Source organism: Ruegeria sp. CDSC002, from assembly GCF_059610905.1.
Map to the genome: position 1 here is coordinate 1 of NZ_JBXWOM010000016.1, position 56,306 is coordinate 56,306.

The 56,306-nt window shown below is 54.9% G+C and carries 56 protein-coding genes and 2 pseudogenes (1 of these 58 running past the window's edge); 26 read left to right on the forward strand and 32 right to left on the reverse strand.

Going from position 1 to position 56,306, the window contains the following annotated elements:
- Positions 1–266: 266 nt before the first annotated feature.
- The 4 genes from AC2FJE_RS21555 to AC2FJE_RS21570 all read right to left on the reverse strand — a co-directional run bounded on the left by AC2FJE_RS21555 (position 267) and on the right by AC2FJE_RS21570 (position 2,689).
- Positions 267–1,391 (reverse strand): SLC13 family permease, encoded by a 1,125-nt coding sequence (locus tag AC2FJE_RS21555; protein WP_282121128.1) that lies wholly within the window; start codon positions 1,389–1,391, stop codon positions 267–269.
- Positions 1,333–1,575: a hypothetical protein gene (locus AC2FJE_RS21560; protein ID WP_282121201.1), complete on the reverse strand. Its 243-nt coding sequence runs from the start codon at positions 1,573–1,575 to the stop codon at positions 1,333–1,335. The genes AC2FJE_RS21555 and AC2FJE_RS21560 overlap by 59 nt, the downstream gene beginning before the upstream one ends.
- 245 nt (positions 1,576–1,820) lie before the next feature.
- Entirely contained in the window at positions 1,821–2,267 is a 447-nt protein-coding gene (locus AC2FJE_RS21565) for a hypothetical protein (RefSeq protein ID WP_282121129.1), read from the reverse strand.
- Positions 2,264–2,689 (reverse strand): hypothetical protein, encoded by a 426-nt coding sequence (locus AC2FJE_RS21570; RefSeq protein WP_282121130.1) that lies wholly within the window; start codon positions 2,687–2,689, stop codon positions 2,264–2,266. Before AC2FJE_RS21570 ends, AC2FJE_RS21565 begins: the two co-directional genes overlap by 4 nt.
- Before the next feature lie 326 nt (positions 2,690–3,015).
- Here AC2FJE_RS21570 and AC2FJE_RS21575 point away from each other — a divergent pair, with 326 nt between their 5' ends.
- The 7 genes from AC2FJE_RS21575 to AC2FJE_RS21605 all read left to right on the forward strand — a co-directional run bounded on the left by AC2FJE_RS21575 (position 3,016) and on the right by AC2FJE_RS21605 (position 7,993).
- Complete coding sequence (locus AC2FJE_RS21575) at positions 3,016–3,285, forward strand: hypothetical protein (protein ID WP_282121131.1); 270 nt, start codon at positions 3,016–3,018, stop codon at positions 3,283–3,285.
- A gap of 43 nt (positions 3,286–3,328) precedes the next feature.
- The gene (locus AC2FJE_RS21580) at positions 3,329–3,715 is read left to right on the forward strand and encodes a hypothetical protein (RefSeq protein ID WP_282121132.1); all 387 of its coding nucleotides are present in this window, start codon (positions 3,329–3,331) and stop codon (positions 3,713–3,715) included.
- Positions 3,712–3,918 carry a hypothetical protein gene (locus tag AC2FJE_RS21585; RefSeq protein WP_282121133.1) on the forward strand — a complete coding sequence of 69 codons (207 nt, stop codon included), beginning with the start codon at positions 3,712–3,714 and terminating at the stop codon, positions 3,916–3,918. The genes AC2FJE_RS21580 and AC2FJE_RS21585 overlap by 4 nt, the downstream gene beginning before the upstream one ends.
- Before the next feature lie 996 nt (positions 3,919–4,914).
- Entirely contained in the window at positions 4,915–6,048 is a 1,134-nt protein-coding gene (locus AC2FJE_RS21590) for an N-acetyltransferase DgcN family protein (RefSeq protein ID WP_282121134.1), read from the forward strand.
- Positions 6,045–7,163: an alanine/ornithine racemase family PLP-dependent enzyme gene (locus AC2FJE_RS21595; RefSeq protein ID WP_282121135.1), complete on the forward strand. Its 1,119-nt coding sequence runs from the start codon at positions 6,045–6,047 to the stop codon at positions 7,161–7,163. The genes AC2FJE_RS21590 and AC2FJE_RS21595 overlap by 4 nt, the downstream gene beginning before the upstream one ends.
- Before the next feature lie 165 nt (positions 7,164–7,328).
- On the forward strand, positions 7,329–7,466 hold the full coding sequence (locus tag AC2FJE_RS21600; protein WP_282121136.1) for a hypothetical protein: 138 nt from the start codon (positions 7,329–7,331) through the stop codon (positions 7,464–7,466).
- Positions 7,467–7,804: 338 nt separating this feature from the next.
- Complete coding sequence (locus tag AC2FJE_RS21605; protein ID WP_113788272.1) at positions 7,805–7,993, forward strand: hypothetical protein; 189 nt, start codon at positions 7,805–7,807, stop codon at positions 7,991–7,993.
- A gap of 78 nt (positions 7,994–8,071) precedes the next feature.
- Here the strand turns inward: AC2FJE_RS21605 and AC2FJE_RS21610 are convergent, their stop codons facing one another.
- A complete protein-coding gene (locus AC2FJE_RS21610; RefSeq protein ID WP_282121137.1) occupies positions 8,072–8,806 on the reverse strand; it encodes a Crp/Fnr family transcriptional regulator in 735 nt (244 codons plus the stop codon).
- A 154-nt stretch (positions 8,807–8,960) separates the two neighbouring features.
- On the opposite strand from AC2FJE_RS21610, the gene AC2FJE_RS21615 reads away from it, so the two are divergent.
- The 3 genes from AC2FJE_RS21615 (at position 8,961) to AC2FJE_RS21625 (ending at position 12,484) form a co-directional block, all read left to right on the forward strand.
- Complete coding sequence (locus AC2FJE_RS21615; protein ID WP_282121138.1) at positions 8,961–9,203, forward strand: hypothetical protein; 243 nt, start codon at positions 8,961–8,963, stop codon at positions 9,201–9,203.
- Positions 9,204–9,497: 294 nt separating this feature from the next.
- Complete coding sequence (locus AC2FJE_RS21620) at positions 9,498–10,463, forward strand: fatty acid desaturase (protein ID WP_282121200.1); 966 nt, start codon at positions 9,498–9,500, stop codon at positions 10,461–10,463.
- 221 nt (positions 10,464–10,684) lie between these two features.
- Positions 10,685–12,484: an SLC13 family permease gene (locus tag AC2FJE_RS21625; protein WP_282121139.1), complete on the forward strand. Its 1,800-nt coding sequence runs from the start codon at positions 10,685–10,687 to the stop codon at positions 12,482–12,484.
- Here the strand turns inward: AC2FJE_RS21625 and nhaA are convergent.
- Complete coding sequence (gene nhaA / locus AC2FJE_RS21630; RefSeq protein ID WP_282121140.1) at positions 12,481–13,836, reverse strand: Na+/H+ antiporter NhaA; 1,356 nt, start codon at positions 13,834–13,836, stop codon at positions 12,481–12,483. The two genes, AC2FJE_RS21625 and nhaA, sit on opposite strands and share 4 nt — an antisense overlap.
- A gap of 486 nt (positions 13,837–14,322) precedes the next feature.
- Here nhaA and AC2FJE_RS21635 point away from each other — a divergent pair.
- A protein-coding gene (locus AC2FJE_RS21635; protein ID WP_282121141.1) for an IS3 family transposase occupies positions 14,323–15,674 on the forward strand; the annotation gives its coding sequence in 2 pieces (ribosomal slippage) (positions 14,323–14,659 and positions 14,659–15,674; 1,353 coding nt in all).
- Between the two features lie 130 nt (positions 15,675–15,804).
- Positions 15,805–16,020, forward strand: coding sequence for an amidohydrolase family protein (locus AC2FJE_RS21640; RefSeq protein ID WP_282121142.1), 216 nt, complete (start codon positions 15,805–15,807; stop codon positions 16,018–16,020).
- Positions 16,021–16,429: 409 nt separating this feature from the next.
- Here the strand turns inward: AC2FJE_RS21640 and AC2FJE_RS21645 are convergent, their stop codons facing one another.
- Together AC2FJE_RS21645 and AC2FJE_RS21650 are read right to left on the reverse strand one after the other, a co-directional pair.
- Positions 16,430–17,008 (reverse strand): hypothetical protein, encoded by a 579-nt coding sequence (locus tag AC2FJE_RS21645; RefSeq protein ID WP_496761476.1) that lies wholly within the window; start codon positions 17,006–17,008, stop codon positions 16,430–16,432.
- A 94-nt stretch (positions 17,009–17,102) separates the two neighbouring features.
- Positions 17,103–20,078: a Tn3 family transposase gene (locus AC2FJE_RS21650; RefSeq protein ID WP_282121145.1), complete on the reverse strand. Its 2,976-nt coding sequence runs from the start codon at positions 20,076–20,078 to the stop codon at positions 17,103–17,105.
- Positions 20,079–20,212: 134 nt separating this feature from the next.
- On the opposite strand from AC2FJE_RS21650, the gene AC2FJE_RS21655 reads away from it, so the two are divergent.
- From AC2FJE_RS21655 to AC2FJE_RS21675, 5 genes and pseudogenes are all read left to right on the forward strand, one after another.
- Positions 20,213–20,773: a recombinase family protein gene (locus tag AC2FJE_RS21655; RefSeq protein ID WP_282121146.1), complete on the forward strand. Its 561-nt coding sequence runs from the start codon at positions 20,213–20,215 to the stop codon at positions 20,771–20,773.
- A 66-nt stretch (positions 20,774–20,839) separates the two neighbouring features.
- Positions 20,840–21,177: pseudogene (locus AC2FJE_RS21660) on the forward strand (hypothetical protein); the annotation flags it as partial.
- 277 nt (positions 21,178–21,454) lie between these two features.
- Positions 21,455–22,999 carry an amidohydrolase family protein gene (locus tag AC2FJE_RS21665; RefSeq protein ID WP_282121147.1) on the forward strand — a complete coding sequence of 515 codons (1,545 nt, stop codon included), beginning with the start codon at positions 21,455–21,457 and terminating at the stop codon, positions 22,997–22,999.
- Between the two features lie 44 nt (positions 23,000–23,043).
- The gene (locus AC2FJE_RS21670; protein ID WP_282121148.1) at positions 23,044–24,669 is read left to right on the forward strand and encodes an amidohydrolase family protein; all 1,626 of its coding nucleotides are present in this window, start codon (positions 23,044–23,046) and stop codon (positions 24,667–24,669) included.
- A 1-nt stretch (position 24,670) separates the two neighbouring features.
- Positions 24,671–25,432 carry a DUF3299 domain-containing protein gene (locus tag AC2FJE_RS21675; protein WP_282121149.1) on the forward strand — a complete coding sequence of 254 codons (762 nt, stop codon included), beginning with the start codon at positions 24,671–24,673 and terminating at the stop codon, positions 25,430–25,432.
- 211 nt (positions 25,433–25,643) lie between these two features.
- Here the strand turns inward: AC2FJE_RS21675 and AC2FJE_RS21680 are convergent, their stop codons facing one another.
- From AC2FJE_RS21680 to AC2FJE_RS21700, 5 genes are all read right to left on the reverse strand, one after another.
- Positions 25,644–27,335: an amidohydrolase family protein gene (locus AC2FJE_RS21680; protein ID WP_282121150.1), complete on the reverse strand. Its 1,692-nt coding sequence runs from the start codon at positions 27,333–27,335 to the stop codon at positions 25,644–25,646.
- 32 nt (positions 27,336–27,367) lie between these two features.
- Entirely contained in the window at positions 27,368–27,733 is a 366-nt protein-coding gene (locus AC2FJE_RS21685) for a hypothetical protein (protein WP_282121151.1), read from the reverse strand.
- Between the two features lie 67 nt (positions 27,734–27,800).
- Positions 27,801–28,667 (reverse strand): hypothetical protein, encoded by an 867-nt coding sequence (locus AC2FJE_RS21690; protein ID WP_282121152.1) that lies wholly within the window; start codon positions 28,665–28,667, stop codon positions 27,801–27,803.
- 44 nt (positions 28,668–28,711) lie between these two features.
- The gene (locus tag AC2FJE_RS21695) at positions 28,712–29,917 is read right to left on the reverse strand and encodes a carbohydrate porin (RefSeq protein ID WP_299642398.1); all 1,206 of its coding nucleotides are present in this window, start codon (positions 29,915–29,917) and stop codon (positions 28,712–28,714) included.
- A gap of 86 nt (positions 29,918–30,003) precedes the next feature.
- The gene (locus tag AC2FJE_RS21700; RefSeq protein WP_282121154.1) at positions 30,004–31,353 is read right to left on the reverse strand and encodes a metal-dependent hydrolase family protein; all 1,350 of its coding nucleotides are present in this window, start codon (positions 31,351–31,353) and stop codon (positions 30,004–30,006) included.
- A 652-nt stretch (positions 31,354–32,005) separates the two neighbouring features.
- Between AC2FJE_RS21700 and AC2FJE_RS21705 the strand changes: the two genes are divergently transcribed.
- Both AC2FJE_RS21705 and AC2FJE_RS21710 read left to right on the forward strand, forming a co-directional pair.
- Positions 32,006–32,968 carry an AraC family transcriptional regulator gene (locus AC2FJE_RS21705; protein WP_299642402.1) on the forward strand — a complete coding sequence of 321 codons (963 nt, stop codon included), beginning with the start codon at positions 32,006–32,008 and terminating at the stop codon, positions 32,966–32,968.
- The gene (locus tag AC2FJE_RS21710; protein WP_282121156.1) at positions 32,965–33,864 is read left to right on the forward strand and encodes an SMP-30/gluconolactonase/LRE family protein; all 900 of its coding nucleotides are present in this window, start codon (positions 32,965–32,967) and stop codon (positions 33,862–33,864) included. Before AC2FJE_RS21705 ends, AC2FJE_RS21710 begins: the two co-directional genes overlap by 4 nt.
- A 146-nt stretch (positions 33,865–34,010) precedes the next feature.
- Here the strand turns inward: AC2FJE_RS21710 and AC2FJE_RS21715 are convergent, their stop codons facing one another.
- The 11 genes and pseudogenes from AC2FJE_RS21715 to AC2FJE_RS21765 form a co-directional block, all read right to left on the reverse strand.
- Positions 34,011–34,409: a potassium channel family protein gene (locus tag AC2FJE_RS21715; protein WP_282121157.1), complete on the reverse strand. Its 399-nt coding sequence runs from the start codon at positions 34,407–34,409 to the stop codon at positions 34,011–34,013.
- Between the two features lie 744 nt (positions 34,410–35,153).
- A pseudogene (locus AC2FJE_RS21720) lies at positions 35,154–35,759 on the reverse strand (IS110 family RNA-guided transposase); the annotation flags it as partial.
- Positions 35,760–35,812: 53 nt separating this feature from the next.
- On the reverse strand, positions 35,813–36,520 hold the full coding sequence (locus AC2FJE_RS21725) for an IS6 family transposase (RefSeq protein ID WP_282121158.1): 708 nt from the start codon (positions 36,518–36,520) through the stop codon (positions 35,813–35,815).
- 303 nt (positions 36,521–36,823) lie between these two features.
- Entirely contained in the window at positions 36,824–37,861 is a 1,038-nt protein-coding gene (locus AC2FJE_RS21730) for a hypothetical protein (protein WP_282121159.1), read from the reverse strand.
- An 86-nt stretch (positions 37,862–37,947) separates the two neighbouring features.
- Positions 37,948–39,783: a relaxase/mobilization nuclease domain-containing protein gene (locus AC2FJE_RS21735; RefSeq protein ID WP_282121160.1), complete on the reverse strand. Its 1,836-nt coding sequence runs from the start codon at positions 39,781–39,783 to the stop codon at positions 37,948–37,950.
- The gene (locus tag AC2FJE_RS21740) at positions 39,780–40,199 is read right to left on the reverse strand and encodes a hypothetical protein (protein ID WP_282121161.1); all 420 of its coding nucleotides are present in this window, start codon (positions 40,197–40,199) and stop codon (positions 39,780–39,782) included. The genes AC2FJE_RS21735 and AC2FJE_RS21740 overlap by 4 nt, the downstream gene beginning before the upstream one ends.
- 473 nt (positions 40,200–40,672) lie before the next feature.
- Positions 40,673–40,873, reverse strand: a complete 201-nt coding sequence (locus AC2FJE_RS21745) for a hypothetical protein (protein WP_142638766.1) — start codon at positions 40,871–40,873, stop codon at positions 40,673–40,675.
- Between the two features lie 734 nt (positions 40,874–41,607).
- Positions 41,608–42,210 (reverse strand): class I SAM-dependent DNA methyltransferase, encoded by a 603-nt coding sequence (locus AC2FJE_RS21750; RefSeq protein ID WP_142638764.1) that lies wholly within the window; start codon positions 42,208–42,210, stop codon positions 41,608–41,610.
- 246 nt (positions 42,211–42,456) lie between these two features.
- Positions 42,457–42,993 (reverse strand): hypothetical protein, encoded by a 537-nt coding sequence (locus AC2FJE_RS21755; protein WP_282121162.1) that lies wholly within the window; start codon positions 42,991–42,993, stop codon positions 42,457–42,459.
- A gap of 177 nt (positions 42,994–43,170) precedes the next feature.
- On the reverse strand, positions 43,171–45,030 hold the full coding sequence (locus AC2FJE_RS21760) for a ParB/RepB/Spo0J family partition protein (RefSeq protein WP_282121163.1): 1,860 nt from the start codon (positions 45,028–45,030) through the stop codon (positions 43,171–43,173).
- A gap of 219 nt (positions 45,031–45,249) precedes the next feature.
- A complete protein-coding gene (locus tag AC2FJE_RS21765) occupies positions 45,250–45,672 on the reverse strand; it encodes a DUF3768 domain-containing protein (protein WP_282121164.1) in 423 nt (140 codons plus the stop codon).
- A 228-nt stretch (positions 45,673–45,900) separates the two neighbouring features.
- On the opposite strand from AC2FJE_RS21765, the gene AC2FJE_RS21770 reads away from it, so the two are divergent.
- Positions 45,901–46,122, forward strand: a complete 222-nt coding sequence (locus AC2FJE_RS21770) for a hypothetical protein (RefSeq protein ID WP_185956720.1) — start codon at positions 45,901–45,903, stop codon at positions 46,120–46,122.
- Positions 46,123–46,182: 60 nt separating this feature from the next.
- Here AC2FJE_RS21770 and AC2FJE_RS21775 read toward each other — a convergent pair whose 3' ends face one another.
- On the reverse strand, positions 46,183–46,527 hold the full coding sequence (locus AC2FJE_RS21775) for a WGR domain-containing protein (RefSeq protein WP_282121165.1): 345 nt from the start codon (positions 46,525–46,527) through the stop codon (positions 46,183–46,185).
- Positions 46,528–46,581: 54 nt separating this feature from the next.
- Between AC2FJE_RS21775 and AC2FJE_RS21780 the strand changes: the two genes are divergently transcribed.
- Together AC2FJE_RS21780 and AC2FJE_RS21785 are read left to right on the forward strand one after the other, a co-directional pair.
- Positions 46,582–47,259: an ankyrin repeat domain-containing protein gene (locus AC2FJE_RS21780; protein WP_142638754.1), complete on the forward strand. Its 678-nt coding sequence runs from the start codon at positions 46,582–46,584 to the stop codon at positions 47,257–47,259.
- Between the two features lie 137 nt (positions 47,260–47,396).
- Entirely contained in the window at positions 47,397–47,906 is a 510-nt protein-coding gene (locus AC2FJE_RS21785) for a nucleoside deaminase (protein WP_142638752.1), read from the forward strand.
- 174 nt (positions 47,907–48,080) lie between these two features.
- On the opposite strand, the gene AC2FJE_RS21790 is transcribed toward AC2FJE_RS21785, so the two are convergent.
- Both AC2FJE_RS21790 and AC2FJE_RS21795 read right to left on the reverse strand, forming a co-directional pair.
- Positions 48,081–48,299: a GDCCVxC domain-containing (seleno)protein gene (locus AC2FJE_RS21790; protein ID WP_282121166.1), complete on the reverse strand. Its 219-nt coding sequence runs from the start codon at positions 48,297–48,299 to the stop codon at positions 48,081–48,083.
- A 4-nt stretch (positions 48,300–48,303) separates the two neighbouring features.
- Positions 48,304–48,627 carry a hypothetical protein gene (locus tag AC2FJE_RS21795; protein WP_282121167.1) on the reverse strand — a complete coding sequence of 108 codons (324 nt, stop codon included), beginning with the start codon at positions 48,625–48,627 and terminating at the stop codon, positions 48,304–48,306.
- Between the two features lie 99 nt (positions 48,628–48,726).
- On the opposite strand from AC2FJE_RS21795, the gene AC2FJE_RS21800 reads away from it, so the two are divergent.
- The 3 genes from AC2FJE_RS21800 (at position 48,727) to AC2FJE_RS21810 (ending at position 51,276) form a co-directional block, all read left to right on the forward strand.
- A complete protein-coding gene (locus tag AC2FJE_RS21800; protein ID WP_282121168.1) occupies positions 48,727–49,125 on the forward strand; it encodes a MerR family transcriptional regulator in 399 nt (132 codons plus the stop codon).
- 127 nt (positions 49,126–49,252) lie between these two features.
- Positions 49,253–50,632, forward strand: a complete 1,380-nt coding sequence (locus AC2FJE_RS21805; RefSeq protein WP_282171150.1) for a sensor histidine kinase — start codon at positions 49,253–49,255, stop codon at positions 50,630–50,632.
- A complete protein-coding gene (locus AC2FJE_RS21810; protein WP_282121170.1) occupies positions 50,629–51,276 on the forward strand; it encodes a response regulator in 648 nt (215 codons plus the stop codon). Before AC2FJE_RS21805 ends, AC2FJE_RS21810 begins: the two co-directional genes overlap by 4 nt.
- A gap of 75 nt (positions 51,277–51,351) precedes the next feature.
- Here AC2FJE_RS21810 and AC2FJE_RS21815 read toward each other — a convergent pair whose 3' ends face one another.
- From AC2FJE_RS21815 to AC2FJE_RS21830, 4 genes are all read right to left on the reverse strand, one after another.
- Entirely contained in the window at positions 51,352–52,206 is an 855-nt protein-coding gene (locus AC2FJE_RS21815) for a hypothetical protein (protein WP_282121171.1), read from the reverse strand.
- A gap of 159 nt (positions 52,207–52,365) precedes the next feature.
- On the reverse strand, positions 52,366–53,247 hold the full coding sequence (locus tag AC2FJE_RS21820) for a cation diffusion facilitator family transporter (RefSeq protein WP_282121172.1): 882 nt from the start codon (positions 53,245–53,247) through the stop codon (positions 52,366–52,368).
- A 164-nt stretch (positions 53,248–53,411) separates the two neighbouring features.
- Complete coding sequence (locus tag AC2FJE_RS21825; protein ID WP_432653458.1) at positions 53,412–54,320, reverse strand: c-type cytochrome; 909 nt, start codon at positions 54,318–54,320, stop codon at positions 53,412–53,414.
- 13 nt (positions 54,321–54,333) lie between these two features.
- Positions 54,334–54,801 (reverse strand): c-type cytochrome, encoded by a 468-nt coding sequence (locus AC2FJE_RS21830; protein ID WP_282121174.1) that lies wholly within the window; start codon positions 54,799–54,801, stop codon positions 54,334–54,336.
- 86 nt (positions 54,802–54,887) lie between these two features.
- On the opposite strand from AC2FJE_RS21830, the gene AC2FJE_RS21835 reads away from it, so the two are divergent.
- Complete coding sequence (locus tag AC2FJE_RS21835; RefSeq protein ID WP_282121175.1) at positions 54,888–55,733, forward strand: LysR family transcriptional regulator; 846 nt, start codon at positions 54,888–54,890, stop codon at positions 55,731–55,733.
- A 307-nt stretch (positions 55,734–56,040) separates the two neighbouring features.
- On the opposite strand, the gene AC2FJE_RS21840 is transcribed toward AC2FJE_RS21835, so the two are convergent.
- Positions 56,041–56,306, reverse strand: partial view of a type II toxin-antitoxin system RelE/ParE family toxin gene (locus tag AC2FJE_RS21840; protein WP_170592490.1) — the 3' portion only. 16 nt of this gene lie beyond the right edge of the window; only the last 266 of its 282 coding nucleotides appear in the window; its start codon lies beyond the right edge, outside the window; it ends in the stop codon at positions 56,041–56,043.

A 56,306-nucleotide genomic window follows, 5' to 3' on the forward strand; every position in this document is an offset into this window, starting at 1 on the left:
GGCTGTATGAGTCTCGTGCTTCTTATTCTCGGACCGTCCAGGAAAGGACATTCCAATGAATGATGAAGACCAGAGTCTGGAAAACCACACCGTCAAGCACATGGCCTCCGTCAAGGCCGCTTGGGACAAAGCGCCTGAAGGTCCAAAAAGGCGACGACATTGAAACAATATACCAAGGTATTAGTCTGGTAGCCAACAGGCGTAGCAAAGTTTGTACTCGCCCCAAGTATCACCGCAACAACAAAGGGCCGCAGGTCAATGCCGTACTATTCGGCAGGGCCGATTGCGAACGAGGTCACCACGACGGCAACAGCGTTATTGGTGACTGCTTCGGTCAGCACCAAGGACAATAGGTAGACCGCAGCAAGCGTTACAATTGGAGGCATTCCGTCTAGTGCCGGGGTTACGCTTTTGACGATCAGGCCAACGGCCCCAGAGTTTTGAAGACCTATCCCCACAATCAACATTGAGAAGATCAGGACAAGAACACCTGCGTCGATGGAACTCCAGGCCTCGTTGCTGTCGATGCACCGCAATACGAGGATGGTCGCAATGGCGATGAGAGCAAGCACACTGACCTCGGCTATCCTAGCGGCTGCAAGGACCACGACCACACACCGCGCCAGGAGAGCGAGCGGCGCTTTCTCGCGGCGGAAAGCGCGGCCTCCGGCATCCGTGATCGCTGCGAGATCGCCAGCCTCGGTCATCTGCGCAAAGCCTTCAAGTGTTCCCTCCAAAAGCAGCGTATCAGCCGGACGCAGGAGTGCCGTTGACAAGTCAGGTCCAATTGTTTCCCCGTGCCGGTGGGCGCCAATGACGCGCATGCCATAGCGAGCTGGGCAAATTCGCACACCACGACTTCGACGGGAAAGGGTAACGATAGCCTCAGCGACTATCAGGTCGGTGACGGTCTCGGGGACTGGTCCTTGACGCAAACTAACTTCGCTACTTTCGATCCTACGGAGGGTGAGGAGTTCCGATGTCGTCACCTTGGCAATGATCTTGTCACTTGGCTCGAGAACGTGCTCATTCAGGCGATCGCGCTTTACCCCGGATCGCGACCGGACACCAATGATCTCCATGCCTCGCCGGTTCAGGTCAAAAATTCCGCCCATGCGCTGACCCACGCCCAGATAATCCTCCCACGGACGAAGCTCTGTGAAGAAGGCTGTTTCATTGTCTGCGCCCAGTCGTGCAATATCCCCGCGATCGGGCAAAAGAAAAGGCCCGAGCATGAGTAATGCCAAACCGCCCGTGGCTGCCGCAACCAAACCGACCGGAATAATTTCGAAAATTGAAAGGGGCTCGATTCCCGATGCCTGCGGCACACCATCAACCAGCAAATTGGTTGTATTCCCGATAAGTGTGCAAGTTCCTCCAAGAACCGCCATGTATGATTGCGGGATCAGCAGGCGTGTTGCGGCAAAAAATGAGGCTTCGCGCCAATCGAATGGCCACCGGGATTAAGACAATGACGACCGGCGTGTTGTTCATCATCAAATCTGAGGCGATTAGGTACAAAGCCAATATTTGGGCAGCTATCAGAAAGACCGAAAGGAAATCGAGTATCAACATATTGGTTTTTCCTTTCACAATGCGCAGTGGCTGGTGCTTTGGACCCGATGCAAACACACTCCTTCAGGAAAGGAGGAGGACATGCCCGAAATCTGCGAGATCGACGCCCACAGATTGCACTGCGCCGGTGCTCGAACATGACAAGGCATTTAAAACCTGCACAGGTCGTACCAGCAGTTATTTTCTTCATCTCTATCAACTGTCGCCGATCTGCAAACCTTGTTTCAGCCCGCGGATTGGACGGATCAGGACCAAACGAATTTGGTGAGCAATTCAGTCGGGATCACGGGTGTTTGCTGGTGCGAAATCCTAAGCCAATTGTCCTCATCTTGCAAATATGTGGACGCGCAGAGTGCCTCATAGATCGGCACGCCGGCCTTCTCGGCCGAAACGCGATACGCGAGCATTGCAATGCTGCCGCGAAGCGTCGTATTGCGGTCGGTCATCACAACAGATCGCCAGCCTGTATTCCGTTGCAAGTGGTCCCAGACCTGTTCGCCTTGAAGGATGCCGGGCGGAAAGGGAAAGATCATGACGGCGTTCTGTGCAGTCGTCGCGCGCGCGCTATCTAGACCACTAGTCCAGAACCTCTCCTCAAGGCTCCAAAGGAACGCGTCTTCGATCGCCGACGTGACCTCAGGTCTCTCAATCGATCGCCGGTGGTCCACGGGCGCTTGATGGGCAGAGGTCATTCGTCTGATCCTGGCGAATTGATGAACAGCATTTGTATCAGGACGAAGACGATCGCGAGTATCGTCCAGATTGCACCGCTGGACACCAAGCGACCATTGGCAACTGTCGAGCTCACCCGCGTCAGAGGAGTTACTCGTGGGCTTTCCGGAAGCAACAGGCTCAATTCCTGCGCGACGGCATTGTGGTCCTGCTTTAGCTCGGGAACGTCCCTGAATTTCGAAAGGAGGATCTCAAGCCGCGCGCAGGCTTCTTCCCGCCGCAACTTCACGAGTTCGGCGGTTTCGTTCCAGGGATCGAGGCCAAGACGTGCAAGCGCCGAGAGAACCGTCACGACATATCCGTTCCGGTCTTCGCCGACAGGTGCATAGAGAAAGCGTTCGAATTCAGGTGGGCGAGTACCCAGTGCTTTGTTTTCAGCCATCTTTATTCTCCTCTTTTATTGACGGTCAGCTCTTGACCAGTACGCACCGGGCAAAACGAAGTTCTGGACGCACACAGGTGGAGCATTTTCAGATTTAACCAATTTTACGCGATCGCTCGTCGCGGTGCCCTTACACAGGTCAGTCCAGTTGGCGGTCCAGGGGCCTTCGGTAGATTGCATTCCGGTAGCCGAGACTAACATGCGTCAGCACCCGTCGAATGATCATGAGATACAAGGAGGGAGTTCGTTCGACCATGTAGCCCCTGGAATCTGGTGGTGAGTGACAATGGCGCGGGAAAGACCCGCAGACAGTCTGGAGGTCGGGGATGAGCACACGATCGTCGAGATCGATGGTGACTTTTGCCAATGCGTTTGTATTGCCGGGCTACTCGGACGAGCTGGCCGCAGGCGAATATGAAATCGTCGTCGAAGAAGAGCTTTTGCAAAGCCTCAGCTTTGAGGCCTTTCGCCGGACTGCGACCTACTTGGTCGTCCATGGGAAAGGGAGCCAGATTGGTCGCACCGAACAGCGTCCAATCACCGAGAAAGACCTAGAAACGGCGCTGTGCCGGGACCGGCGCATTGACCCAGACTAAAAAATGATAGCGAGGCGGCGCTTTCTCCGCTGGAGGATTCGAAATGAACACTCCTGAATGGCTGAAACCTAGCATCTATGGGGCCGTGATCGGTGCGGTCTTTGTCGGTGTGGTTGGATTTTCATGGGGCGGTTGGGTGACTGGCGGAACCGCAGATACCAGAGCGACGGCGATGGCTCGAAACCAAGTCATAGCGGCGATGGTGCCGGTCTGCCTCGATATGGCACGCGTGGATCCGGATCGGGTTGCACATATTGACACTATTCGAAAAGCCACAACCTACAAACGCCGCGATGCCGTCATGGAGACAGGCTGGGCAACCATTCCGGGCACGGATGTTCCGGACCGTGACATCGCTCAAGCTTGTCTTGCCGGCCTTGACGTCGACAAGCCGCCGGAACGCGCGGAAAACACGGTGGAAAAGGGATGAAACATGCCACACCAAAACCGTTGGCTGAAAAGGCGCTGCAGAAGCTGTCTTTTGTGATGACGATGGCCGTTCAATCAGCGGAACTGACGGGACACCCTATCCAAACTATCGAGAACGAAGACGTGCCACCACTACGAGACGAACGGCCTGAGTCGTGGCGCACCCAACACGACCTTAACAGGGCAACTGAAACCCAAGAATAAAAGCCGATGCCATTAGGTCAGAAGGGAGCCAGTTATGACACCTAGAAAATTGCCCAAAAAGAAACCGTCAGAACGGCTTTCGGTAAGAATGTACATTCTGGCTGGTATCTTCGCGTCATTCGCATTCCCTGTGTTCGCACAATCTGCAGACGCCCTCATGCCTGAGAATGCACACTCCAGGAGTTACGGGGACGGATGGGAATGCGACCGATCCTACCGGGTCGAAGACGACCTTTGCGTCGCCATTATAGTCCCTCAGAATGCTTACGCAACAAACAGGACCTATGGCAGGGGCTGGGATTGTTTGCATGGATTTCTAGAAGAAAATGGCCTGGCTTGTGTCGAAGTACCCGTACCCGAAGGCGGATATCTCGCCTCTTCAGGAAAAAGTTGGCGGTGCCTGCGCGGCTACGTGAAAATTGACGAGACTTGCCTGGAAGTTGCAGTACCTGACAACGGGTACCTGTCGGGCGAGTCTTATGGTGATGTTTGGGTTTGCAATCGGGGCTATCGGGCCGAAGGTGAGATATGTGCCCCAATCATGGTACCAGCCAATGCCTTTCTGAATGGATCGTCTTATGGGCAACCCTGGACATGCGAGCGCGGGTACTTCCAGCGAGTTGGCGCTTGTGAACCGGTTATTGTTCCCGAGAACGCTTACTTTGACGATGCCTCCCATGGACAAGGTTGGAAATGTGACCGCGGGTATGCGGAAACTGCCAGTGGATGCGTTTTCATAGACTTACCGGCCAACGCCCACTTGGACAGGGCCGGAAACCGCTGGGAGTGCCACCGAAATTTCCAGCGATCAAAGGGCGTTTGCGTTCTGAACAACTAACGCGAAGCCTGCTGATCCCAAATCAGGCGTCACTTCGTTGACCCTGGTGGCTTCATTGTCCCGGGTTTGGCTCGACATAGAAAGGAACAGACATGAAAACGGAAGATCATTTAGCGCAAATGAAGAGACCGGTCGCAAGAGCAGCACAGGCGCCGCCGATGGATCTCTCAATTTGTCCAGATAACCCTCCTAAGATAATCTCTTATGACGCTCCAACCGCCACCGTCTATTGTGAAGGGAATTTCGGCAAGACTGACGGCAAGACTGCAAACGGTCTAGTCCGGTTTTCGCAGGTCTTTCGTGTTCTGTCAGTAATTGACAGCACTCTAGAAGGGCGTGACAGCGGCGAGGTTCTCGATGGTATCGACAACGGCATTCCAGTGCATGGCGATCTTAGCGCGGCCATCGCTCACGAAGCGGTAGCCCCAGACACTCTGATCTATGGAATGGCACCGTCCAGTGGTACATTGTCCACGGCAGACAGAGGCGTTGTTCTGGACGCGATTTCGTCAGGCATGAATATCGTCAGTGGGCTACACGAATATCTCGGCGACGATCTCGAAATTGGCTCAGCCGCCCAGTTTGGATGTGTTACCATTCGGGACATTCGGAAGCCGCAACCTAGCAAGAACATGCGTCTGTTTGACGGCTGCGTTGCAGATGTTGAAGCGATCCGTATCGCTGTGTTGGGCACTGATTGCGCAATCGGAAAGCGGACCACGGCAACTTTGCTGGCGAATGCCCTGAATGAACGGGGGATCAAGACGGTTTTGGTCGGAACCGGTCAGACCGGCGTGATGCAGGGAGCCAAGTATGGTATTGCCTTGGATGCAGTGCCGCCTCAGTTCTGCTGTGGCGAGCTTGAGCGTGTCATTGTTGCGGCATCCGAAAAGGAACAACCAGATGTCATCCTAATTGAAGGCCAAGGCGCGCTCAGCCATCCGGCTTTCTGCACATCAGCATTCATTCTTCGCGGTAGCCAGCCACACGCCGTCATTCTGCAACACGCCCCCAAACGGACCCACCGTTGCGATTTTCCCAACATGCCGATGCCCGATCCGCGCGTCGAGATAAAACTTATCGAAGCTTTCGCCAAAACGAAAGTGATTGGTGTCACGCTCAATCATGAAGGAATGACGAACACCGAGGTGGAAACAGCCATCAGGGGCTTTTCACGCAACTTCTGTCTCCCAGTGACTGACGCTCTGCTCCGACCAGCGGCGCACTTGGCAGAGTTGGTTCTTTCTGCCTATCCCCAATTGCGGCCATTGCCGCGTGTGGTTGCCGAATGACGACGCCGCGGATCGAAATCGACTTGTGCAAGATCCGCCAGAATACGCGCTTTCTGGTGGACCGTCTTGCTTCGCACGGGATCAGTGTGACAGGCGTGACAAAGGCTGTTTGCGGTGACCCAGCCGTCGCCCATGCCATGCTAGAAAGCGGCGTTTCCCAGTTGGCCGATGCCCGGGTCGCGAACGTAAAGCGCATGCGTTGCGCCGGCATCATCTGCCCAATATCCATGATCCGCTCTCCTATGCTGAGCGAAATCGATCAAATCATCGAGACCTGTGAAACCAGTTACAATACAGAGATAGACGTTATCGCGGAACTTTCCGCAGTCGCGCTACGCAATGGCGAGGTGCATGGCGTTATCTTGATGATTGAGATGGGAGATATGCGCGATGGGATAATGCCAGAAGATCTTGAGCGTATCGCGACATTGGTGATGAAGATGCCTGGCGTAGCTCTCAAAGGTATTGGTGCCAACTTCGCCTGCCTGGGCAACATTGCTCCGAACGCTGATGCAATGGATGTCGTAACGACGCTCGCATACGAAATCGAGGGCGCTTGCGGCCCATTTCTTGAGACCGTATCAGGAGGCAGTTCCGCCAATTTACCTTGGGCTTTGGATCTACCGACAAAGGGGCGTATCAACGAACTGCGCCTGGGCGAGGCGATCCTGTTGGGCACCGATCCCGTTTCCGGCGAGCAGATAGATGGGCTTCATACAGATGCGTTCACTCTTGTGGTCGAGGTGATCGAAACAAAGTTCAAGACAAGGCCCTTTCCCTTGCGTCTGATTGATCCGGCTCTTTTGGCGTTGCGTCTTGTGCAGGATAGTTCCAGCAAGTCCCGTTCGGTTCTTGCTGTCGGGCTGCAGGACACGAATGTTGGCGGGCTGAGCTTTCCTACGGACATCACATTTGTCGGCGCGACGAGTGATCACACTGTCACTGAAACCTCCAAATGCGCTTTGCAGGTTGGGGCCGAAATCAGGTGTCAGTTGAACTACGGTGCGCTCATGAGGGCGATGAACGCGACCGATGTCGAAAAGGTCTTTGTCAGTGAAACAACTTGGAACGGAGCTGTGATAGAACCGGATCGTGTGCATCCAACGGTGATATAGGCCGATGAGCTCAAATTGAGGCAGCATCAAATCACGATAGAGGAACCGATCTCTTGGTAGCCCATAGTAAATCGGGTCTCCAACACCTATATGTGCACTAGCCACAAGTGAATTTTATGTTCCATCGCGAGTTCGAAATACTTGTTGGCAATCAAAGGAAAAAGCATGTCTTTCAAGGATCTGACGATCAGAGCGGCAGCGTTGCTGAATTCGAAGGCTGCTGAAGACTCAGAAGTCGAACCCAAACTCAAACCTGCCTTCATCGGCCCGGAACAGGTCAAGTCTGACCCCAAGAAATTATGAAAATCCGGTAGGTCTGAACGGTGTCGTCACGTTAACCGTCGTTCGGTTGCCGATGATATGATTTGGACGTAGGTGACATCGATGAATTCAACATCCATCAGCTACAAGCGTCACCGATTTCCCCCTCAGATCATTACCCACGCGGTGTGGCTTTATCCCAAGCTAACCTGCGTCAGTATTGCGGGGCGGAGAAGATGAGTACATGGCTTCGTGCCTGCCGAATCTCCGGCGGCACTCATTTCCGAGCAAAATAGAAGCGCGTGAAGCGTGCGGTTCTTGAAACGAGCCGCATTGCCCAGCGTTTCCTATTCTCGGAATGTCCAGGAAAGGACATTCTAATGACGCCTGAACAAACCAATGTCACCGAGAAGATGACCTCGGTCAAAGCAGCTTGTGACAAAGCACCTGCCGGTCCCAGAAAGGATCGGGCGCTGGAACACTACCAGGCTGCCGAGAAAGCGCACGAGGCGAATAACTACGACGAGACGGACAGGGAACTCAACGCGGCTGCAGAAGAGATTATCTGACTTATCTCGTCTTATTACTGACTTATCTCGTCTTAGAAGAAAATCAGGCCGCCCAAGTTTAGCGAAGGGCGGCCTCCTTCATTTCAAAAGTGGGCCGGTCTGATCCAGATACGCCGTATCGAAACCTGAAATGGCCACCAATCCGTCATAGTCGTCGAACGTCACGCGGCCGTCCTGAAAGGTCAGCAGCCGTTTTTCGCGAAGCTGCCTCAAAACACGGTTCACATGGATGGCGCTTAAGCCGAGTGCATCAGCAAGATGGTACTGCGTCAAAGGGCAAGCAAATCCTTTCTTGCTCCCCATTCCGACCAACCTCAGCCGTTCCGCCAGCTCCAAGAAGAAATGCGCCATGCGCGAATCTGCGGCGCGTCGGCCAACCCCAACGAGGTGTTCGACGACCATGGCTTCGTCCCGTGATGCTGCCCAGAGAACGGCTGCCGCCAGGCGAGGCGTTTTCTCGAATGCTTCCAGAAGGTCGCCCCCCAGAACCTCCACCGCCTGAATGTCCGTGACCGGTTCGAAACTGTGGTCGGAGGTGCGCAGAAGGACGCTGCGCAATCCAAGAAAATCCCCTGGTATCTGGAAGTCTACGATCTGTCGGGTTCCATCCGGCTGAAGCTTGTAGGAACACACCCAACCAGCGGCCAGAATGTAAGCGGCCTGATCCGACTGCCCCTGATGCACAAGATCACGCCCCGCGGTGAAGGAACGGCGGCGCAGATGCAAACGCTTCAAAACGTCCAATTCATCGTCAGACAAGGCGACGAAAACTTGCAGCTTCCGTGTCAGCGGGTTTTCAAAGATATCCGTCATCGGGGCCTCACAAGCCGGAAAAGCTCCAGGCGCAATCGTGCAGAGACTGCTTTCGGTTAGCCCAACATAGCCTTTTTTCTGCGAAGATGCTTGTGATAAGCGAGGCCGCCCGGTCGCGCGTTACTTTAACCGTTACCTGGAAGGAAGTCACAAAATGCGTAGCGAACAGGACTTCTCGGGAATGGCGGCCCTCGCAATCTGCGAGTCGATGCTGCTGGCGATGAACGATCACAAGCTTCTCGCAGAACGTGAGATCATGGGTATCCTTCGCGATGCTGCAAAGACGCATGAAACCGCGGCTGTAACTGATGGAGAGATAGAGGCGCATCGGTCCGTGGCGGTTCTCATCAACCGGATCATTGCTAGCGGGAACTCCGTTCGGAGGCCGCCGGGATGACACATAATTTCAGCGAGATAGATATCGCCCATGCCGTTTTCGTCCAACTCGAATAACGCACGGGGCCAACAGCCCGACCAGCAGGACATGCCGGGTAGCATGGGCCACCAAGACGGTAGCATCCAAACCGACATGCAGACTGCCGGATCTGCCTCGACCGCGCGGCAAGCGCGGGTCCAGCCAGGACCCTTGCCCGTCACGGGCGGGGCACCCAGCGCGGGATACCCCTCCGGTGTAACCGGTCCAAGACAGGAAGAGGCGCGGCTGACCGCATCAGACTGGACACGAACCCTGATGAAGTACCGGCAGCCAATCCCCTCTCGCAGTATTTTCGAACTGACGGTCACGCTCGCGCCTTTCGTGGCAATATGGGCGGTTGCCTGGTGGGTGCTCTCGATCAGCACCGCGTTGGCACTGGCTCTCGCGTTGGCGAATGCAGCCTTCCTGCTCCGGCTGTTCATAATCCAGCACGACTGCGGGCATGGTTCCCTGTTCCGCGACCGGCGTCTGTGCGATTGGATCGGTCGCGTGATCGGCGTTATCACGCTGACACCCTACGACGTCTGGCGCAAGACCCACGCGATCCACCACGCCACGAGCGGAAACCTGGACCGGCGGGGCATCGGAGACCTGCCGGTGCTGACAGTCAGGGAGTACCGCGGGAAGGGATGGCCGGGCCGTACGCTTTACCGCCTGTTACGCCATCCGGTTTTCCTGTTCGGGGTGGTGCCGTTCTACACGTTCTTCCTGCACAACCGGCTGCCAGTACACCTGATGCGGTCCGGCTGGCGCTACTGGTTGAGTGCGATGGCGACAAACGCTGCCATAGGCCTCACTCTGACAGTGATTGTCTTGCTGGGCGGTTGGGAGGTAATGCTGTTCGTCTTCCTGCCGACGATGCTTCTGGCCGCAATAGCCGGCATGTGGTTTTTCTACGTGCAGCATCAGTTTGAGGAAACCAGCTGGCGGCACGAGGAAGACTGGAACATCCGGGACGCGTCCCTTCACGGCAGTTCGCACTACGCTCTGCCCGGCATCCTGCGCTGGATCACCGGGAACATCGGAGTCCACCATGTGCATCACCTGGCCAGCCGCATCCCGTTTTACCGTTTACACGACGTAGTCAAGGATCACGACGTCCTGGCACAGACCAGACGCATTACGCTTTGGGAAAGCTTCCGCTGCGCGCGACTGCACCTTTGGGATGAGAAAAGCCGCAGATTGCTGTCGTTTGCAGAGGCCCGGGCACTTCCCACCTGAGCCTTGCGTAATATTGCCACTGGTCAGTGAATTGGTGCGTTGGATAGGAAACTGGGAGCACCTCATTAGGACATTTGTTGCTCCACGGACGGCCACATCTGTGCCAGTAGGGTTTCTTTCTGAGCCAGTATTGTCGGGACAATTGGGCTGATTATTCAGTTGTCGCTCTAGTCAGGAAGGTGGATGCTGTGACCGCCATATCGTCAGCAGCAAAGGTATGAATGAAGGAGGGCGGACTGATTGATCTCATCGCCGACTATGAACCCTATCTTGCGCTCGCAGTTGTCGTCCTTCTGTTCGCAGCATTTCTTTCCGAGCGCTTCGAACCGGACGTAACCGCTGCGGGGGCCGCCGCGCTGTTTGTCGTATTGGGGTTTGTCCCCACGAATGAAGTTCTGGCAGTGTTTTCGAACCCTGCACCCATAACGATCGCCGCGATGTTCGTAATCAGCGGCGCGCTGGTCCGAACCGGGTTTCTCGACGCACTTGCGAACAAGGTTGTCGCCGCAGGGAGCAAGCGCCCGGTCGCCGGTATAGCGGCGTTTCTCATCGCGACGCTAGTCGCCTCGGGTCTGATTAACAACACGCCGGTCGTCATCGTCCTCATACCGGTGGCCATTCGTTTGGCGCAGAGCCTGGGCTTTGCCGCGACACGCCTGTTGATTCCGCTTTCCTACATGTCCGTCCTGGGCGGGACGTGTACTCTAATCGGCACGTCGACCAACCTTCTGGTGGACGGCGTTTCCCAGGCGTCTGGCTTGGAACCGTTTTCAATTTTCGAGATCACACCGGTCGGTCTGGTGGCCGCGGCCACAGGCGGTGTGGCGCTCCTCCTGCTTGGACCTGTCCTACTGCCGGACCGAAAGGATATTGCGGAACAGGGCGGCGACGATAAAGCGACTTTTTTGACCGAGGTACGCCCGCAAGAGGACTACCCGAATATTGGTCGAACGATTCATGAAATCGCCGCCCTCAGCCGAAGAGGTGTTGAAATCGTCGGCATCCGTGCGCGGTCTGGAGTCAAGAGAGAGGGATTGAGTGAACACATACTCGAACCGGGCGACAGGATCATTGCCAAGGTTGCGACATCAGAACTGCTCACCCTCAGGAAACTTGAAGGGATCGAAGTCGGGTTGCGCCAGGGGCCAGAGGCCGAAAACACCTCGGAGCTGATCGTCGCCGAAGCTATCGTGACGCTTTCACGCCGAAGCCGCGGAGTGCGCATTGCCCAGCTTGCCATGGGGCACCGATACGGCATGCGTGTTCTTGGCGCCCACCGACATGGGGAAGTGCTTGGACCCGACCTGTCGACGGCGCTTTTGCGCCCCGCCGATACACTGCTTTTGGAAGGAACGCCTGAAGGCTTTGCCCGAATGACCGAGGCGGGCGATCTTGCCGCGATCACAGATGCCGGGGGGCGCGCCTTCCGCCGCGGGAAAGCGCCGCTAGCTCTGTTCGCGCTTTTCGCGGTTGTGGCGCTCGCCGCAGCCGGGTTCGCCGAGATCAGCGTGCTTGCCCTTGTCGCGGTCGCTGCCATCCTCGTGCTCCGGTGCATCGACAGCGGCGAAGCCTGGGCGTCCATCGACGCCAGCGTCCTTGTGCTGATCTTTTCCATGCTAATCGTCGGAAGCGGTATGCAGAATGCAGGAGCTGTCAACCTGATCGTGGAGACATTGGTGCCGACTCTCGTAGAGTTGCCCCTAATTGTTACGCTCGCTGCGATCTACATACTGTCTTCGGCGCTCACCGAGGCGGTTACCAACAACGCCGTTGCCGTCGTCGTTACACCTCTCGCGATCGGTGTTGCGGAACAACTCGGTGTCGACGCAAAGCCGTTCGTCGTCGCTGTGATGTTTGGCGCAAGTGCAAGTTTCGCCACTCCGGTCGGCTATCAGACCAACACATTGGTATATGGCGCAGGGAACTACAGGTTTTCCGACTTCCTCAGGATCGGCGTTCCGATGAATCTTATCGTCGGCGCAGCCGTGGTCGGGGTGATCCCGGTATTCTTCCCATTCTAGGGTATCCGGTCTTGATCTGCGGTACTTGTAGCGCATTTTGCGCGCGCTGCATGAATTGTCAGCAGGAGCAGCATGAGGATCCCGACCGTTGCGGCAATAGCTGATCCTGAGAGAATTCCAAGCTTTGCGGCATTCAGCGTCGCCGGATCGAAGGCCAAACCCGCTATGAACAGCGACATCGTGAAACCGATACCAGTTAGAAACGAGCCGGCCAGAATTAACGGCCCCGACAGGCCCGGCGCTAACACTGCCAGGCCCAATCGGACAGCTAGCCAGCTGAACCCGAAGACGCCGATCGGTTTTCCTAACACCAGGCCGACAATTATCGCTAAGGAGACCGGTTGTTCGAAATCGGCACCCTGAACCGTGATGCCGGCATTTGCCAGCGCGAAGATCGGCATGATTGCAAAGCCGACCCAAGGGTGCAGCATTGTCTCGAGCCGTTCGACTGGCGAGAGTGCCTCCGTGACCGCTCTGCTTGCTTGACGCAGGTTATGGCGGGTTGCGGTACCTCCCTGCTGCCGATAGCCGGCCGGAACGGCGCGTAGGCGCCCAAGGATTGCATGCAGCCGGGCATCGCTTACCCATATGCGCGTCGGCGTCATAAGGCCCAGAATGACCCCTGCGATGGTCGCGTGAACGCCGGAGGCGTCGATGCATAGCCAGACTGCCGCACCGAGCAGAAAATAAACCGGGACACTTCTGATCCCGACGCGCGAGGCGCCTGCGACGATACCAATTCCCAGCAGACCCAAACCGAGCGCCGACCAGTTCAACGCTTCCCCGTAACCGAAGGCGACTACGAGAATTGCGCCGATATCGTCAAAAATGGCCAGAGAAAGAAGGAACAGACGCAAGGTGGACGGGATCCGCCTTCCGAAAAGCGCCAGGCACCCAATCACGAACGCCGTATCGGTTGCCATCACGGTTCCCCAGCCGTGCGCCCCGGGCTGCCCGGACATCAACAAATGATAGAGCGCGACCGGCACCACCATGCCGCCCAGAGCGCCCGCGAACGGCAGGGCGGCCTGTCGCGGGTTTTGCAATTCGCCCAGTACGATCTCGCGCTTGAGCTCCAGAGAAAGCACGAAAAAGAAGAGGGTCATCAGCCCGTCGTTGATCCAGTGTCGCAGCGAGCGGGTGAAATCGAACGAACCGAATGTCAGGCCAATAGGGGTCTTCCAGAAGCCCAGGAAGCCTTCTTGCCAAGGCGAGTTTGCCAGCGCCAAAGCCAGCAGAACAGCCAGGAACAGGAGCCCACTCGCGGCCGCTTGGATCTCTAGGAAGCGTGCGAAGGGTTTTGTTATTCTATCGGCGGGCTCTTGGGGCAGGCTTTGATGATTGTCTATCATGGGACAACTACGCCAATTCGGGTGAAAAGAGACTACGCCATTGAAGCGTGGACGCAATGACCACGTGGATCAATGTCTGGCTATGCAGGAGCCATCCACGCAGGATATTCACCAGCAGGTTTTTCAGTTTCTGAGAAACAGACAATGCGGAAACGGTTGATTAGGCTTCACAAATTAAGGAACAGGTTAGCATCCGGCATTCATGAAGCCCCGGAGTTGGTTCTTTGTCATTTCCCCGCGAACGGCTCCGAACAATAGCTGGATCGTCACCAGAAGTCGTTTGTCAGACTTCGGTGCTTCGGCTCTTTCCTTGAGCCAGCTGTGACTTTCCAAAGTTCAGTCCGCTTCACTCAGAATTTTGAAACCAGCGGCCAATAGATGCGTGGACATTCGGCCGCGTCTGTCTGACGTCAGCGCCAATGGGACAGTTTAAGTCGATTTGATAAGGGAGGGTTTCTGGCTCATCGTAACCGCCAAGGAGTGGAGATGAGAAAGAAACCCGGAACCAAGCAGAGCTACGGTGAGAAAGTCGTAAAGGACATTCGCCGTGCGACCCGCAAACAGTATTCCGCGGAAGAGAAGATCAGGATTGTGCTGGACGGCCTTAAGGGCGAGGACAGCATTGCAGAGTTGTGCCGCCGTGAAGGCATTGCCCAGAGCCTCTACTACAGTTGGTCCAAGGAGTTCCTTGAAGCTGGTAAGAAACGCCTTGCCGGTGACACCGCGCGTGCCGCGACATCGACCGAGGTCAAAGATCTGCGCCGCGAGGCGCGCGATCTGAAGGAAGTGGTTGCCGAACAGGCTCTTGAACTGCGGTTGCTCAAAAAAAGCATGATCGCGGATGGGGACGACGACGAATGAGGTATCCTGCATCTGAAAAGCTGGAGATCATCCGCCTCGTCGAAGGTTCGCATCTCCCGACCAAGCGCACTTTGGAAAAGCTGGGCATCCCGAAGACCACCTTCTATCGCTGGTATGACCAGTATCTGTCGGGTGGTCCTGAAGCGCTTGAGGATCGTAGTCCCAAGCCAACACGGGTCTGGAACCGCATTCCCACGCCAGTGCGCGAGAAAATCAAGGATCTGGCCCTGAAGGAAAGTGAGCTTTCCCCGCGCGAACTGGCCGTGCAATTCACCGACACGGAAAAGTATTTTGTGTCAGAGGCTTCGGTCTATCGGATCCTCAAGTCTTACGACCTGATCACCAGCCCGGCCTATGTGGTTCTATCGGCGGCTGACGAGTTCCGGGATAAAACCACTCGGCCGAACCAACTCTGGCAGACCGACTTCACTTACCTGAAGGTCATCGGCTGGGGCTGGTTCTATCTGTCGACCATCCTCGATGATTACAGCCGCTATATCATCGCCTGGAAGCTCTGCACGACGATGAAGGCCAGTGATGTCACCGATACGCTGGACCTGGCTTTGCAGGCTTCGAGCTGTGCCCAGGCGACCGTCTTCCACAAGCCACGGCTGCTCAGCGACAACGGGTCCAGCTACATCTCTGGTGAACTTGCCGAATGGCTGGAAGATCAGGAAATCGATCATGTCCGAGGGGCACCATACCATCCGCAAACTCAGGGAAAGATCGAGCGCTGGCATCAGACCTTGAAGAACCGCATCTTGCTGGAAAACTACTACCTGCCCGGTGATCTCAGGCAGAAGATCGATGCCTTTGTCGATCACTACAACCACCGGCGCTATCACGAGAGCCTGCAAAACCTCACACCGGCCGATGTCTACTTCGGGCGCGGCCAGACCATTCTGAAACAACGAGAAAGGATCAAACAGAAGACAATCGAAACCCGGCGCTTGCTTCACCGCAAATCCGCCGCATAATCAAACCAATCAGATGCGCCAGATCCTCTCTTAGCTCAGGCTGCCATCTGTCCCAAAATCCCTGATTACGGACACTCGCCGCCCCATTGGCGCGGATCCGTCAACGGAACCCCTGAATGCCGCCGAAGTATTGTCCGTCGAAGATGCGGTACTCTCCTACACAATCAACGGCGCGAAACTCCTTGGGCTTGATGAGAAAATCGGCACTCTCGAAGTCGGGAAGCGTGCTGACTTGATCGTCTTGGATCAGAATATCTTTGAATTGGAGACTAACAAAATCCATAAGGCGAAAGTTGTTCTGACTCTCATGGATGGCGCAGTGAAATACGGTGAATTGGGAAACTGAAAAATAGAGTCAGACCAATAAGGTAAACATTACAAAAGCACGCCGCCATGGAGACAGTGCGCAGAGAAAACCCAATTGTGTCTGCCTTCATGATCCATGTCTGATTGTCGAAGCTGACCTGGTGAGCCAAATTCCTTTGGGTTTGTTACCCACGCAGCTTTCTCTCACACAGAAAACCTTTGCGCTTGCGCTTGCGATCATTCGGCGGGCGGCAGATTTTCCCAGGCCGGTCGTTTAATCCAGCGGACTTCGGCTAAATCCAAGCCAGTCTTCCGCCGCGATCTGGCCCTACAATCCAAGAGCAGATAACGCGGACCCTTGCCGAATGATCGGCAAAAGGTTTTCACCACAAGTATGTGGGCTTTGCCGATTTCTCAAACCCAGTTTGGCAAGAATTGCTTCTCGCAGGTTACTCCTGGCCAAGGTCGAGTCGGCCTGCGTTGAGCCAATCTGACAATTCTGTTCGTTCACTTGGGTCAGGTGGCCCGGCGGGTGTCGGGGGGGCAACTGGCAACGGATTGTCTGACCCTATAACTTCTCGAACGGTTACTGACTCCGCCGAAATGTTCCAGACGAGCATATCTTGAGCCAAGGTAAGCGGCCCATCATAGGTCATTCGAATTGCCGCAATTGTATCGGGGGCGATGTCGAAATCGGCAAATGTATGATAGGCAATCGCGTGCCGAGGCTCGATAGCCGAAAATAGCTTGCCGCACGCATCCGGTGGTGTGTGAACTACCGTTGCAACCAAACGAGCACGTTCGGGATCGTAGTTCTTTATATCGATAAATTGTTGTACCGTTAGGTAACATTCATGGATGACGAGATCAGCCTCTTTGGCGTTTTCTACGAACCACTTGTTTGGGTTGGTGTCACCCGAATAGACGAACTTAAGCCCGTTCCATTCCACGCTGTATGACACGGAACCGTCAATGCCGTGTATCGCGGGCCAGGAGCGTATGACCACACCATCGTTCTCATAAACCACCTGCGTCTTCGAATAGTCGAACTCAGTTACCTTTAGATGGGGTCACTGCATGAAAGTGACATTATAGTCCGGCTCGTGCGAACTAACGGGGAACTCATGCGGCTTCGCGAAGATCATTTTTTCGCAGTGGCCTGAGGCGATCTGGGCTGAATGGCGGGTTCATGTTCCATAGGTAGTCGCCAGTCAATCCGACGTGGGCCCATCCGAGCGGCGCGATATGTTTGATAATATCATTTGGGATGGCCACGCCGTTTTTCCTGAGATCAGTGATTGAGGCTTCCAGATACTTGGTGTTCCACAGGATGATGGCGGCGACCAGGAAGTTGAGGCCCGACGCTTTGTGGATCTGATGCTCATAGCTACGATCGCGCATTTCACCGAGTTGGTTGAAGAAGACCCCGCGTGCGAGGGCGTTTCGGGCTTCGCCTCGGGCCAGGCTCGCGCTGGTTCTCTTTCGCAATTCCAGGCTACGCATCCATTCCAGGGCAAAGAGGGTTCGCTCCAATCGCCCCAGTTCGCGCAAGGCAATTGCGAGTCCGTTTTGCCTGGGATATGCGGACAAGCTCTTGAGGATCGCTGATGCGGTGGAGGTTCCAGCCTTTATGGAGGTTGCCAGCCTGAGGATTTCGGGCCAGTTGTCGATAATGTGACCGACCTTGATTGCGCCGCCTATGAAGGGTGTCATGATGGCCGGGGGCTGCATGCCGGGCAAGAGATACAATTTGCGATCCTTGAAGTTTCGCAAGCGCGGCGCAAAGCGGAAGCCTAGGAGATAACAAAGGGCAAAGACGTGATCCGTCGCACCACCAGTGTCCACATGGTGCTCTTCGATTGCGACACCCGATTGGTGGCGGAGCAGACCGTCCAAAACGAAGGGCGCTTCGCTTTCGGTGGCGGTGATAACCGTCGAATGGAACGGGCTGAATTGATCGGAGATGTGGGTGTAGAACTTGAGACCAGGGGTGCGCCCATATTTTGCATTGATGTCTGCCGAAGCCTCACCGCGACCGCCGGCCCGGAAGAACTGTCCATCTGAGGATGACGTCACGCCGTCCCCCCATAGCTTGGCCAGCGGGAGTTCGCGGTGCATGTCGACCAAACGGGCCAAGGCGGCTGAATAGGTCTCTTCTCGCAAATGCCAATCATGCGCCCACGCAATTTGCCGGGCAGACAGATTGTGGGTTGCAGCTGCCATGCGGGACACGCTCAGATTGACTCCGTCGGCCAGAACGGCGGCGAACAGTGATTTTTGATCTTCCGCCGGTCTGCCCGAGCGATAGTGAGTGAAGCACTCCGCAAATCCGGTCCAGGCGTTCACCTCCGTCAGCAGGTCGGGGATCTTGATCTGTGGCAATTGCCCATAAACCAGACGGCTCATGGCCGTGGCGGCGTCAGGCGTTTCGTCTTTGATCGGGGTAATGCTCAAGTTCCCATCGCGAATGGCGACGTCCGGCAGTGTTTCCGCTTCGGCTCGGGCCGCGACAATGGTTATGGCCTCCTCAATCTGCTTTTGCCGCTCTGCGAGATAGGTTTCCGCGTCGGCCGCGGCGGCGATCGGCAACGATCCCTCGGTACGCAAGATCTCGAAGGTGGCCTTGGGAATGAGCCGATCATTGAAGTTGCGGCGCTGCCGGCTTCCTTCGACCCAGACATCCCCTGCCCGAAGCCGATCGCGCAATTCGAAGTAGACGCACAGCTCGTATGCACGCCGGTTGACCTCCCCTGGTGCAGAGAAGACAAATGGGCGCCAGACCTTCCGAATGAACCCGGTTGGCGGGTTGTCCGGCAGGCTGCGTTTGTTCGCCTCAAACATGATGCGCAACAGATCCACGGCCCGCAGAAGGCTGGCAGCGCTGGCCGCACCTTTGAAGCAGAACGTCTTTATTATCAGGGGCGCAAACTGACGTGCGGTCTGATATTTTCCGATGAGCTCCGCGTATTTGTCGGGCTTTCCGTCTCCCAGGGCAGTTTCAATTGCGGATGTGGCACTCTCGATCTCATCCCAATTGGCCGTGTCCAGCATCCCGTTGAGATCACCGGTTTGCTGGCGGGCCGTCAGTGCCTCACGGCAGAAGGCGTTGAGAGACTGCAAGGGGCGGAAGATGTCCATCAGGAGCTGGGACGCCTTGTCGGAACTTTGCTGTTCCGCCTTTCGAAAGCTTCGGCCCAACAATTTGTCGAACATATCCAGCGCAAGATCGGTAAGCTGTTCTTCCAGCCGCAGGCAGGCGGCCGACAAAACTGCCCACAACCGTGGCACGGCCATACGGCGCAGGTTTTGCACCGTGATCCGCAAACCTTCCCCGGCCAGACTGTCGAGCGCCGATGTCGAGATGTTCTGACGCAAACTGGTGGGCAAGCCGATCGCTCGAACCACCTTCAGGCGATCCAGAACAGCCTTGATGGACTTGGCCGAGGCTGATTTGGGTGCTGCCTTCAACCAACTCAGCGTCGATACCTCGCCCGATTCAGTGGGCACAATCAAAGTGCGCAGAGCATTGTGGTGGTCCGGATGCAAGTCCTGGGTCAGAGCAGAATTCCTGACATTTTCTGCTCGCCGGATCGCGTGCCTGACAATCAGTTCAACGGTACGGCGCGCCGGGACCAGGATACGCCGACGCCTCAGTTCTTCAATCAACGAGATCGCCAAAGGCTCTGCCCGCGGGTCTTCTCCCGCAGATGGTGTCAGCCAATGAACAAGTTCCCGTACGAGGGATCTTGTGAAGGCCTGATATCCGAAGCGAGCCATGATTTGACCGATATGTTCGCGTCGCGTCTGCGGGCGTCGATCATAGACCGCGAGATCGGAGGCGCTGGCATCAACCTGATCTGCAAGGAAGGCCAGCATAATGTCGTTGGGCTGTTCTCCAACCTCACGAACCCGCCCGGGATGGCGCAAATAAGCCAATGACACGGCATAGCCCAAACGTGCCGCAGCGGTTCGTTTTCTGGCAACAGCCTCGATCTCATCCGGGATGAGCGTACAATGCATCGCAACTTCCCGATCCTCCGAGGGCGGCGCCATCAATCGAGACCAAAAACTTGCCGTCAATATTTGTCGCCGTGCCATGAAATACCCTTCTCAAATGCATGTCCGTGAAACGCTCGTTTGGCGGAACTCCCGGTTCCGTCCGCCAATATGGCTTGACAACGGGAAGTCGGACAAGTTGATTTAAGGACGGGAAAACGGACAAGGCTGTCATCATGGCACGGATAGGATATGTGCGGGTTTCGTCAACAGACCAAAAACTGGAACCGCAGGTCGATGCGCTCAAAGCTGCGGGTTGCGAAACCGTATTTGAAGATGTTATCTCCGGTGCCAAAGCAGACCGCCCGGGCCTGCAGGAAGCATTGACCTTCCTGCGAAAAGGCGACACGCTCATGGTCTGGAAACTTGACCGCCTGGGCCGGTCCATGAAGCACCTTGTGGAAACCGTGACAGAACTCGGAGACCGCGGTGTTGGCTTCAGATCCCTGACCGAAGGCGTGGACACAACTACCACCGGCGGTACATTGGTGTTCCATCTATTCGGCGCACTTGCCCAGTTTGAGCGTGACCTCATCATCGAGCGCACTCAGGCCGGTCTAAAAGCCGCCGCAACGCGCGGCAGAAAGGGAGGCCGAAAACCTGTCGTCACGCCCAAAAAGCTGGAGCAGGCCAGGGCCCATATCGGTGATGGATTGACCGTCCGAGAGGCAGCTGCCCGCCTCAAAATCAGCAAAACCAGCCTCTACAATGCTCTCAAAGGTCAGAAATCCGACTGAAAACGCGGATGTTCCCGTAAAGTTCGCGCGAGCCGGACAATAATGTCACTTTTATGCAGTGACCCCAGTCAGGGCACACTCTATATGTTCAAATCCAAATACGGCGGCATGCACTGCATGGCAGGGTATCGCGAAGCGATGTCCCGAGAGTGGAAGTGTCGGATGCAACCAAGCTGAAGGCGCTGGAGGATGAGAACGCGAAGCTCAAACGCCAACTGGCGGATCAGATGCTGGACAACGTCGTTCTAAAGGATTTTCTGGTAAAGAGCTGACGACACCAACAGACCGACGGAATGCGGTGCTTTGGGCGGTGCGGGATCATGATATCTCACAACGTCGAGCGTGCAGGCTCGTTGGTGTCGATCCGAAGATCTGTTCGGCGCGATCGTCCACCGGAGCCAGCTATTGTCGCGCTATTGGATCGAGCGACAATGGCGGCCCTGACATCCGCAAGGAAATGAAGAGGATCGCTGCCAAACTGACGACGAAGAATATGAAAAACCCGCAACCTCCCGTTATGAATGAGGGAGTCTCGGGGAACAGGTTCCATCAGATGGAAGATTATCACCAACCCTCCACCACCAACCTGACAAAGCCAACGAAAGATTTGGGCCTAACTATTTTTGAATTCGAAGTTCCCTTGCCTTAATGTGCAAAAAACGGAGATTAGGATTTTTGGTTATGTTAAGAAGTTGTGGAATACTGGGGCTCTCTATCGCACTTGCAAGTCCCTCATTTGCAAATGATGTCGTTATTCTGAATGGCAGGGTGATAGATCCTGAAACCGGCCTAGATGCTGTCCGCAATGTCGCAATCGAAAATGGCAAAATCACAGCAATTAGCGAGTTCGCGTTGACAGGTGAAACCGTGATAGACGCTTCGGGCCATGTCGTCTCTGCGGGCTTCATCGATCTGCACGCTCATGGTCAAAACATTGGCGACTATAGGATGCAAGCGATGCAGGGCGTGACTACCGCGCTCGAATTGGAGTCCGGGGTGCTGCCGATCAAGGACTGGTATGCCACTCAAGAGGAAAAGGGGTTGCCGATCAACTTTGGCGCTTCGGCAGCCTGGACCTTTGGGCGCATTGCGACGTTTACCAACACCGATCCGCTGGCCACGCCGGGCTATTTTCAGGACGCGCAGGGGCGAGATGACTGGAAACTCGACATAGCAAGCGCTGAGCAAACCGACCGCATTCTTGCGCTCGTCGAAGAAGGGTTGCGCGAGGGCGCCTTGGGGATCGGGATCAATGCCGGATACGCCCCAGGATATGGCCAGAAGGAGTATTACGCGCTCGCAAAACTGGCGGGCGAATACGGTGCGGCGACCTTCACCCATGTGCGCTATGCCAGCAATCTTGAGCCGCAGAGCTCATTTGAGGCAGTGAAGGAGCTCATAGCAAACGCAGCGCTCACCGGCACCCACATGCACATCTGTCACATCAACAGCACGTCTCTGTCCGACATTCACGCAACTCTCGAACTGGTGGACGATGCCAAGGCGAAAGGTATCAATATTTCTGTGGGTGCCTACCCTTATGGAGCTGCAAACACAGTTGTGGGCGCGGCTATGTTCAGTGGCGAAAACTGGCGCGAAAGAATGTCGTCCACGGCAGAGAATTTTCAACTGGGTGCTGACCGCATGACCGAGGAAGAATTGGCAGATTATCAAGCCAACAAGCCCGGCACCTTCATCACATGGCATTTCCTTGATGAGGAAAACCCGACGGATCTCGCTCTGCTCGACGCGTCCATCACGCATCCCGAAATACTGATCGAATCCGATTCAGTTTTCTGGTCCTACTTTGACGAAAACGGTGGGATATCCAATTACGAAGGGGATGCATGGCCCTTGCCTGATAACGTGTTCAGCCACCCCAGATCGTCGGGCACCTTTGCAAAGATCTTGCGTGAATACGTGCGCGAACGCGGGTTGATGTCGCTGGAAGAAGCAATTCGCAAGATGTCCCTAATGCCCGCGCAGACGCTGGAGGATTTCGTCCCGCAAATGCGCAACAAGGGGCGCATCCAGATCGGGATGGATGCCGATATCGTTGTCTTTGATCCAGCAACCATTACTGACAACGCGACGTTTGAGAATGCCAACCAACCGGCAACGGGCGTGCAGACTGTTATAGTGAACGGCGGCGTTGTCGTACGCGACGGAGAATTAGTTCTCGATGCCCCTCATGGCCGCCCGATCCGCCGTCCTCTCGCGGACTAGGCATCACCAGAAGCATCCAAGAAATTGGTTTTATGGAGAAGATTATGAAGCAAAGCCCTGCTTTCGCCCTTGCATTGTCAGTTCTGGCACTGAGTGCATTTTCTGCCCAGTCGCAGGAGTTTGACATTGTCATCAGCAACGGTCGGGTGATGGACCCCGAAACCCTCTATGACGGCGTTGCGAATGTCGGCATCAAGGAGGGTCGGATTGCAAAGATCTCCAAGCAGCCGCTTTCCGGCACATCCGAGATCGACGCGACTGGTCATGTCGTGGCGCCTGGCTTCATCGATACGCATTTCCATTGGCAGGCGCCGCTCGGCTATGCGCTTGGCTTGCGCGATGGGCTGACCAGCAGCATGGACATTGAGGAAGGCTGTGCCGGCACTGTCATCGCCAAGTGGTACGAGATGCGCAAGGATGTCACCCAAGCCAACTATGGCTGTGCTTCAAGCCACGAACAGGCGCGTGCCATGGCCATTGACGGGTTCGACAATGAGGACGTCTTGGTGATGGGGCCAGCGGCCGCCTTAGAGACGCGAAAAGACTCGGGCTGGAGCCTTGGGAAGGCGGATTTCGACAGCGGAAACGAGATTTTGCGGATCATCGACAAGGGGCTGCAGGATGGTGCTCTCGGCATCGGCAGCACGGTTGGGTATATGCGGGATGGGGTCACCACCCGCGAAATGTTTGAAGTGCAAAAGGTTGGCGCGCGATACGGTCGACACACGGCCGTTCATACCCGTTTCACGCCAGACGATTCAGTCCACGAGAACCTGGGAGCGCAGGAGATCATCGCCAATGCGCTCGCTCTGGGTGCACCGGCCACAATTAACCACTACAACAATCCCGGTTGGCGTTTGGCCCATGAGATTATCCAACGACTTCAGGAACAGGGTCACAACATCTGGGGCGAGATCTATCCTTACGCCGCTGGCTCTACGGCATTGAACGCGGTATTCATTCAACCGGAAAACTGGGTCGAGCGTCTTGGTCACAAGTTCGAAGATACTTTGCAGGATCCAATCACTGGTAATTTCTACACCGAAGCGACCTACGAAGAAGGCGTTAAGAGTGAGCCAACAAAGGAAATTCTCCTTTGGAAAATGCCCGCAGAAGACACGATAAAATGGCTGACGCTAAAAGGTGCAACCATGGCAAGCGATGCCATGTTTGCAGAACCCCTCTTTGGACCGTGGAACACCCCGTTCGACGAACTCAGCAATACGCATCCGCGTGTCGCCGGAGCTCGGAGCATCTCTCTGCGTCTGGGTCGTGAGAATGACATCCCGCTTATGCAACTGCTATCCATCCTGAGTTACAATGCTGCAAAGCATCTTGGAGATACCGGGCTCAAAGCCATGCAGGAACGCGGACGCGTTCAAGAAGGTATGATCGCCGACATTGTGGTCTTTGATCCCGCAACAGTGACCGATAATGCCACGTATGAGCAGGGTACGATCCCGTCGACTGGCTTTAAAGCGGTGATCGTGAATGGAACTGTCACAGTGCAGGACGATGACTTACTGGAAGTATTTGCGGGACAGCCTATTCGCTTCGAGCCAGAATCCAAACCACGGTTTGAGCTGGTTTCAGAGGAAGCCTGGAATCTCAAGTTTTCCACCGGCATGCCAGATGTTGCGCCCGGCATTCCGCCTAAGGGTGGGAACTGAAATGTTTGGAAAAAACTGGATGCACAATCCCGTTGCTGCCTTTGCGGTTGTGATCATGAGTTCACAGGCCATGGCCGAATCGCAGGCCATCACTTTTTCAGAGCTGCGGGATCCTGCAGCTCTGATATACGAAGACCCGTTCCAGGACATGGGCCTCCAAATGCTTGAGGAGCTTCGGACCGTCGTCAGGCTTGAGGCCAGGTTTGAGCAAGGCGACATTCCGGAAGACGCGCAAGAACGCCTAATGACCAGCCTTGAAGATGCCCGAAAACGGCTTCAGGACAATGGACATGATATCGATGCTCTTTTGACGCAGCGTTGGACAGTTGCAGAAAACCGTAAGCGTGCCACCACCGCGACGAACCCCGAGCTTGAGAATTCGTACGTCAGAATGAATGGCTTTCTTATTCCGGCGGGATCAAATGACGCAGGGTTCCCGATTGCATATCTCGTTCCAGAAATTGGCATGTGCAGCCATAAACCCGCGCCTCCTCCGAACCAACTTGTCCGTGTCCAGCTTAAAGAACTGTCTCCAGTCAACACACCCTACGTTATGGTACAGGTTTCCGGGACTCTTCGGGTGCAACCCAGCGATGAGACCATCTTTATCTCAGATGGAGAAACCCGAATGCACAGTATGTGGCAACTCAATGCAAAGGATGTTGTTGCGGCCACTGGATCTGCCAACAGCGTTACTCTTAATGGATGGCAGGAACTTTTGCAGTCGAAAACACTCGCACGGACTCCACCAGGCGCAGACTGAAATCAGGAGAAGCAGCCGTTTTAATATGGGCGAGGTGTCAGACGGCAGCGTGAAACAGCGGTGCGCATAAACTAGCTCCCCGACATTAATCCGAGGAGCGTACTTGCGTGTGGCTTTCAGTAGGGGTCCTTTTTACCAGAAGCGATCTGTTCACGCCGTGGTAGGTTCCTTACCACGGCGTGAACAGAGACAAGATAACTGACGTTAAACGTCATTCTGACGCGCTAGAGTCAGCCACTCCCGGGCTGTCCGCGCCGGATTGGTCGACGGTGAAGGGTTTGATCGCGAAATTCTCCAACCACTCCTTAACAACAATAGGCTCAAATCGGCCGCGATCTTCTACCGGAAAACGGATGGGTTGGCCGGCCCATACTTTTCGGAATGCTCCATCCTTGACCACCAGTTGACCGTTGACGATGACGTAGGGAATACCTGTTGTCGGATTACCCTGTTCACCAGCTTTGTAAGTAGCATTGTCACGAACGCGCTCTGGATCGAATATGGTGATATCGGCCACCATCCCTTCCTGCATTCGACCACGCACCTTCATGTCTTGGAGACCTGTATCGCCTAGATGTTTCGCCGGCCAATACGACATTTGCGCAATAGTAAACATGAGTGGAACACCCTGTTCGCGCCCAAGCCGAAACACCGTTCCGCGGGTGCCAGCCGTTCTTGGGTGCCCCTGATACTCAGACGGATCAAGATCCCAACTGTCGAGACCTTTGCCAGAGTAGATCGAGTCAGAGGCGACAATCATGTGCGGCATCCGCAGCCAATAGGGCAGCCATATTTCGCGAGAGGGGCTGAAGACCACCACGAGGCGGCTGGGGTCAGAATCTCGCGTTGACTCATATTCCGCCTGCGTAAGGAACTTGTCGGCGATGGGATCATACATCGAGTCTTCGTACGGAACGCCGAATGTGGCGTAGACTTCGGGCTTGAAGAAGTCAGAGGAAATTGACGTCGAAGCCGCAGTGTATGGATAATACTCGGACCACACATTGTACCCTTGGGCTCTCGCGGCTTGCAGCTTTTCCTCGTTCTCCCACCACCCGTAGTCATTGTTGTGCAACAGGCTAACCGGTGCATCAAGCGCCATGGCGTTGGCCAGAATTTCATCAAAGCCCAGAGGCGCTTCAGGTGTCACAGGACTACCGTGGAAACGAACATGCGCCCCAAGGTAACGGCCGTAGTGTCCACCAATCTCTTGCGTCTTGAACATCTCGTAGGTTGTAAGGCCATTGGCCATATAGCCCACAGTGGAAGAAATATTGAGTGCGCCTTGACGAAGCTCTTCATCGATAAGAGACAAAACCTGATTCAACTGATCCAGATCGCTGCGCCCGTCCTGCCAACCGCAGAACCCGTCTGAGCAAGCCTCAGCCCGAAGCCCACCCAGTATAAGCGGCGCATCATACCAGCCATCGATCTCGACCTCTGGGTCGTGCACCCGCAATCGGGCACCCTCTTGGCTAACACCAGTGCCGTAGTTTAATGGCCACGCGCCTTCCTTGGCGCTGTACCATTCGGCGACGTTGATTGCACCGATCTCAAGGTCCATACCCGTCGTAACGCCGTCCAGCGCAGCCAACTTCAACGAAAGACCGTCAAGTGCGTGAAAGTGGAAATCGATGAATCCTGGCGACACGACATGCCCTTGCGCAAAGATCGTCTCGCTACCGGTGATCTCGTCCGCCGTGATCGTCTGGATGATACCATCCGTGATACCAACGTTAAGGACGGCGTCCAGCATCGTCTCAGGGTCCATCACGCGGCCATTGAGAATTACTAAGTCATAATCCTGCGCAAAAACCGGTTGGCCGAAAACCAATCCAGCCGATAGGGCCAACGCGGAACACGCCGTAAATTTGCCTCTTATTTTCTTGATGGGAAGTGACATCCAAAAACTCTCCTTTTTGCCTAACTTCATGGTTATTCCAGTGCAAGCGGGTCAAAGGATCCGCGTTTCGGCGTGTTCGAACTTGCAAAGCTTGGAGCATTGAAGCGGCTTTCAAAGCGCTGATGCGTGCCACAGAACACTTGAGCGATGCTGACACCATTGCGAATGGGAGCACCGCCTTTTCCCAGCGTCGCGCCAATCGTGCTAAGGTCCAGCGCAGCCGAGCGCACAAGATCATCAAAAGCAGTGGTGCCGGCCCCTGCGTTGATGTTCTCGGCCTCCGTTTCTGGGGAAGCGTCAGAAATCAGACCATTCAGATCGATTGCATCAATGGTCTGTGCGCTGGATAGCGTTGCAAACGCGGAATATATCGTCGCAGTCAGTATGTGCCGTAGCATAGTGTTTCCAGTACTTGTTCTAGTCAAAATCTTGACGGGTTCCGTGTCGCGCCAACTGCGGCACACCTCAAAAGTTCAAAACTTTGAAGCCGACTTCAAACGACCAGTCGAACGGAGCGTCCTTGCCAATTCCTATGCCGGGCTTGATAAAAACTTGGCTGTCCCCGCCAAAAAGCTGACCCGTCAACATTCCATAGGTGACCTGCAGGCTGCCAAACGTGTCGTTGCTTTCCCAGTTATGGACAATGGCGGGGTCAAAGGTCATGAACAGTTTCCGATTGGGCAGCTTGGGCACGTAGTAGAAATCCAGCGTAGTTATGTTGAGTTTTTGTCCAGCACTATTGCCGCCCTCCAGACCGAAGGTCTGCACCCAGGCCGGAGCAAAAATTGCGCCGTTATCGAGGAACATCGCATAAAATAGTGAAGTCTCGAGCACCATTTGACCATAACCGGCACCTTTGCTTGCCGTGTCGAAAAACAGCTCAGCAGAGTAGGCGGTACCTGCCTTTGGGGTCAGATGAAAGACATTGAGAAACGTCAGGCTGACGTCCCCGACAGCATTATCTTCAAACAGGTTGGAGTTTTGCCGCAGATTCGGGTTTTCCGCAAAAGGAATAGTTAACTTCAACGCCTTGGAGCCATCCCCGATCGGGTGTTGGTAGAAAAACTCCAGCAGTCCGTTGTTCAAGTTCGGATTTATTTTGTTATACGAATATTGCAGACCCATCTGTGTGGTCAACTTGGTGGGGTTGGTCCCATTCTCGGCATCTGTCGAGTCGCTAAGTTGTCGTTGAATATCATCAAGATTTGCACCTTCCTGAGCCGACGTGGGAACCGAAAACAACAGGGCGCCCGAAAATACTGTTGCTGCGACGAATGTAACCTTTTTGGGGAATGCTAAGAAACCGGTCAGTTGCCTCGCTTTTCCGGTCATTCTCTTGCTCCCAAAACTAATCAACTTCCGGACTCTGCACCGCTTCAAAAAGCGATGCGCGCACGCAGACCCAACAGCGCGATCGTGTCTTCGGTTGGATTGAACGCCGGATTATGGATAATCTGGAAGCTCGGCGTAAGCTCGATGCCCTCGGTCAGCTGCCACTTCTGAAAGACCTCAACCGTGATTTGGTCGTCCAGCCCCGACCCAAATGTGTCTTCGTTAGGGCGGCTCCAGTTAACACCAACACCAAGAATATTGCGGCTTGGATCCTGCGTGTAGCCAAATCCAGCACTCAATGCGGCCTCATAGAGGCTACCGCCCCCTTCGGACCAGCCGCCGCGCAGAAATGGGAACCAATGATCGCCCACGATCTGGCTGACACTGAACGCCACACCATGGCCCTTTGGCGTTCCGGCCTTTTTGCGTTCATCAATCTGCCAGAACGTCAGGTGCGCGTTGTTGACGAAGCGCGCTTTTTGGCCCGTAGTCCAGCCGATCTCGACTGACTTAAAGGTCTCACCCTCACCGAAAAGCGTGTCCCATCCAGCAAGCGGATCCGAAGCATCCGCATTGGCATCCGCGATGCCCGCCGACACATATACATTTTCGTTCAGAAAATAGCCGGCCGCCACACCAAGGGAACCGTCCGGCAACCCGCCAATAGTGCCAGATCCGGTCTGAAATGCGAGATTGGAGAACCCGCTCCATGGGCTCGCAAGGGCATAAACATCCACGTAGTCCGTCACGTCCAGCCAGCCGACATAAGCAACACCGCGGCCCTGGGCGAAATTCTGCTCCCAGTAAAGGTGGGTTGTGCGCCATCCCTGGTCACTGAAGACCGAACTCACCAGTCCCGCATAGCCCAGCTCCGCACCGAAGCCGGTCACGGGAACATCCCCGAACTTGTGCCGGTTCTCGAATTTGAACACGAGACTACCGCTGTTCGCTGAACCACGGCCCGCCAGCTCCCAAGAACCGAAAAGCCGGAATGCGCCACCGCCAGCCGAGTCTTCGCCAAGGCTGGCAGAAGCGGTATATCCCAGGGCGTTGTAGTCGAAGCCGAAATCTAGACCGGTCTTCTCTTTAATCGTCGCTTTTCTGTCCGACCAGGTTTTCTGAAGGTCGACATCCAGTACATCGTCCTTTTCCTGATCGTCGGAGGCAAGCAAAGATGGCGTCGAGTCCGGCCCAGCAAGGACATCGCCGGCCGACTGAGCATGGAGCGAAACCGGCAGGCCGCAAAACAAGACCGAGGCAAATAGCCCAATCTTTGCGCGGTTCGTATATGAAACCGCATAGTAAGCCGGCGCGGATTTCTGTATGCAGAGGCTATTCATAAAGTATCCTTAAAAATTTTGCCGCCCTTCATGATGAAGCCCAGCCCACTCTCTGGTTCAGCCAGAAGTGAAATGTCTTCGAGCGGATTTCCGTTGACCAAAAGGAGGTCGCCGTAAGCACCTTCCTTGATGACCCCAAGCGGTCCGTCCAAGTAGGGGTGGCGTCGCCCAGACCGTTCAAAAAGCTCCGCATTCAAAGAGGTTGCCTGACGGAGAATATCGACTGGCTCGTAATAGGCAGTACGCGCCACAAACTCCTGACTCTGGAACGGACCAAGGTCGATCGTTCCCAAAATATCGGTCCCAAAGGCCATTTTAAGACCAAGCGCCTTAGAGCGTTCGTATCCGTTGGTCGCTCCTGCCTGTGCCTCAAGGTATTTTGGAACGGAACTCCCAGTCATTCCCGCCTGTTCAGGCCCCACGCTGAAAGACAAAAACTGGGTCGAAAAAAAGATGTCGGCGTCTTTCATCATTTGCATCGTTTCTTCGGACGCAAAGAGGCCATGTTCGATTGATCGTACACCTGCTTTGATAGCGTTTTGTATCGCCATATCGGTATAGGCGTGGATCGTTGCATAGGTGCCCCAATTTTTGGCAGCCTGAACGATCGCAGAGAGCTCTTCCTGAGTGTATTCTGTGACGTCTAGAGGGTCGTGTGCACCAGTAATTGAGCCAGAGCCCATGATCTTTATCTGGGTCGCGCCATATCTAAGTATTTCCCGGGCTGCTTTCTGCACCTCGGGCACACCGTCGGCAACAATCGTCCAACCCCGCAAATATGCGGGGTCTATCTGGTTGGTGAAATGCGGCGACAGATAATTCATCCTTGGATCGAAGTCACCATGGCCAGATGTCTGAGAAATGAAGAACCCTGACGGAAGTATTCGGGGACCCGGTACAACGCCACTGTCAATTGCCTGTTTGAGCCCGAAGGACGGACCGCCCATGTCGCGCACGGTTGTGAAACCGCGCATCAACATGCGCTCTGCGCTTTGAGCGGCCATGGCCCCCGTGTATTCTTGCGGGGACGCGTAAATCAGATTTTCAATGGTATCGTTCCACATGATGTGGACATGTGCGTCGCTCATTCCGGGCGTTAGTGTTCGCCCGTCGGCATCGACCACGGTGGCATCAGCGTCCGACAATGCCTCGCCCACCTCAGCGATCATCCCATCGCGCACCAAAACGTCGAGCCCGGTCATCAACTCTTCTGATGTTCCGTCAAAGATTTTTGCACCGCGGATAAGCGTGGCTTTGGTTGAAGGGACCTGCGCGCGTCCGGCATTTGGAAACACAGATGCTGCGGCACCCCCGGCAACGAAGGCTCTGCGATTGAGTTTCAACATCAACCATCTCCTGAAAAAATTTGCATCAATTAAAAACGATAACCGGCAACCACGCATTTGGGGCCATATTTCGAGGTCCAAATCTTTCACCTCGCCATCCGATATGAAAACTTCATGTGTCGCACGTCTAAGTTACGCGAGTGCAATTCGCAGTGTCCGAGGGACTGAAAGGCCCATTGTGCCAAGTAGGTGCACCGACAAGGCGTTGCAGTGCGGACTTCGGCAATGCAACCAATATTGAACGCGGAGCTGGAACTCAGGTGAAACTCGTTTTGATGTCAATCCAGCAACAACATGACGTCTTGTCACTAAGCCGAATTTTGAGCACCAGCTGCTGAAACGACCAACCGCACAGAATAATCATCTGCGCCGTTTCGAAGCCGGCAGCGGCTCAATTACGGAGGTCAAGTAAGAGGATCATCTCCCCATCAAATCAACCTGCACGAGATTTTCACACGATTTTTTGTCGTGACAGACATCAAGGCATGCTCCATTGTTGGTAAACACAATTTTTTTCGCCATCTGCGCAACTATATTGCGCAGGTTCTTCGGCTTGTTGTTGATTTCTGTAAAGATTGGTTTTTGATCTGCTGTGATAAGTGATTTTGATACACAATCTGGTTTGTTTGCCCCTTCGGACCTCGGGAGGACATTGGGCCTGCGCGCAATTTCAACTATGCGCGAGCAAAACATCGGGCTGCCGGTTGTCGAAGGCGGTATCGTGTTTTTGGGTAATCGCCGCCCAACGATGCGCGCTTTCAAGATGGCAGGACGAAATTGCGTGATCACGCGCATGCATGTGCCACAAGCTTATACCGCCTACAATGTTCCGGATCCAAATTGGATCACCCTGCATATCCCTCTTACGTGGAGCGGGGACTATGTTTTTGATGGATACCAAGTCAGCGAGGGCGATGCCTTTCTCGCAGACTGTTTGAACGGCTACTCGACAGCGGGCGAGAACCGTGACGCCATCACTTTGGGAGCAACACGCGAAGCAATTGAATCAGCAATGCGATCCATGAATGGCGGGTGTGATAGCTCTTTCGAATTTGGCGCATCTATTATTCAGCCGAGCACTGTCCTGTTGCAAGCCGTTGCGGGGCAGATCCACGCCGCGATGGAGGTGGAGCGTTCACTAGGGGCTCGCCAAGAATTACATTTTATGCCTGAAGTTGCTGAGCGCGACTTCATAGATGTTTTGGCTATGGAATTCCGTTCGGCCGAAAGTGCGAACGCAGTAACAAGAGGACTAAGCCGTCGCGCCGTAGATGTGGTTGCCGAGGCACGCCAGCTTACACTCGCGCACTCTAGTTCCGTACCCAGTCTTTCAGAAATCTGCGCGATAACGCGTGTCGGTCAAACCCGTCTCTTTGAGTGTTTTCAAGAGGTTCACGGCTTGGCGCCGTACAAATGCCTTATGGCATTCAGGCTGAGCGCCGCACGCGAAAGATTAACCGACAAAGACAATCCGCCACACTCGGTGAAGCAAGTCGCTCTGGAAACGGGTTTCACCAAATCAGGGCGTTTTGCGGAGTGTTTTCTCAGACAGTTCGGTGAACTCCCATCTGAGGTTCTTAATCAAACCCAAAACGAGGCGTTGATGAACACATGACAAACGAGACAACAGTTATTTGCGAGGGCTTAGTTTGGCCTGAAAGCCCGCGCTGGCATGCTGGAGAGCTTTGGATAACGGAGGCCTTTGCGGAAAAGTCTGGAGTTAGGTCTGTCTCTCTAGATGGAACGCAAACACTACATATCCCGGTCTCTGGTGGACCCGCTGGAATGGATTTTCTGTCCGATGGTACGGCGGTGTTAGCTGCTGCGTTCGATCGAAAAATCCTCAAGCGCGGCCCTGATGACGAAGCGTTCTCAACCTTCCTTGATCTTGACGGCATTGCAGCTTACCCCAATGAATTGATTGTTGGGCCAGGCGACCGAATTTTCATCGCAGACAGCGGCTTTCAGGTCGGTGTCGATCCTTACCAGTCAGGGCGACTTATTGTTGTGGAAACAGACGGAACCGCAAGTGTTCTCTGCGACGAGCTGCCCTTTCCAAACGGCCTTGCTATCACGCCCGACGGGCGAACGCTGACCATGGCAGAGTCATTCGCAGGCCGCCTGTCGCAATTGAAATTTGGCTCTGATAACAGTCTCTTGGAACACTATGTACACGTCGCCTTTGATAACCTCGGCGTGATTGAAGACTTCGAAGCAACCTTCACACGCAAGTCCGCTCCAGACGGAATATGTCTAGACGAAGCTGGTAACATATGGGTTGCTAACCCGCTTGAGGCCAAAGTCCGATGTATCTCTCCTACGGGTAAGCAGGTTGATGAGGTTGTGATCTCTCAAGGTGGAATTGCATGTATGCTCGGTGGCCAAAATGGCACAACCCTCTTTGTTTGCACCGGTGATCCACTTGCGATGGCGCAACAAAACGGCCGAATAGAGATAGCAGAAGTCGATGTTCGCGGCGCGGGTTATCCACGATCCGTCATCCCCCAATAGCATGTTAAGTCATTGGTCTGGACCAGACTGCATGAGCCAACGAGAAATTTTCCCTTAATACGTAGATCGCTCACTTCTCAATTCGGCGTGGCCAAAATGAAAGAGGCTCATCGCCTCTGGCACTGCGAAGGAGGGATAGATCAATATCACTCAGTGTCTGATTCAGGCGAGTGTGCTGGCTTCAAAGCCTCTGTGCTTGCGGCCTTATCCTTTAAAACTCTCTCATTCTCAACATGGGTTAGAGCCCGAGCAAATTGTGTAAACAACAAAACGAAAACCCCCACTCCGACAAAGATGTAAACGACGGTAAAAATCTTCCCCAGATCAGTCTGCGGCGACAGATCGCCCAGACCTACCGTGGATACTGTGGTGGCGCTGAAATAGAGTGAGTCCGTCCAACTCCAGCCTTCTACGCTACGATAAAACACGGTGCCTGAAAAAAGAATCAATGATGCGAGCACAAATCCAGCTCGAAAATCGGGAATGCTCCAAGAGCGTCCAATTGCCTTAAGTAGGCGAAGTAAATTCAGGCCAAGCGACATCATGAACAAGGGTGCTCCCACCAAACCAAGTGTCCTACAAAACCAATTGATGCACGAGATTTCAGGTGTAGGCAATGACGGTATATTTTGGGAATGTCAGGGGCGGTCCGAACCTGTGGTACTTTCGACAGAACAGGAGACCGCGGAGCGCCGGGTCAAAGCCAAACTTTGGAAGGATCGAGCCGAAACACCGCAAAGCATTGAAAGATGGGCAGTGGACCTAGTGCACAACCAACTTGCCGGACGCCCAAATATACGTGTGCTGCCTAAAGTGAGGCAACCATTTCGGGCAGGTTTGCAGCGTTTCTATGGTGCATCCTGTTTATGCATCTGCCGATTTTTGTATCTCCGCTTGTGCGACGAACACAGACAACGCGCGCATCCAGCCGAAACATAACGTCGTTTTTGGGCTGGTGCAGCCCTATCCATGGACACCTGAACGGCGGCTTTTCCCAGGCCAGCGCCGTCCCGCAAAATAAACTTCCGCACGGCAAGCCGAATGGCCTGTGTGGATAGCTCCTGCATAGCAAGACATTTTTGACGTAATTTTGCACTGGTCAGAAGCAGACGTGTGTCCGGCCTGTTTGCGCGGCACTCGTAGCCTCTGGCCCTAATGATTTCCGCGGCCAAGTCCCAAACGGCTTATCGAACAACAATGTGTCCCGGACATTCGACGGGGTGTCTTGGTTGGCGGGCTGACTGTGCGCCATCATTTCAAAGGTCTTTCTGTCTCGGGTGTTACTTTTCTTAGGCTGCGTGAGGTCGATAATATTCGTTCTTGGTCAGCACCGCCCAGACAATGCGTGCGGTCTTGTTCGCCATCGCGACGGTCGCCAGTCGAGCGGGCTTGCGCTCGAGAAGACCGATCGCCCATGGATCGACGCGGTCAGGATTCACTTTCATTTGTCGCAATCGCGCGGTCATGCCGGTCACCAAAAGGCGCCGGATGTACCGGTCGCCCATCTTTGTAATGCGCCCTAATCTTTCCTTTCCGCCGCTCGAAAAGTTCAAGGGCGTCAGACCAAACCATGCCGCAAATTGTCGACCATTCTTGAACTGTTTAGCATCGCCGACTGTCGCAACAATGGCTGAAGCAGTGACAGGCCCAACGCCTGGGATCGTCCGCAGAAGCATAACCCATTTGTCCAGTTTTGAGTGAAGCCGCATGCGCATCACGTACCGACGGAACCGGAGGTGCATCGCAACCAGTTGGTGGCTGAGTTGTCTGAGAACATCGATTGCGATCTGCGGTAGGGCCGGGTTCTCTCCTTCGAGAACACCTTAGGCGTATTTGACCGCGGCTCCGGTTCCTTGTGGTATGATGACACCAAACTCGGCGAGCAGGCTGCGAGGGACTGTTGCGTTAATCTTCCGAGGTCGGATTGATGCGGTCGAATGCCTTCGGATCAAGCGGTCTCAAACAGCCGCGCGATGAACTGGATCTCCGCGATGACGCCTGGTTGCTTGTAATAGATGTGGCCGCGTTTGATGGTTCGTATTGTTTCTCTGCCGCTCAGGGTCGCCTTTGCTGATCGCAAGGATTGAAAGCTTTGGCGGTATTCGAGCAACCGTTTCAGTGCCGCATGATCGCTCTCAATCAGATTGTTTCGCCACTTTCGGTCAATGTGCCGAATGCTGTCGAAGCGCGGATCATAACGACGATTAATTTCGTGAATCACACGCCGATAGGCGGGGGCTTTATCAGTCACGATGGTCACGGGCCTGTGCAAGCGGACGCGTTCAATGGCCCTGTTCAGAAAGGCCTTGGCGGCTTTTGCATCTCGCCGGGCTGTGAGCCAGAAGTCAACCATCTGGCCGTTGGCGTCGACAGCGCGCCAAAGGTAGCGCCACTTGCCACCGACGCGGATGTAGGTTTTATCTACGTGCCAGTCGACGCTAGCACGGCGCAGGTGTTTCTCAGTTCGTTTGGCCAGGTCAGGGCCGAACTTCTGAACCCACCGAAAGACTGTCGACCTGTCAACGTCTACGCCCCGTTCGGCCAGCAGATCGACAACGTCTTGGTAGGACAGTGGAAACCGAAGATACCAACGAACAGCGCACAGAATAATCTTACGCGGGAAGCGGAGGTGTTTGAATGGCGATTTACGGGACATTAGCAACCCCAACACACTGAAAGTCACCAAAGTTGCCGATTAATGCAACAGTCCCGTTTACAATGGCCGCTCTAGTGACCTCGGCTGCAGTGCAAAGATGGCCGTGCTGCAAGTGCGAGCAAATGCTGCGTCAGTAATATCCGCGAAAGCAAACGGCAACTCCGTCCGCGTTGCGGTCGCACACGTCAACGGCAGCGAAGGGTCGTTTTCCAAAAATCCTGTACGGAAGATTCCATCCCGCCCTGTTTTGCGCCGAGCCTGAATTTAGCCCTGTTGCATCAATAAATACCTTCTGCTCGGCAATTACAGACTGTGTCCATCATACTCATGGACGTGGGTAGCCTGTTCGCGGGTATGGGCAATCTCTTGCACCACGGCGGCAATCTTGCTGGATGAAACCTGGTGCAGCTCACCGACAACGGTCTCGGCGCGCTCGTAGCTGTCCGGAACGCCTTGGCTGTTGAAGTGGGCAGCAGCGGTGGAAATGTCCGCGCCTTTCCAAGTCGCCGTTGTGCCGACTGAAACGCTGTCATGATCGTTGTAGCGAGCCAGGAACTTGTTTCCATCGAGTCCGAAGCTGTTGGCGGTTGCAACAATGTCGTCACGCACTGCCAGCCATTTTTCGGCGTCGGACGGGTCCAGGTTGTCCAACTCGGCCGCATTCATGGATGTGGTGTAACTGTCATCAGTAACAGCGTACGCCTGCAGGTCAGTGTCGTATGGGCGCAATTCTGCAACATCGCCCTTTAGCTCGCCGATCTGCACGTCCATGGCGGCACGTAAGTGCGGATCTTCGACCTCTCGTGCAAGAGCTTCCATATTCTCGATAGAGTTCACAATATCCTTGGTCTGCTGTTCGTAGTTCTCAAAACCGGCCTGCCCCAGAGCGGATTGCATATACTGAACATAGCGATCACCGGGAGACTGGTATTCGTCGGAATCCTGAAAACCTTTGTCGCCGGACAGATCCGCAAGGGACGAATAGTAGGGGTGAAACAGGTCGTATTCCTGAGCATCGTTCATGTGCTGAGAAACCAAAGCCTGCATATCGCTCAGATCAACGGGCTCCCCTGACCGCTCCGCAGGCTCTAACTCGATTTTCAGTTCTTCGACCAGATCTTGTTGCGCCGTATGTTCATCTACACGACGGCTCGCCTGGTCCTCGATGTCGAAGCTGTTTGAAGCGATGGCGGCACGATCATAGCCCATCGCCCGCTGTTCTTTCTTGATAATGTTGATCTGCTCTGAAACGCGATCCTCGCGCGGGGCGGATTGATCAAATTGGGAATAGGGTGCGAAGTGTTCGACTTCGTTCAAAAGATAGTCTGTACGCGAAACCATAGTTGTTCCTTGGCGAGCTGATGGAAAACTCTGTGAGGGTTCTGCCTGGGGCGTTGGCGCGCTCATCAGGCAGACCGGGTGAAGTGTTATAAACTGTGTCCGTCATCGTCACCGCGCCCTTGCAACAGCGGGTGTGTTGCGTGGGCGTGAACCTCTGAGAGTTCTTCTGAGATTGCGATGATCTTGGAAGAAGCAAGCTGGTGCAGCTCGTCAACAACGGCCTCCGCGCGGTCGTGGCTGTCCGACAATCCTTGAGCCTGGAAGTGGGCTGCGGCGGTCGAAATATCGTCGCTGCGCCATCCCATTGTTGTGCCCAAAGTGACGTTCTGATGGTCGCCAAAACGGGCAACGAACGCCTCACCATCGAGGCCGTAGCTGCTGGCCGTGTCGCTGACTTCGTTGCGGATCGCCGCCCACTTGTCGGCCTCTGGGTAATCCAAGACATCCATTTCGGCGGTGCCCGTTCCCATCATCGTTGAATAGCTACGGTCCTCGATGATGAAGGCTTGAAGGTCCGGATCGTTGGTGCGCAGATCCGCCACGTCGCCCTTCAGCTCGCCAATCTGAATATCCATAGCGACACGCAAATGAGGGTCGTCAACCTCACGGGCCAGCCCTTCCATCTTGTCGATGGATTGCAACAAATCTTTGGTCTGAGTCTGGAAGTCCTCATAGGCCCCCTCACCCAAGGTGTCCTGCATATAGACCTCGTAGCGGCGTGCTGCCGGGGCATAATCAGCGGACGCCTGGAACGCCTTGTCATCGACAATATCAGCAAGGGCAGACAGATACGGATGGCTCTGTTCGTTGTCCCGAACGTCGCTGATATGGGCAACAACCTTAGCCTTCAGCTCGGGTGCTATTGTTAACTCAGAACCGCCTAATTCGATGTGTCGCCGCAAGTTGCTCATGACTTCGGGCGACACGTAAGACGGGTCTCCTGGCTCGCCGTAATCATCAAAATGATGGGCCTGATCCAGCAGATGTTCCATTCTCGATACCATAGGTTCCTCTCCTTCAACGAGCATGATGGCGTACTCTTCGATCCGGTCTTTGACGGCGTTGGCGCGCTCATCAAACAGATCCGACATTCTTGCGATGGATAGAGTCATCACATCGGCGGCCATGTCGCGGGCCATAACTTCGACTTCCGGAGTGCTTTCAACAACCGACATTCCGGCCTGAACTTTCCAAGTGTCGGTCTCAACTTCCTGCCGCACACCGCGTTCAACGCGGGTCGTCGCGGTCAGCTCAATTCCGTATTCCTCAGCGACCTCGACCTGGATAGAGCGCTGAACGTCGATGTTCATTTCGCTGCTCATTCCCATAGCCAACCACTGCCCACGTTCGACGCCTCGGTTGTTCACAACGATGTGGACATGGGGGTTGTCAGTGTCGTTGTGGAACACCGTCAGGTAGTCCCAGGTATCGCCAAAATCACCGCTTCCAAACAGACGATCTGCAAACTCAAGACCCGCCTCATGAGCCGCATCCGGATAAGTCCCTTCCGGGAAGGATACGATCATATGGCGGGTATATCCGTAGTTGGTTTTCCCGTTGAAATCCTCTGCCCAAGTCTCGATCAAATCACTGACCTGATCGGCATCGAGCGGGGTAACGCCATTGTCTCGGATGTCCAACACACCCTCTGCCCTGACGGTCAGATAGTTGATCTGGCGGCGCAGCTCATGCGCGTTGTTCACCCCGCCTTTGCGGACGTGTTTCACAACCGCCTCGGGCTTTCCGAGCACGGCACCAAGCCGCGCCTTGATGGACGACGCCCGCGAAACCATGAACTTCATACGCTTGGCTGTCTGCAGTTGCTGATTGATCCGCTTGGAACGATCGACACCCTTCTGAGCCTCACGGAAGGCAAGTTCCAGGAAGTCTCCGGCTGTCAGACCGTGGGCTGCGGCGTTCATTTTTCTGGTGTCCAATCGTCGTCGCGCAAGATCCGGCGAATGGCGGATTCTGGCTCTCGGTTTCGGCGGGCCGCTGTGATCATCGCCTTCAAATCTTGCCGGTGCTGGATGATCGCGCGATGGAGATCTTCGACATCGCGGCGGTCGTCATCCGTCCAGATCACCGTGCCGCGCTTAGCCGATTTCGCAAGCTGATTGAGGTTGGTGTATCCACCCTGAACCTGCCGCAAGTGCTTCTGCCAGAGATCCACAACAGCAGGGTCGGGATCGAGATAACCGATCAACCGATAGATCAGACGCTGGATGATCTGATTGCGGCTCTTGGCTCCCAGCACACTTACAGCTGCCTCCAAACGCTCCAGCGCATCCACTGGCAAGCGTACGGAAAAGACAGTGGTATCGGCGGGCTTGCTCAATGCATACCTCTGGTTGTATTTTCAGTTTGTAACACAACTACCTTATCCTGTCATACTCTCCAAGAGGAAACCGGGGGTGATTTTAGAAATCCGCATTTTCTAAAATTGCCCTCGGAACAGTTTTGCTCTTGGAGGCAATCTCCACGCCGGGAAAAGGGTCCCGCCCCTTTTCCAGCCAGCAGGCGTGGGTGCCGGTGGACTGGCGCAGGGCAATCACGCAAAGCGTGGGCTGCCCCGAACAGCGCCCGTCACATACCGGCACGTTCAAGGTCAGTATGGCATTATTCGCGCGCCTCAGCGCGCTCTGTTTCCCGCCGCATGCGCGGCGGGTGTGGCAGGGTTGAGAGCTGCCGCACCGCGGAAGGTCACCGCCCCTGCCCGGTCCTTGGACCGCGCGCCACACGTGGCGCATCTGTGGTCCGGGTTTTGGCCGGAGCAGAAGAAAGGGCGGCTTGTGCCGCCCTGCCCTTATGTCATTCGGTGACGGGATCGTCATCGGTGCGCTTCGGGAAGGCCACCATCTCGACGCCGGGGAACATGCTGTGCTTGACCTGGATCGAGGTGATGTTGCCAGTCTCATCGGTGTTGACGAAGAGAACCCCGCAACGATCCCAGAAGTTTTTGCCTTCTTTTTCACCGGTCTTGACGTTCAGTTTCAGAGTTTGAGTTGCCATTGTTTGATCCTCGCTATGACGTGTTTCGGTGAACATGGGAAAAGCGGGCATCAAGGGGACGTCAGCAGGGAATTTGGTCCGCGCGGAATGCGCCGCAGGCGCAGGGGAAATCCCCTGTTGAAGCGCGATGCCCGGACCGGGCACCGCGCGTCTTCCCCGACTGCCCGCTTATGTTCATCCCTTCAGAAACACGGCAGCCTAGGATTTTCTGAGGCAACGAGTTTGAAACTGTCAGGCCAAGTGAAAAGGCAAAAATTTCTGGGATCGTTGCACGCGGGTCATTTGAACGTAGCGATGTAGTTTATGGCAGCAACATTGCTTCGGTCCGACGCAGGCGCGGCGCACAGTTTCGAGTGCGGAGTGCGGGGTGTCCTTTCTCAACCGGTATGACACTCGTCCTAAAGAATGGAGGGCCGCTAGCGGTGCAAGTCGCCCTGTTGAATTGGCGGAGGCCAAAGACCGGACGGTCCGGCCCTAGTCCGCGCTTGCGCGGATCAGGTGATCAGCCGGACTCAATTTGGCGGGGTGGAATCTGACCAAATAACTTCCGCCACCACTCAGACTTGAGCTTCGCTGCCAGAAGCAGAATTGCCTGGTCCAGGCTCATCGGGCGAACTGGAGCACGAAGCTTTCAAGGAAAGGGTACCTGTTCATCCGAAAGTCTTGAACGCACTTGAGCAATATCAATGGCCGGCTAACTGGACGCACTGGTTGTCACCCATCCACACTCAAATTCATTCCGGATTGCGAATGCCCGCTCCCATCAAAACCGGCATCGTCCGCGCATCAGAATTGATTTCGAATACTTGTTCGACCCGAATGGAGCCTAGTCGTGCCGCCTCCAGCGCGGCCTTCATTTGATTCAGCGTCAATCCAAAGCCGTCATCATCTGACGCTTGCCAATCCCACTGCACAAAATGCCCACCCTTGTTGAGCAAACCCGCCAGTACTGCCACGGCGCCACTGTAATCTGGAAGAAAGGCGCAAACGGAAGACGCGCAGATCAAATCGAATTCTGAAAACTCATTCCCTAATTCCGGAACATCTCCAGCCAGCATATCTCCGTGAACGGCCCTGACATTGTGCAGCTGTTTGTTCTGAAGGACGTCAATCATATTCTCCGAAGTATCAACCGCGAAAACTTCCGCCACATGCGGTGCAATTTTCTCCGCCAGCAATCCGGTACCACATCCAAAGTCGAGCACGCGTTTTGATCGCCAATCCTTCCCACGAAGATTCAAGTGGTCGTCGAGCGAGGCAAAAGCGTGGTTTGCGTAGCGTCTAACGTCGCTGTTGTCGTCCCAGCCATCCGCATAGTCGTTCCAGTCATCGGTCATGTTGCTTACGCTTCCTTGTGGGATTTCATCGGCTCCAACACATCTACGCTGAGGCAGACGCATCGATACGAACGCGCGACATTGGCTAGGTTGGCGACAACAGTCAACATGGGTTTGGAACGGCATATGGAAGGAATAGAGGCGACTTCGGCAAGCCTCTGCCGACAATCTTTCCCGCAAGAAAGAGGCCCACCGAAGCGGGCCACAAGTTTAACCGAAGGAAAGTCTCGAGGTATTGAAACCAGGCTAACGCTTGCGCGCGCGATCGACAACACCGTCGGCTGATATCGTAGCGATCCTATCCTCGGTGCGGCGGGTCATTTCCACCCCGTCACCCGTCATATGCGCCTCGGCAAACTCGGTGAACTTGAAGATACTGCCATCGGCTTCAACATGGGTTTCATCTTCCGCCGAGCGGCGTATGACCGACCCGTCATGTCGGATTTCGATGATCGTGTTGTCGGCCATGCGGACCGTCACAGAATGCTCATCCACGGCGACACCCTGCCACCACATTTCCGCATCGCGGCGCACAACAATACGGTTCGGATGCAGCTTGATCTGCACGTCCTGTGCCGCCTCTGGATCAGCCGCTTTCACAACAACGATGGCCTCTTGCGCGCTGGGGTCACCATGGATCGACGCGCTCCCGTTTTTCGGCGGCCAGAGCTTTGGCTGTTCGCGCGGTTTGCCCTTCTGATCCGTATGAAACCCGACAAACATCTGCGCGGATTTCCAGACACGGCGAGCGGCTTTTTCGAGCTTGTTCGAAGTGGTGTCCATGGGTCTATCCAAATCCGTTTTGATCAAGTGATCGCTTTTGAGAATGAGCCGGGTGACCGACCTCTGTTAGCTATGCGCGACGGGGTGTTCACGCAATGCCACTTTGAGTTTTCCTCATTGAGGATGACACAGCCAGAGATTGATAGGCAGGGCGCTGTGCGCCCTGCCCCATTGGGTTCAGAAGCAATCCGGCACCCAAGCGTCGATGTTCGCTTTCTGTGCCTCTGACACACCCAATGCCACCTGATGTTCTGCATCGTTGAACAGCTTGTGCATCGCCTCGTTCTTCGCGCCTTTCTTGGATTTCGCAAAGGCTTTGAACATATCCGTGTCGCCATGCAGGTCCAGCAGGTCCTTGTAGAGATCATCCAGTTGCCAGCCTTTCAGCCGTTTGAAGCAGTTCTCAGCAGAGGGGGTCCAGATCGCGCGCATGCCGGCACCAATCTCAGCCTCGATCTCGCCCATGAACTCCGGGCGTTGGGTCAGGAACCGCCGGGCCAGAAAAGCTGTGATCTCTCCATTGCGGGTCTTCTTGCCCAGATCGCGAAACGCTTTGAACGCCTCTACGTTGCCTTGTGCGGCCATTTCGTGGAACTGATCATAGGCTGCCTCTGCTGCCGCATCCCGCTCCCCGCCAAGACGCGGGTCGAGGATGAACTGGTCGTCGATTTCCGGCGTATTCCGTTCAGCGCCGCCAAAGCCAAACAAGGTGCTGGTCAGACCGGAGGCCGGGGTGGTGAAGAACGCAAACAGGCTCAGCACATAGTCAGGCTTGTCCAGCAAAGCCGTTTGAACCGCCGCCAGCCGGATCGCCACCATGTCGTCGATGAACTTCTGCGAATAGGCAGGTTTTGGTTTCTCTTTGGCCTCGGACTCTTTGACCGGGGCCAGAATACCGGCCTCAATGGCGGCCTGGAGATGTTCCGCCGCGACATAGGCCGAGGATGTTTTGATCTCGCCAGTGTTGCCGACATAGACAAACACACCGGACAGCATGCGCTGATCGTCGGAGTAAAACGGCGCGGCATAGTCTTCGAGCGCTGCAAGCTCCTTTTCGCCATCTTCATCCAGAGCCTCAGCCTCATAGAGTTCGGCCAGTTCGTCATACCGCTCGGCCTGTTCTTCGGTGAAGTCCCGGCTCACCATCTCCAGACGGTGCATGCCTTCACTTCCCGAGAACCGATAGGGAATGTAGCTTTCGTCATGGGTGTCCACCCAGTCCCAGCCTTCCGCTTCGCGCAGCTTTTCTGCTTCTGTCGCCAGTTTCTCAGCAAAGAGACGGTCCAGTAGCTCACCTTCATTGAACAGGGTCTCATCGGCAAAGAGATCGGTGGTGACCGTGCCGCCGGCTTCAACATAAGCCTCCTGCCCGACAAACACAGCCTTGCGGTTGGTGCTGCTGACAGCCTCAGAGGTCAGGGCCTGTTTGACATCATGCTCACTAAACCACCGACACTCTTTGGCCTGTTCCAGCACCTCCAGAATTTTCTCTTCCTCGGTGCTGACTGTCATGGCCTTGGCCAGCCCCATGCTGATCTCATCGGCTTTGAGCGCGTCCAATACGGCGGCAGGCAGACCGGCCAATGCGAGGCGGCGGCGCACATGGGCTTCGGTCACGCCGAACGCGTTGCTGATCTTGGCAACAGACAGGGATTTCTCCGCCATCTTGCCATAGGCGCGGACCTCGTCCACCGGGTCCAGTTCTTCGCGGGCAGTATTCTCTGCATTGGCCCATTGCTCGGCCACAAACGGATTGTCTGTGATCTTCACGGGAACCTGTGCCAGATCGGCCCGCTCGGTCACAGCGATGGTCAAAGCCCGCAGGCGGCGACCACCAGCGACGATGGCAACTTTGCCATCTGCGTCGCGCAGACCGCTGAGGTTCTGGATCAGGCCGCACATGACAAGACTGTCGGCCAACAAGGCAATGCCTTCTTCGGCAACCTCCTGTCGCGGGTTGATGTCCGACAGGTACAGATCAGACAGAGCGACGGTTTCGATGGTTTCCGGTGCGGTGAATGTTTCGAGTTTGCTCATGGGGCAAATCCTTGTTTGAGTGTTTTGCTTTGTGTTAAGGGTGCCCTACCCCTCGTGGGGGTAGAGCGAGGCCGCTTAAACGGCTGCGTTTTGGATCAGGAAGCGGCGTCCGATGTCGAAGTCATCGCCCTTCCTGATTAGCGCCCACGCTTCTGCGATACGCTGCTGCAAGATTTCATTGCTCATGGTGTTCACCTCCTTTCTGGTTTGGGATTGGGATCAGTATTCGCTGGGGCACATGATGGTCAGGACGCGACGCGTCACTGCGGGGTCAAACGGGCGGTCGGAGCCGTATGTGTAATCCGCGTCGTAAAGATCGATTTTCCAGAACAGCTTTTGGCCGCTGACGATCACCGTCCCGAATGTGTGATCACCATAAGGGTCATTGCCTTCATCGAACTGGTCATCCGACGCCACCGCCTTCAAAGCTGCGGTCTGGAACTCCATCCCTTCGCCTGACACGCCGGGTGTGACGAGAACTTGACCCTGAATGCCGTTGGAGTGCATCTCAATCGCTGTAGTCGGATCGATCAGGGCTTTCCGAAACAGGTCATTCTGGACCGCAATCTCTGCCGCCTGAAGGCTGGTGTCATTTTCGATGTCATTTGTCGTCTCAAGGTTCAAAACCGTCTCTCCTCTCATGGTGTGACCTCCGGGGCTGATCCCCTTTGGTGCTGGTTTTGAGCCGAGCCCTGAAAGGGCGTCGTCTCTAAAACCTGCCCCGTGGCGAACGCGGAGAGGGGCGAGACAGGACAAATCGACAAGAGTGGTGCGGCCCGCAGCGCAACGCGCGAGGACACGGTCTTGTCTATTTGTCTTGTCCGAGGGGGGAGGCCGCGCCTTCCCCCTGACGTCGGGGGGGCGTTTGGCTTGCCCAAATCCCGCCTGACCAACAAAAAAGAAGCCAAAGGATCTTTGATCCTGCGGGAGCGCAAAAGGGATCGTCACCCGAACGGGCAGATCACCACGGCATGGACCGACCATGACCCAAAGCCCCTGCCCGGCTCGCAAGAGACGGTTCAGGGGCTACTGGGACAGGGAGATCATTCTGGGGTGTTCTGGGTGGAAGCCGGCATGCCGACTGAAACCTAGAGCCCGGTCACGAGCCAGCTGGCTCGGGATTTGCCAAGGGACAAAGGCCGCAGCCCGAAATCACTCACCGACCGGAACATACCCTCGTCGGAGCTTTTGCTTTTCAAGGTTATGAAGCGCTTCACTAGCTTGGGCTGCGTCTTCGTACGTCACCAACATGGCTTGCCCGTTTGTGCCGATACGTCCCCAGGTACGAAGAACAGAAACTTCGCCAAACAACGTCGGCTGCAACTCTATTCCATAGAACCGCGCCATGTTAACGTCGGGGTCCACATGGATCAGGTGGACAGGTGTCGTTGCTGTCAGTTCCATGACGCGATTGTCGGTCAATTCAGCCCTTCTGTCCAATGACATTGCGAAATCAATTCCCGGGAAAGGACCCTGATCCTGAACGGAAAATGACATCGAATGCATCCGCTACTACTATAGCTGACCAATATGTAGGTAATAGGATCTGCCATGTTTCGTTTTCTACTATTTGCTTTCGTGATGGGTCTTGCCGCCAACGCGGGTGCGGCGCAGACACCGCCTTCGGCTGATGAGGTCGCGCAATACGACGGTCTCTTCGCAGCCGCTCACACCGGCAACGAAGAAATGATCCGGCAACTCGTTGCGGCAGGGGCAAACGTCAACGCGCGGGACTCGTGGGGTCGCACACCAGCCCATGTGGCCGCGTTTGCTTCAGAGGACGAGGCATTGAGTGCACTGGCTGAGGCTGGCGCCGACATGAATGCACTTGAAGATCAGGCCTACGACGTGGTCACGATTGCGGCCGTTGCAAATGATCCGGAACTGATGACGCTCGCCATTGAGCTCGGCAACGATCCCGGCCTCACGACCAGCCCTTATGACGGAACCGCTCTTATCGCGGCCGCGCATCTCGGTCATGTCGAGATTGTCAGACGGCTGATCGCCGCCGGCGCGCCTCTGGACCATGTGAACAATCTTCATTGGACAGCCGTTATCGAAGCCGTTGTGCTTGGCGACGGCGGCCCGGATCATCTTGCGGTTCTGGATGCCTTATTGGCTGCGGGTGCTGACAGATCGCTTGCCGATCGTAACGGAATTACCCCACTCGAACACGCCGAACTTCGCGGATTTTCCGAGATGGCAGAGCGGCTGAGAACAGAGGATTGAGGCCTGTCCGGCAGGCGGAAGCGGTGAGTTTCACCGGACAGGCACCGATGGCAGCTTGGATATGACCGACCTCGGGTCAAGGTCTCGGCGTGGTAGAGTGGCGACAAAGATGAAGACATCCCAAGGACAACGGCAAAATGAACAAGATCGGAAAAAGTAAACAGGTCGGCTACAGCGCGCTTGTTTGCGCGAGGCGCAGCTTTCTTGCTGCATCAGGCTTTGGCGCGCTGACGGTCGGCTTGAGTGGCTCTGTCCTGGGCCAAACTTCTTCGGGTGCGGACGACGCTATACCTCAGCCAAGTGATCCCAAAGATGCCTCATTCATGGAGCGCGCCTTCGAGATGCGTCAGTATGCGATTGACCATGGAGATCAAGGGTATGGCGCAGTTGTGGTGCGCGACAATGTCATTATTGGCCAGTCATGGAGCAGGGTCATCTTGGATCAAGACCCCACGGCCCACGCTGAAATGGCCGCGATCAGGGATGCCGCGCGACGCCTTAATCACCGAGATTTGACCGGATCGGTCATGTACTCATCCTCCCGACCATGTCCCATGTGTGAAGCCGCGGCATACTGGGCTGGAGTCCGCCTGATGTTCTACGGCCGGAAAATCACGAGCGCAAGTTCCCCGAAGCTTTGCAGTTAGTATGGTTCTCAGCCATCAGCAACGTTTCATTTTGCATTCGCCTCCCACGGTGGGAAGTCCGGCCCATATCAGTCGTTCAAGAACCCTGTGCCGAACGGCCGGTTTGGCCCGAAATATTCGATCTTGTACTCTTTCGGCATTGCCCGCAGTCAAAGAAACCAACCCACAGAAAAGCTATCCACAACAGCCGTCCCCTAACTGGATAGGAGGACACGGAACGGTAGCGTAGGAGCAAAAAACACAGCAATCGCCTTCTAAAGGCTTCAAGACTGCCCTGCACGACTTGCAATCATAATACCACTGGCACGCTTCGGTTGGCATTTTCTCGGTTTCAATGTGCCCGCACTCAGGGCAAGTCAAAGTGCTATCCAGCACCACAGTTTGTTTTGTCATTGTCTCACATCTGCATGATTAGATAATCGTTGATTTGAGCCTCATTGAACACGATGACCCATGCCAGCGCGGTGATCGCTGAGCTTCCAACAAGCCACCATTTCAGATTTGCCATCGTCCCGTTTCGATGCGCTACGATCCATGAAACCGCGACCAGCGCTGTTGAGATGGCGAGAACATAGTAGCTTGCCGCCGCTATTCTTCCGAATACCGCCAACCAACTGCCACCCAAGCCTAACAACATCATGGCCATTGGAAGAACACAGCATGCCGCCACCCCCAGAGCGGAAACCGATCCCAGGTAGCTGAATGTCACATACTTCTTCATCTCTCGCTCCTTGGGTAGGCGATTTGATTGTGTTGAGGCACCGGCATTCAGAGCGTATAACTCCTGTAGTTACTACAGGATCAAGAGGGGACACTTCACATGATTGCGATAGGTGAGGCTTCCCGGCAATCCGGGGTCGGAGTAGAAACCATCCGCTATTACGAACGCGAAGGTATCGTACCAAGACCCGCACGAGCTCTGAACAATCGTCGCCTCTATTCCGCAAACGATGTGGGTAGACTTCGGTTTTTGAAGAAATGCCGCGACCTGGGGTTTCCTCTATCTGACGCAAAGGCGCTTTTGGAGCTGTCAGAAGGAAGTGCGGAAGACTGCCGGTCAGTGAAAGAATTGGCCGAGGCACACATTGCCAGCGTTCGAAGCAAGATTGATGAGCTCAGACGCCTGGAGCACGCCTTGAGTGAGCTTACGGCCAATTGTGATAGCGGAAACGTTCAATGCCCGATGCTGCAAAGACTGAGAACGATGGACAATATCTGACTCTGGCCGCTGGGCGGAATCAAAGGGTCTGAGATTTAGCCAGATCGCGTCAGACCAAGGTCTGTGGTGCGGTAACAGATTGTAGTTCATAGTCGATTTCACGATGAGAGCGAAAGTAGCTGACCTGATGATTGGCAATTGGTCGTTGTCGCGAGTCTTCCTTGCGACCAGCATCGTTGTGATGGGCACCGCGACCGCAATAGTCGGGGTCTGGGTGTCAAATCGAATTCAGAACGCCGTCGTGCAAAACTCCGCCAATTCCGCAGCGCTGTATATGGAAAGCGTAGTATCCCCGCTCAGCCAGGAATTGGCACATGGCGACCATCTTTCTGAGCAGGCAAGCCGAGCGCTGGACGAGATTTTCATGACCCAGCCAATGCGTGACCGCATCGTCTCCTACAAATTCTGGAAGCAAGGCGGTGTGATTGCGCATGCCTCGGATACAGACATCATTGGAAACCGTTTCAATCCAACTGATGACTTAAGGCGGGCGTGGAGCGGTGATATCTCCGGCTCTTTCGAAGAGCTCGATCATGCCGAGAGCGCCGCCGAGGCGGCATTGGGGATACCACTACTTGAAGTTTACAGCCCCATCCGCGAACTCTGGTCCGGCGAAATCATCGCAGTTGCGGAGTTCTACGAAAGAGCTGATCAGCTTGAGTTAGACTTAGCCAAGGCCAGGCGAACAAGTTGGTTGGTCGTCGGTTCCGCATTTCTCGCAAGTACTATTGTTCTGTATTCCATCGTCGCAATTGGTGACAAAACAATTCGACGACAAGGGGCTCTTCTTAAACAGCGCCTGACAGAAAGTGAGAGGATGGCCGAGCAGAATGCCCGGCTGCGCTCGCGTGTCGTCGAGGCGTCAGAAAGATATGCCACGCAAACAGATCGGTTCCTCAAGAAGCTTGGTGCTGAGCTACATGATGGTCCTGCGCAATACCTGTCCCTCGCCGCTCTTAGACTGGAGGCGGCGTTTTCCAAAGAGTCCGAAAGGCCTAAAGAGGCAGAGGAAATTCAGCAGTCTTTGCAAAAATCTCTGGCTGAAATTCGTGCAATTTCGCGAGGGCTGTCCGCGCCGGATATCGACAACCTGGCGCTCGTCGATGTCGTGAAGAGAGCCGTAGAGGATCACGCTGAACACAGCCCGTTGCGACCGGATATATCATTCCTGGGTAGTCAGGCCCCAGAGTTGTCATTGTCCGACAAGCTGTGCGTTTTTCGGTTCCTTCAGGAGACGCTTTCCAATGCCGCGAGATATGCTCCAGCTTCCAAGTGCACTGTTATCTCTGAGGCGCAGAGCGACTGCATAGTTGTGAAGGTCACAGACGACGGACCTGGATTTGACAGGTCAGAAGAAACCGCTTTGCGAGATGATGGTGGCCAGGGACTTATGGGCTTGCGAGATCGGGTCGAGAGTATTGGTGGCAGGTTCGAAGTCGCATCGAGACCGGGTGAAGGCACCACCATTGCTATGACACTGTTTTCCAGAAAAATGAGTGCATCATGACAACATCTGTCATCATAGCCGATGATCATCCGATTTTCAGGGATGGATTGCAACGCACGTTGGATGAAACTGATGGTTTTGAAGTTTTAGCTGCTGGGTCCAGCGCTGAAGAAGCAGTATCGCTGGTCGGCACGCATCAGCCGGACATAGCTATTCTTGACCTCTCTATGCCCGGTGGCGGGATAAGCGCGACACGTGAAATTGCGGCAATGGAAAATCCACCCGTCATTGCAATCTTGACGGTCTCAGAGAACAGCAGCGATGTCGCGGACGCCTTGGAGGCGGGCGCGATTGGGTACATTGTGAAGGGAGTAACCGCGAGCGAACTAACCGCTTCCTTACGCAGCATCGCCGCAGGTGAAGGGTTCGTTTCTCCTGGCTTGGCCTCGCGAGTATTGCTGCAAATCAATGCTGACAGTGGCATGTCTATTAACAGCAGCATTCTCGATGACCTTACGCATCGTGAGGAAGAAATACTGAGACGTGTGGCCAAAGGACTGAGTAACCGTGAAATCGCTGACGAGTTAGACCTTCAGGAAAAAACCGTGAAGCACTACATGACGGCAATCCTGTCCAAGCTTCATGCGCGCAATCGGGTAGAGGCCGCGCTTATCGCACATGATGTTTGGAACAAGGGAGATTAACCGCGGTCTCTTTGACGACGATGGCGGCTCCTCACTAAGAGAAGCCGCCAACGGATCATCGACTAGAGTTCCTGTTCAGTTGGCAACCGACTGTAACCTCCGGCGATCAGAGGCCGTTGCGTTTCTTTCAACAACAGTCCGGTTGTACGGGTCTTTCAGCTCGTAGCGCCCAAACTCGATCTCCTCTTTCCAACCATTGGCATAGTTCACTTCGATATTGTTGCCCTGGCGTTCGATTTTCGTGGGTCGACTTCCAGCAGTGCCGCCTTGCCCAGAAGAGCGCACGTTGTCGATTGAGATACCATTCGACAAAGACCGAAGCCTTGAAACGTCAGCACCAGTCGCGGGGCGCTCCTCAACAGTTCGATTCTGAGCATTTTTCCTCTCATACCGCCCGTTTTCGATCTCCTCCTTGGTTCCGTCGGCGTAACGCACCTCAATGCCGCTGGCGTTTGTCTCGACCTTTGTTATCCCAGCCGAACCCGACGGCTTGCCCCCTGCTTGAGACCGGTCCTTCTTTCCGCTGCCTCTATTGGAGCGTTTCGAGTCATCATCGTCATCGTCACCGTCATCATCGTCGCGACCACTTTTGCCTGATCCCGAATTGTCGTCACGATCATCATCTCGGTCGTCGTCGCGATCATCGTCTCTATCGTCATCACGATCATCGTCCCGGTCACCACCACGGCCGCTATTGCCCGACCCCGAGTTGTCGTCGCGGTCATCATCTCTGTCGTCGTCACGATCATCATCCCGATCATCGTCGCGACCATCCCCGTCTTTTCCCTTGCCGCTCTTGGCAAAGGCATAGGACGGTTCAAAATGTAGGCGACCATCGGCATCGAACACTGGCACATAAGGTGTCGCCGCGATCAACGAAGCCAACGCCGCAGTACTAAGAAGTTGGCCCAGTTTTCTTTGAATTTTCATTTTCGCCTCCATTTCTGAGCGTCACGCTTCGTGACGTTGGAGACAGGTTACTTCTGGTTCGGCTTTTCCACATCGGGCTTAGGTCTGACGAATTTCAAGCCGAACGTCTTAGTCAGATCAGTCAAACCAATAGAGTTTTTGTTGAGCCATGTGACCAGTTTAGTGGGAACTGACCCCGTCACCCTTCAACTCGTCATCGGGTTCGAGGTGAATGACAAAGACGGAACCCGGATACAAACGATCCAATTCTTCCTCGATGTCATTGCATATATCATGCGCCGCGCTGACTGGCATTGTGCCGTCCACAACAAGGTGAAACTCCACGAAGATGACATTTGCGGACCTGCGCCCTTTGAGGTCGTGGTATTCTAAGGCTGCGCCGAGGTTTGCTTCGATTGCTTTAGAAACGGTCTGCAAGTCATGCTCCGACAGTGTCACATCCATCAGACCATCGACTGAAGCCCGAATAACTTTCCATCCCTCCCACAAGATGTTCAGAGCAACAAGAATTGCCAGGATCGGGTCGAGGATCAACCAGCCGGTGACAAGCGCCAGTATCAGACCTGCGATGACACCAACTGAGGTCATGACATCTGTGAAAATGTGCCGGGAGCTTGCCTCCAATGCAGGCGAACCCTCGCGCCTGCCGATTTTGAGCAATAGGTAAGCCCATGCGCCATTCACACCAGTTGCAATGACATTGACGACGATTCCAAGAAGTGGCGCATCCTCAAGATGCGGGTTCGGGAGTGCCAGCACAGCTTCTCTGATGATCAAGAACGCCGCCAGCACAATCAGTACGCCCTCGGCGACAGCGGAAAGATACTCGGCTTTTTTGTGACCAAAGGGGTGGTTTTCGTCAGGGGGTATATTGGCAATCCGAACCGCAAAATACGCCAGCAGCGCCGCAACGACATTTACAGTTGATTCCATTGCGTCCGACAACAACGCCACCGAGCCCGTCAGCCACCAGGCCAGCAGTTTCAGGGCCAGTACCGCAATGGATATTGGAATGGACCAAAGAGCGATTTTTTGTGTCATTTGGCCACAACCCTCAATCAATCATGAACAGAAACTCGGGTTAATGCTGAGTTCCGACGTTCAAAACGTAAAACAGGTGGTTGGTGAAAAGGGAATAGGCCCTGTGGCTTCCTACCGGCGACCTACGACAGCATCTGGCCCCCTTGCATGGCGCCAAACGACTGTTACTCTGATGCAAGCACGGCCGACGAAACAGGAACCGCCTTGAGATATGCTGCAATCGCCAAACGGTCCTCATCCGTAAGGCGAGACGTGTTCTCGATGACCTCCACCATCTCACCACCTGCACTGTCATAGTCTGGCGTGAAACCAGATTTCAGGTATTCGCCAATGTCTGCCTCAGACCATTCAAGCTGGTCTGAGGTCAGGCCGGGGATACGACCTTTCCCGTTTGGATTTGGTGCACCTGTCAGCCAAAGGTCTCGTTTCAAACCACCTAGACTATTTCGCGGGGTATGGCATTCAGCGCAGTGACCCAGCGCCTCGACCAAATACCTGCCAAGTCTTTGTTGGTCGGTCAGATCACCTTCGACCACCCATTCTGGCGTCATGAACAATAGCTTCCATCCGCCCAGTCCGCGTCGAACGTTGAAAGGGAAACCAACCTCATGCGCTTTGCTTTCTGCCGTGACCGCAGGAAGGGTGCTCAGGAAGGCATGGAGCGATACAACGTCATCGGTCGTCATGTGGGCGTAAGACGTATAAGGAAACGCAGGAAAATAGTGTTGCCCTTCGGGCCCGGTTCCATGGATTAGGGCATTGGCCAGATCCAATACAGACCAGGACCCGATGCCAACCTCGGGGTCACTGGATATGTTCGGGGCAATGAACGTGCCGAAATCCGTCTCGAACCTACGACCACCGGAGAGCATGAGCTTGTCCTCTCCAATCGCGCCCTGCGCTGAATGACAGGATGCGCATCCTGCGGCGTGGAACACGATTTCACCTCTGGCGAGATCTGGGTTCAGATCGTCGAGTTGAGACTGATCCATTCTTTGTGGTCGGGTCAGCACCAAACCAGCCAACCCAACTAAAAGTGCAACGAAAGCGGCGAAAAGGAAAAACCGCTTCACAACTATCTACCAATTAGTCTTTCGGTGCTCTGTACGCTTTGTGACATGCCGAACAGCTTCCACCCAGATCGCCCATCGCAGCTTTCAGGGCATCAACATCTTGTCCGGCTGCAGCCTGCATCGCAACAGCTGCCTCTGCCATGGCTTGCCCTTTCGCACCAACGTCAGGGAAGTTTTCCCAGATCGCAGGCAGCGCTCGGGTGGACGGATCGGATACATTGTCGGATCCCGCGGGCCACATCGCGGATTGGTCGATCTGCGTTAGTACAACAAGGTTGTTTGCAGCCCGTGTTGCGGCCTCGGCATCATAATCCACCTCACCTTTGGCCATGCCGCCAAGTGTACCAAGATTGAAGGCATAGAGTTGCATGATTGAGGTTCGAGCTTTCACAGCCGGGTTTTCGCTTTCGTGGGCGATGGCTGTGCCAATTGCAGCCACCGATAATATACCGGCCGCAAAGATCGAAATTTTCTGCATCATGGTGTGTCTCCCTGTTCAATACTCCGAATGTTACCTTGAACGAATTTACTTGTAATTGTTTGTTATTGGTCGTCACCTGTTAATTTATGAACAATGAAAACTGGGATGATATTCGGTACGCGTTAGCAGTAAGCAAATACGGTTCGTTGAACGCGGCGGCGGCGGCTCTGGGCGTTACGCATGCCACAGTCTTGCGCAGAGTGGCCGCATTCGAAGAGCGCCATGGTTGCCGGATTTTTCAGAAAAACCCGTCAGGATATTCCGTTCTCCCCGAAGCCAGTGCGGTCTTTTCGGCCATGGAAAGCGTTGAAGAAGCGGTGCTGTCGGTTGAGCGGGCAGTTGTCGGAGCAAATCGGTCTCCTATGGGTCAGGTACGCATTACATCTACCGACAGTCTTTGCCGGATTGTTCTACCTCCAATACTATATGAGATCTCACAGCTTTACCCCGGCCTGAAGCTGACTTTGCTAAGCGGAAATAGTCACCATGATCTATCCCGGTTGAGCGCAGACATCGCCGTGCGGCCATCGATAAAGCTCGGGGAGGGGCTGATTGGGCAGCGTGCCGGAACACTGTCGTTCGGCGTCTTTGACGACGGCTCTCCCAATAGCAAATGGATGAGGCTTGATGGGGCGTTAAGCCGTTCACTTCCTGCCAAATGGCTGGAAACGAATGTCAGTGCTGACGAAATGACCAACGGGGCAGACAGTTTTTTGGTGCTACAGGAGATGGCCGCTGCAGGAGTCGGAAAAACGTTTTTACCCACGTTTTTGGGCGACGCGGATTCCCGGCTTCGAAAGTCGCACGACGTGACCCCAGAAATTGAGGTTCCGCTCTGGGTCGCGACGCTGGAGGAAATAGCGAACACTCCCAGATTTGCTATCGTTCAACGAGCGTTGGTTGAACGCTTAGCCATTGTTCTTGCTGGATGACGTTGTTTTAGAAAACAGTCGCGAGCACTCGGGTTGCGCTCTCAGCAGATACACGACATAGCGGCTTTTATACCCACATCCAAACGAACGAGCTTTCAGCACGAATGCCGATTTGGGCAGTGGAGCAGTCACTACGAGGACCGAGGTTTCTGGCGCTTATCGCGCGGAGCAGACCTTGGCGTATACCGCAGCGAATGACCGCTTCCCGCCCTCTGTGCAGAATCTAGCGATCTAACAGCAAAGTAGGTTCGGTTGCTTGCCCGCCCCTACCCTGCCCGCCTGATGCCACCAATTTAAACTCCTGGTTTCAGTAATCCGCACCCTGCCTGGTATCCCAGAGACGAAGAATCTCTATCTGAGTAGGCATTACACGATAGATTAGCGTGAATGGGGTTCGGGGTACTGAAAGCTCCCGTATGTCTTGCCGTGTGTCACTTGGGTGACCAGCATAAGGGTTGGCTGCAAGAGTAAGCTGAATGGCTTTGAGCTGAGCTCGTGCCCTTTCGCTGCCTTCAGGAAAAACTGACGTGTAGTAGTAACGGAACCACTGAATGTCCCTGGCCGTATCTTCGA

What these genes read in the sequence shown, in the direction of transcription:
- AC2FJE_RS21555 (WP_282121128.1), bottom strand. Translation starts at nt 1,391, where the DNA reads ATGGCGGTTCTTGGAGGAACTTGCACACTTATCGGGAATACAACCAAT.
- AC2FJE_RS21560 (WP_282121201.1), bottom strand. Translation starts at nt 1,575, where the DNA reads ATGTTGATACTCGATTTCCTTTCGGTCTTTCTGATAGCTGCCCAAATA.
- AC2FJE_RS21565 (WP_282121129.1), bottom strand. Translation starts at nt 2,267, where the DNA reads ATGACCTCTGCCCATCAAGCGCCCGTGGACCACCGGCGATCGATTGAG.
- AC2FJE_RS21570 (WP_282121130.1), bottom strand. Translation starts at nt 2,689, where the DNA reads ATGGCTGAAAACAAAGCACTGGGTACTCGCCCACCTGAATTCGAACGC.
- AC2FJE_RS21575 (WP_282121131.1), top strand. Translation starts at nt 3,016, where the DNA reads ATGAGCACACGATCGTCGAGATCGATGGTGACTTTTGCCAATGCGTTT.
- AC2FJE_RS21580 (WP_282121132.1), top strand. Translation starts at nt 3,329, where the DNA reads ATGAACACTCCTGAATGGCTGAAACCTAGCATCTATGGGGCCGTGATC.
- AC2FJE_RS21585 (WP_282121133.1), top strand. Translation starts at nt 3,712, where the DNA reads ATGAAACATGCCACACCAAAACCGTTGGCTGAAAAGGCGCTGCAGAAG.
- AC2FJE_RS21590 (WP_282121134.1), top strand. Translation starts at nt 4,915, where the DNA reads ATGGATCTCTCAATTTGTCCAGATAACCCTCCTAAGATAATCTCTTAT.
- AC2FJE_RS21595 (WP_282121135.1), top strand. Translation starts at nt 6,045, where the DNA reads ATGACGACGCCGCGGATCGAAATCGACTTGTGCAAGATCCGCCAGAAT.
- AC2FJE_RS21600 (WP_282121136.1), top strand. Translation starts at nt 7,329, where the DNA reads ATGTCTTTCAAGGATCTGACGATCAGAGCGGCAGCGTTGCTGAATTCG.
- AC2FJE_RS21605 (WP_113788272.1), top strand. Translation starts at nt 7,805, where the DNA reads ATGACGCCTGAACAAACCAATGTCACCGAGAAGATGACCTCGGTCAAA.
- AC2FJE_RS21610 (WP_282121137.1), bottom strand. Translation starts at nt 8,806, where the DNA reads ATGACGGATATCTTTGAAAACCCGCTGACACGGAAGCTGCAAGTTTTC.
- AC2FJE_RS21615 (WP_282121138.1), top strand. Translation starts at nt 8,961, where the DNA reads ATGCGTAGCGAACAGGACTTCTCGGGAATGGCGGCCCTCGCAATCTGC.
- AC2FJE_RS21620 (WP_282121200.1), top strand. Translation starts at nt 9,498, where the DNA reads ATGAAGTACCGGCAGCCAATCCCCTCTCGCAGTATTTTCGAACTGACG.
- AC2FJE_RS21625 (WP_282121139.1), top strand. Translation starts at nt 10,685, where the DNA reads ATGAAGGAGGGCGGACTGATTGATCTCATCGCCGACTATGAACCCTAT.
- nhaA (WP_282121140.1), bottom strand. Translation starts at nt 13,836, where the DNA reads ATGATAGACAATCATCAAAGCCTGCCCCAAGAGCCCGCCGATAGAATA.
- AC2FJE_RS21650 (WP_282121145.1), bottom strand. Translation starts at nt 20,078, where the DNA reads ATGGCACGGCGACAAATATTGACGGCAAGTTTTTGGTCTCGATTGATG.
- AC2FJE_RS21655 (WP_282121146.1), top strand. Translation starts at nt 20,213, where the DNA reads ATGGCACGGATAGGATATGTGCGGGTTTCGTCAACAGACCAAAAACTG.
- AC2FJE_RS21665 (WP_282121147.1), top strand. Translation starts at nt 21,455, where the DNA reads ATGTTAAGAAGTTGTGGAATACTGGGGCTCTCTATCGCACTTGCAAGT.
- AC2FJE_RS21670 (WP_282121148.1), top strand. Translation starts at nt 23,044, where the DNA reads ATGAAGCAAAGCCCTGCTTTCGCCCTTGCATTGTCAGTTCTGGCACTG.
- AC2FJE_RS21675 (WP_282121149.1), top strand. Translation starts at nt 24,671, where the DNA reads ATGTTTGGAAAAAACTGGATGCACAATCCCGTTGCTGCCTTTGCGGTT.
- AC2FJE_RS21680 (WP_282121150.1), bottom strand. Translation starts at nt 27,335, where the DNA reads ATGTCACTTCCCATCAAGAAAATAAGAGGCAAATTTACGGCGTGTTCC.
- AC2FJE_RS21685 (WP_282121151.1), bottom strand. Translation starts at nt 27,733, where the DNA reads ATGCTACGGCACATACTGACTGCGACGATATATTCCGCGTTTGCAACG.
- AC2FJE_RS21690 (WP_282121152.1), bottom strand. Translation starts at nt 28,667, where the DNA reads ATGACCGGAAAAGCGAGGCAACTGACCGGTTTCTTAGCATTCCCCAAA.
- AC2FJE_RS21700 (WP_282121154.1), bottom strand. Translation starts at nt 31,353, where the DNA reads ATGTTGAAACTCAATCGCAGAGCCTTCGTTGCCGGGGGTGCCGCAGCA.
- AC2FJE_RS21710 (WP_282121156.1), top strand. Translation starts at nt 32,965, where the DNA reads ATGACAAACGAGACAACAGTTATTTGCGAGGGCTTAGTTTGGCCTGAA.
- AC2FJE_RS21715 (WP_282121157.1), bottom strand. Translation starts at nt 34,409, where the DNA reads ATGATGTCGCTTGGCCTGAATTTACTTCGCCTACTTAAGGCAATTGGA.
- AC2FJE_RS21725 (WP_282121158.1), bottom strand. Translation starts at nt 36,520, where the DNA reads ATGTCCCGTAAATCGCCATTCAAACACCTCCGCTTCCCGCGTAAGATT.
- AC2FJE_RS21730 (WP_282121159.1), bottom strand. Translation starts at nt 37,861, where the DNA reads ATGGTTTCGCGTACAGACTATCTTTTGAACGAAGTCGAACACTTCGCA.
- AC2FJE_RS21735 (WP_282121160.1), bottom strand. Translation starts at nt 39,783, where the DNA reads ATGAACGCCGCAGCCCACGGTCTGACAGCCGGAGACTTCCTGGAACTT.
- AC2FJE_RS21745 (WP_142638766.1), bottom strand. Translation starts at nt 40,873, where the DNA reads ATGGCAACTCAAACTCTGAAACTGAACGTCAAGACCGGTGAAAAAGAA.
- AC2FJE_RS21750 (WP_142638764.1), bottom strand. Translation starts at nt 42,210, where the DNA reads ATGACCGATGACTGGAACGACTATGCGGATGGCTGGGACGACAACAGC.
- AC2FJE_RS21755 (WP_282121162.1), bottom strand. Translation starts at nt 42,993, where the DNA reads ATGGACACCACTTCGAACAAGCTCGAAAAAGCCGCTCGCCGTGTCTGG.
- AC2FJE_RS21760 (WP_282121163.1), bottom strand. Translation starts at nt 45,030, where the DNA reads ATGAGCAAACTCGAAACATTCACCGCACCGGAAACCATCGAAACCGTC.
- AC2FJE_RS21765 (WP_282121164.1), bottom strand. Translation starts at nt 45,672, where the DNA reads ATGAGAGGAGAGACGGTTTTGAACCTTGAGACGACAAATGACATCGAA.
- AC2FJE_RS21775 (WP_282121165.1), bottom strand. Translation starts at nt 46,527, where the DNA reads ATGTCATTTTCCGTTCAGGATCAGGGTCCTTTCCCGGGAATTGATTTC.
- AC2FJE_RS21780 (WP_142638754.1), top strand. Translation starts at nt 46,582, where the DNA reads ATGTTTCGTTTTCTACTATTTGCTTTCGTGATGGGTCTTGCCGCCAAC.
- AC2FJE_RS21785 (WP_142638752.1), top strand. Translation starts at nt 47,397, where the DNA reads ATGAACAAGATCGGAAAAAGTAAACAGGTCGGCTACAGCGCGCTTGTT.
- AC2FJE_RS21790 (WP_282121166.1), bottom strand. Translation starts at nt 48,299, where the DNA reads ATGACAAAACAAACTGTGGTGCTGGATAGCACTTTGACTTGCCCTGAG.
- AC2FJE_RS21795 (WP_282121167.1), bottom strand. Translation starts at nt 48,627, where the DNA reads ATGAAGAAGTATGTGACATTCAGCTACCTGGGATCGGTTTCCGCTCTG.
- AC2FJE_RS21800 (WP_282121168.1), top strand. Translation starts at nt 48,727, where the DNA reads ATGATTGCGATAGGTGAGGCTTCCCGGCAATCCGGGGTCGGAGTAGAA.
- AC2FJE_RS21805 (WP_282171150.1), top strand. Translation starts at nt 49,253, where the DNA reads ATGATTGGCAATTGGTCGTTGTCGCGAGTCTTCCTTGCGACCAGCATC.
- AC2FJE_RS21810 (WP_282121170.1), top strand. Translation starts at nt 50,629, where the DNA reads ATGACAACATCTGTCATCATAGCCGATGATCATCCGATTTTCAGGGAT.
- AC2FJE_RS21815 (WP_282121171.1), bottom strand. Translation starts at nt 52,206, where the DNA reads ATGAAAATTCAAAGAAAACTGGGCCAACTTCTTAGTACTGCGGCGTTG.
- AC2FJE_RS21820 (WP_282121172.1), bottom strand. Translation starts at nt 53,247, where the DNA reads ATGACACAAAAAATCGCTCTTTGGTCCATTCCAATATCCATTGCGGTA.
- AC2FJE_RS21830 (WP_282121174.1), bottom strand. Translation starts at nt 54,801, where the DNA reads ATGATGCAGAAAATTTCGATCTTTGCGGCCGGTATATTATCGGTGGCT.
- AC2FJE_RS21835 (WP_282121175.1), top strand. Translation starts at nt 54,888, where the DNA reads ATGAACAATGAAAACTGGGATGATATTCGGTACGCGTTAGCAGTAAGC.